This is a genomic window from Moryella indoligenes (assembly GCF_030812885.1).
In the GTDB taxonomy this organism is placed as follows: Bacteria; Bacillota; Clostridia; order Lachnospirales; family Lachnospiraceae; genus Moryella; species Moryella indoligenes.
This window is the reverse complement of sequence record NZ_JAUSTO010000010.1, coordinates 1-57,671: the sequence shown is the minus strand read 5'-3', so window position 1 is coordinate 57,671 and position 57,671 is coordinate 1. Positions and strand designations below refer to the sequence as shown.

Here is a 57,671-nt window from a genome sequence, read left to right as displayed (position 1 = left end):
AACGACTGCTGCAATCTTAGTCTGCTTTCTCATAATAAATGCACTCTCCTTTTCGTTTTTTGGAAACCTTTGAAATCCCTAATTGCGTTCCCTGAGATTGTACCGCTGTTTATTAGGAATTGCAACTTACAAATCCCTTACAGTGGTGCCTTTCTCTGATTACAGATCCTAGTATAGACGATTCCCGGAGTGAATTCTATAGCTTTTCTCCGGCTATTTTCTTACGTAAATATTACAGCTATGTATTTTTTTGCCCTTTATGTATTTATATAAATACAATCCTGCGTCTGCCGCATACGCGCCCCGCCCACACCCAGAGTAAACGTAAGATCAGTACAGATACACCCTTTTCTTATATGAGCTCTGTGTGCTATAATGTTCATATTCTATTGCCTTTCTTTTTATTTGAACATGCGAGGTAGCTTATGGACTACACAGCTTTTCTTCTGCGGGAGCTCACAGAGCAGCCGCAGCTCACACAGCGCGCACTCGCAGAGCGGATGCACATCTCTCTGGGGCGCGTCAACACTCTGATTGCCGACGCCACGGAGCGCGGACTCCTCTCCCCCGGAAACCGTGAAATCACAGAGAGCGGCGTTCATTTTCTGGAGCCCTTCCGGGTGGACGGCGCAGTGATACTCGCTGCGGGCTTCGGCTCCCGCTTTGTTCCGCTGAGCTATGAGCTCCCAAAGGGACTGCTCCGGGTACACGGAGAGCGCATGCTGGAGCGGCAGATCCGCCAGCTGCACGAGGCGGGTATTTCCGACATCACCCTCGTCGTAGGATATCTCAAGGAGAAATTTGACTATCTCATTGATCAATTCGGCGTGAAGCTCCTCTATAACCCGGACTTTGCGGAGAAGAACAACATCTCCTCCGTATACCACGCGCGGGAGCTGTTCCGCGGGCGGAACATGTATCTGCTCTCCTCCGACAACTGGATGCGCGAGAATATGTATCATCGCTATGAGCCGGGCGCCTGGTACTCCGCAGTCTATGCCGACGGTGAGACCTCCGAGTGGACACTCACAGCCAACAAGCGCGGGGTCATCACCGATGTGCAGATCGGCGGTCAGGACAGCTATGTAATGTATGGGCCTGTGTATCTCTCCCGCACATTCTCGGAGGCGCTGCTTCCCGCGCTCACGGAGGCCTATGCCACACCGGGCAAGGAGCAGTACTACTGGGAAAATGTCTACATCGACCTGCTGCACGGACAGCACGGCCGCACAGTCTCCCCTGAGATGAGCATCAACCGCCAGCCCGACGACCAGGTCTACGAATTTGAAAATCTGGAGGAGCTGCGGCGCTTCGACCCCTACTATCAGGATCACTCGGACAATGCCGCCATGGAGCTGATCTCCCGCGTCTTCCGGGTTCCGGAATCTGAGATCCGCGGCATAAAGCGCCTGAAGGCCGGCATGACCAACCAGTCCTTCCTCTTCTCCGTAAAGGGACAGCAGTACATCTGCCGTATCCCCGGCATCGGAACGGAGCTCCTGATCGACAGGCGCCAGGAGCATGAAAACTACCGCGCGGTGGAGGGTCTCGGCATCTCTGAAAAGATCATATGGTTTGACCCGGAAAATGGCTACAAGATCTCTGTGTTCTATGACGGCTCCAGAAACGCAGATCCGGAGAGCGCCGAGGATATGCAGCGCTGCATGCAGCTTCTTAAGCAGCTGCACCACTCGGGCACAAAGGTTTCGCACCGCTTCGATCTGCGCGAGCGGATCGCATTTTACGAGCGGCTGTGCCGGGAGAGCGGCGGCATCCCCTTTGAGGATTACCCGGAGGTGAAAGGGCGCATGGAAGAGCTGCTCCGGTACCTTGGCTCACTCCATCGACCCGAGGCGCTCTCGCACATAGACAGCGTCGCCGCAAATTTCATCTTCACAGGGGAAGGGCTGCGGCTCATCGACTGGGAATATGCCGGAATGGCCGATCCGCTGATCGATGTCGCCATGTGCGCGATCTATTCCTATTATAATAATGAACAGACAGAACAGCTGATGCGCTTCTACTTTGAGCGTGAGCCAGATGACACAGAACGCTCCATCATCTGGAGCTATATGGCGCTCGGCGGTTTTCTCTGGACACTATGGGCCATATACAAGGAAAATCTCGGCAAGACCTTTGGCGACTACACGCTCATCATGTACCGCTATGCAAAGGACTACCACAGACGGGTGCAGGAGCACAGGACACGGGTAATGTCGGCAAGGGGCAGCATCCGCTCATAAAAAATAAACACCACAGAACATCCGCAAGAACCACAGCTACAATCTCTACCAACACAAAATGTAACAAATAATTAGGAAAGCAGACACTGTTTCCTTTCCTGCGGCAGTGCTATACTAATACTATATTTTGAAGATCATATTCATTAAGGAGGGTTGTTTCATGAGAAGAAAAGGGCTTGTCACCACTGCGCTGGTCCTGGCACTCGCAGCTGCCCCCGCAGTCACTGCATATGCAGCTACCGGATGGGTCTCTGAAAACGGAGGCTGGGTGTACTACGATACGGACGGAAGCCGTCACAAGGGATGGATTCAAACGAAGGACGGCTACTACTATATGGATCTCTCCGACGGCTCCATGACCAAGGGGTTCAAAAAGATCGATTCCAAGTGGTATTATTTCAGCGCGGACGGTGTGATGCAGACCGGCTGGATCAAGGACGAGGGGAAGTGGTACTACTGCCTCGAGGATGGCACGCTGGTGCAGGAGAACTGGCTGAAGGTCGGAAACAATTACTTTTTCATGCGCGGTACCGGTGAGCTCGCAGTCGGCTGGCGCAACATGAACGACAGCTGGTACTACTTCAAGGCAGACGGGCGCTGCGCCTTCAAGTGGATGAAAATCGGCGACGACTGGTACTGGCTCGGTACGGATGGAAAGATGAAGACCGGGTGGCAGAAGATTGACAACACCTACTTCTACTTTGGCTCCGACGGAAAGATGAAGACCGGATGGCTCTCCGACGGCACAAGCCGCTACTATATGAATCCCGCTGACGGCCGGATGACATACGGCTGGGCCAAAATCAACGATGTCTGGATGTGCTTCGATGAAAACGGACATATGCTCACAGGATGGGTACACTCAAACGGCGGCTACTACTATCTGGGCAGCGACGGCAAAATGGTCTCCGGAACCACTCTGACCATAGACGGCAACAATTACAGCTTTGACGCAAACGGCGCCTATACCGGTGGCGGCAGTATCGCCGCAAAGGAGGTGAATATTGCCTCCTCAGGCAGCAAATCCGGCAGCAGCTCCTCCGGATCCACCTCCACCGCCGCTCCGGGCTCCAATCAGAGCCGCGGGCGGGGACAGGCCAGCGATCAGACCAGCGGCCCCGGCGCAGGCTCCGGCAATTCCGGAGGCAGCTCCTCCGGCACTGTCGCCCCGGCAGGGTGGCAGTAACACACGAAGGGCGCACTTCAGCCTTCGTTTCACTGTCTCACCGTCACGCCCCCGCATCGAGTCTGACAATATCAAACCGACACAAATGAAATGATATATGTGCCACAGATACCTTCACCCGCGCGCAGATAAGATCTGCGGGGGCGCAGTATTTCTGGCGCTGTAATTCTATTGAGGTCTTATATGAAAACCCAAACGCATTTACCCAAGCGCCTTCTATCCTCCGCGCTTGCCGCGGCGCTGCTGCTCTCCTTCCCCGGAAGCAGCTATGCCGCAGACAAGCTGACGCGCATCTCCGACGGCAGCTACCGCCTCTTTGAAGAGGGAAGCAGCATCAGCGGCGTCCTGCACCGGGGTGTCGATGTCTCTCACTGGCAGGGCGAGATCGACTGGCAGACCGCCGCGCAAAACGACGTCGATTTTGTCATGCTCGGCACCCGCTATCAGGGCAAGGAGGATCCGCTGTTTCAGCAGAACGCGCGGGACGCCGCAGCTGCCGGCGTCAGGATCGGCGCATATATCTACTCCTACGCGACCACCGTGGAGATGGCGGAGCAGGAAGCGGATTTCGTTCTGAACATCGTCCGGGACCATCCCATCTCCTATCCCATCGCCTTTGATGCGGAAAATGCAGACACCCTCGGATCTCTGCCAAAGGACGAGATATCCGCGATCGTCCACGCCTTCTGCAGAAAAATCAGCGATGCGGGATATTATCCCATTCTTTACGCCAACGACTACTGGATCACAAACAAGCTGGACATGGACGCCCTCTCTCAGTATCCTGTCTGGGTTGCCGCCTATGAGCGCCCTGCAAAATACAAGAATCCTGTCATGTGGCAGGGCACCGAGTCAGGAAACATAGAGGGAATCAGCGGAGGAGTCGATATAGACCTCCAGTTCAAGGATTTCTCCTCTGTAATCCCCGCAAACAGCTGGAAAAAATTCGACAACCGCTGGTACTACTACCAGGACTACCGCATGCAGAAGGACACGCTGATCTTCGACGGCAGCAATTCCTACTTTATGAACCCGGACGGGACGATCTACACCGGAGGGTGGAAGGAGCTTTCCGGGAAGAAATGCTACTTCGATCCCGGCACCGGCATCATGCGGCTCGGCTGGAAACAGATCAATGGAAAATGGTACTACTTTGCTACTGACGGCAACATGCAGACCGGCTGGGTGAGCGATGCCGGGCTCTGGTACTATATGGGCAGTGACGGCGTGATGCAGACCGGCGTGGTCAATGTCAACGAAACGCTCTACTACCTCGGCGCGGATGGAAGCATGTACCACGACACGAAGGTCGAATATAACGGAAAGACCTGGTGGATCGACGGAGGCGGCGCCATGAGCGAATATCATGAGGAGACCGCAGCGGAGGGTACGGATGCGGGTAATGCCGGCGCAGCGCCCGGATCAGCTCAAACCGGGGGAATTTCCGCCGATAGCGCCGCAACAGGTGCGGATAAAAGTTCTACCACAGGCACCGGCAGCAAAGCTTCCTCTGACAGCTCTGAGGAAATCACCCATGTAGAAGCAAAGCCCACACTGGAAGGTGACACTTCCGGAGCAGGCAGTCAGGGCCGAGTGACTCCGGCGGGAGTATGAGGAAAATATCGATGTTTTGATCAGGGACGGGGCTGTCGCACTAAGGATTAGTGCGGCAGCCCCTATTCAATTACTCAATTGCTACCAAGCAATCAATTATGAAGAGAAATTGTCCCACAACCACCAGTAATATAAAAAGTATCCCCCACGACCATATTGCAGGTATCACTTACCATAATGGTAGCCAAATAAGCAACTTCATCAACAGTAGTATACCTTGAAGAAGGAGAAGTGGAATGATAAATTGAATCGCCATACTGTTTTCCTGTCATATTAGTTGCTGTTGGACCAGGAGCAATTGCATTCACCACGATACCATATTTAATAAGTGTATCTGCCAATCCCATTGTGAATCCTCTAATTGACCACTTAGACATCTCATAGGGCGTCCACGCTGGACGTAATGCTGAGGAGGAAGATACATTTAATATATGACCGTGAATATTATTTTCAATCATACGTTTGGCAATGCTTTGGGACGTAAAAAACACTCCTTTAGCATTTGCATCCATGACTTGATCATAAGATGAAATTGTAGTCTTAAAAAAATTGTTGTATCCAGAAACGCAAGCGTTTCCCGCAGAGTTAATAAGAATATCAATTTTCTTCTCGGAATAAATGTTCCAAGCTTGTTCTATTTTACCCTCTATAGAAGCTGCATCTGAAATATCTAAAATAATATACTTAGAGTTATTTCCAACAATATTAATAGCTTCAATTAGTCTCTTTTCATTTCTACCAGCAATGATTACTTTACAGCCACAAGAGGCCAACGACTTTGCGATGCCCAATCCGATGCCACTAGATCCTCCCGTGACAAGAGCAACTTTACCATCAAATAGTTGTTCTGGTAAAGCGGGAATGATAATCGATTTAACTTTTTGTTCTTTGAATAAAGATATAAATGATTGTAAGTATCGTTTTATTTTCATAGTCATTTTTTTATAGTCTGGCGCAAAGATTCATATCCATGTTGGCCAATCAATCCTTTAATAACTGTTTTAGCGTTAGACTTTATAGATCCTTTTAAAGAAGATGATAAATGAGTGACTTGATTTAAAGCATCATTTTCATCTGAGTCTTTCGTAAAAACTTCAAATACTATAGGTTTTTCTAATGATTCTGCCTGAGTAAAAATGGCAACTTTTTCATTAAACTCTTTCTTATTTGCAGCACTTATATAATCAAATCCTATACTTTCCACATATTTTTTAATCACACTATCGTCTGGACTTATAAAATGGCCTTTAGCTGCAATATACTGATCTGTACTATCACCTAATCCAGCTCTCATTGCAAGACTATTACCAATTTTGAATTCGGTCCCCAAGCCATTATTTACGACTAGTATTCTCATATTTTTACCAATATGCCGGTTTCCCATTGCATTCATATCATAAAAAAATGACAGATCTCCAAGAATGCAGAATGTAAGTTTAGATTGGTTAGATAGGGAGATCCCAACAGCAGTAGAAATCCCACCATCAATACCGAATCCTCCCACATTAGAAATGCACAAATCAATATCATTACCCGGGAAAATGTTCCATGATCTCAAAGTGTTTAAAATCCCAAGGTATAAATTACTATTAGATGGAATTTTAGATGCTAATTGATGTGATATCCAAATATTTGAGAAGGGAAGAATATCCATTATACTGGAAAGTTTTCCTTCAAGTTCATGATAAGTATTAAACCAATCGGAATAAAAAGTCACTCCGTCTTTTCTATCTTTTATATTATTGTATCTCGCAAAAAAGTTCTCATCACTCATCTCAAAAACATATTGTAATTTATGAAATGGGTCTTTTAGTTCCCCATCCAAATTAATCCTCCATACATTTTGCGGGTTAATTTTATAATATGCACCTGAAATATTCCCCAACTGTATCATTAAATCTATGTTATTGCACTGGAAGGAATTCTCTACCTGATTCGATACAACGAAAGGATACACCTTGTATTTGCCATTATAATTACTTGTGTGATCCACTAGTACTACAGCATTGTATTTTTCACAGAATTCTTCAATGGCTGCTGTTAAAGAGTCTTTAAATGGTTCGTGCTGCCCAATAAAAATAGCAATATTTTTACTTTTGATTTCAGGAAACTCTCCTGTGAAAGTGATTCGATCAACCACCCTTACAGTAGGCAAATCTTTTTCAGATAAATCAGCTACATACTCTGTAACTAGATTTATATGCACTGGTCCACTGCAATTATGTGTCAATTCCAGAATTGCCTTATTTGCATTCACCTGGCATGACCATTCATCAGTTTTAGAATGAATTGACGGTAAATAAACACTCATTTTAACGACATCCTTAGGCGGACATCTGCGATCAGTCACCTGTGGAATATCGTGGCCGATATCTTCATTTGCTCTAGAACTAGTGATTGCCAATATAGGAAGTTTTCTATAGTAAGCTTCAGTTAACCCCGGATAATAGTTTCTAGAAGAAGTAGCTCCTGTGCAAGACAAGGCAACCTTCTCTCCCGATTGTGAAGCAATCCCACACGCGATGTAAGCGGCGGATCGTTCATCAATACAGGAAAAGATTTCAAAATACGGATCATTTTGAATGCTTGCAACAAAACTGATATTTGTCCCCCCAGGGCTTGCAACAACCTTTCTAATTCCATGCGCCTTAAGCAATGCAATCAATATCTGATGATTTTTTTCAATAGTATAATGGCTGTTCATTATCTGATTTTTCTCCTCCGGCATTATTTTTTATCCCGCAAAGATGTTTAGTCTGTTTTGCATCAATGTGCCCTCCATTGAATATGCTCAAGCCAGCGCACAAATAAAGTTCATTTTAAACCACAGCGAGCTTTTTTAATACCCTTTGTACCACAATTAAAAGTTCATTCCTATATAAAACAATTTCAAGCATTAGCATTGCAAAAATCATCCAACAAGGAACTTCACATATAAGCAGGGTTGATTGTAATATAAGTATTAACCATGACATAAATATAAAAATACTCCTATTGGATATTTGGAAATATTTATCTAGAAACTTTTTACGTACAACAAAAATGATAAAACTACTAATCATTGTTGCAATAGTAATGCCTTGAATTCCAAACAATTTACACAAAAATATATTTAAAACAATATTACTAACCGCTCCAACTATAGCAGAGACAAACATTGGCACCGTATCTTTTTTAGCATTCAATATTGGTCCGATAAACCCACTTGCAGAATTAAGCACATTACTTACAATCAGTAGTGGAACAAACTTCCAAGCCACAAAAAAATCCTTTGCATATAATAGTTCTGCAATGTTCTTGGCAAAGCAAATTAAAAAAGATCCGCCCACGCACATAAAAGCCATACAATAATTAAACATGTTCTGATAAAAAGGAATTGCATCAACTTTATCAGATTCTCTTATAGCTGATATTTGCCAAGCTTGAATGAAAACACTTTGTAATGTATTCATTATATTAGGAATTTTATATGCAATCGATAAAATACCATTTGCACTTACTCCAACTATATACGTGACAATGTATTTATCAGATGAGCTATTAACCCACCAGACAACCATAGTTGCGATCAAAGGTATACAATAAGTGAGCATTTCTCTATTCAACTGTCTGTTAAAATAAAACCTTATATATTTCCATGGCTTAATTTGAATTAAATAATATAACGAAGGAACAACAAATCCCGTTATATTTGCCATAAAGTAACCAGACAGTCCATAGTTAAAAACCAATAGAAAAAGCACATTACATATTATAACTGATAATGTCCCTACTATACTTGCAAGTGCAATAATCCTCACTTTTTCAAGGCCTTTAGCCAATTGTATGCAAAACTGATAAATCGTATACGATATATAGAATACAAGTATATAGGCGTCATAGCGTGATAAGGCAGAAGGTAAATTAAAATATTGAATCACCTCAAAAACTACTATTCCTATTAAGATACCCAATGTAAGATATAACGCACTCAGAGTAACCACTTCGGTTCGACTATTGTTTTTGTCTAAAAGAAACCTCATTAAGGCTTCCAGAATATTACATGACAGTACTGGAAATAATAATTGGACCGTAGTAGATACGAGGTCATATACGCCATACTCTTGTGTTGTTAATATACTGGTATACAAAGGAACAAGAAAAACGATTAGAATCTTTGAAGAAAAATTACTCAGCGCAAGTATCCCAGTATTTTTTAATAAATATTGATATTTTGAGTTCATTTTTTCTTGCTCTTATTAACCCTCTATAACACGATAATTATAACTTATTGTCACACTCTAGTTAGCCCACCAAAAAGCATTTATTTATGCTAACACTTTCTGGATTGGCAATCTGCCTATGTGACCATAAAAACTATGCTTCAATTTTATTCAATAACCAATTTGAAGATTCAAGCCTTATTTCTTCTACTTTTTTATTGACACATTCATAATCAATTCTAGAAAGTTTTTTTACAGGCATATCAATGCGTTGCTCCAGATCTAACATTTCCAACAAATTTTGTATTCGAGCTGGATTCTTTTTATTTTCAAGAACCACAAAATTTTTATTTAGATTTATAGATAATGCAACTCCATGAAACGAGTCAGTTATCATAATTTCTGCATCGTTTAAAAGCTCTATAAAATCCGCAATGGAGGCACCTAAAATTTTTCTATCACACGCTTTATTGTAATAGCTGCTAAATTGAATTGCCCAAACAGGTAACCCCATTTTTTTCGAATATGCTTTTACTAGATCAATATATCTGTCTGTATATTTATCTCCCGATACAAAATATGTCAAAATATATTTTTTATCTACCTTTTTTATCTTTGAATATTTTCCAGCAAATTCAAGCCAATCTCGTTTGCGTAAAAGAAATGTGGGATCACAGACTACCTTTATAGGGGTAGTTATCAAGGACTGCAGTTGTTCTGCAGCAAAATTTTCTCTCACACTAATTGCGCAAAATTTTTTTAATGTCTCAGTAAAAGTATATTTATCCTGATCCCTTATTAAACTGCTTCCGATACTTGATGCATAAGATATCCTTTTTTTAGTTTTCCCAAAATCCAACAAAAAAACTCTATCTAATCTCCCCCCTGTTGTCTCAGGATTCCATATTTGATCGCTTCCTGCAATCAAAACATCGTATTCTAATTTTTCCATCCCTCCCACCTGAGTAAACCGTTTTTTACTCAGTCGATAAAACACGTCCAAATTATTTTTAAATCCTCTATTATAATACCTTACCTTTCCAAAAATTAGGGACTTAAAAAATGAGCTGATGTATCCGCCTATCCGACCTCTCTCTTTATAAAAATATTTGAGTTTTTCTCTATCATATTTATTGGAATAATTTACAATTTCTACATCATATTGATGCTGCAAAAGAAAATATTCCGTGGCAAAAGCTTGGAACCAAACTCCATAATTATATGAGTTAAAAAAAGTTACCAACCCTATTTTTTTCATACTTCCTCATCTCTATTTAACTTAAACGGATTTAATTTACCTTTTGATTAGTCCCCTAAACATGACAACTATCTTCGGAGAAATGGCCGCCAAACCTGCATACAATTTTGAAGGAAAAGAGTTACTGCCCCCCATGTAAACAAAAAAATAACGGCGAATATTATCTCGTATAATCCTGTTATACTTTTCCCCACTATAGTATTCCATTTTTGCCAAAGCTGAGATACAGTCATACACCAAATAACGTTTGGCATAATTCTGTAATTCAGGATAATATACTTTGCAAAAATCAATTTTTATTTGTGATGCCTTAATTCTATCTAGTTCCCTGTCATTAAATGCTGAATGTGTAATGCTATCTACGTTATAGCGATAATGATAACACGTCTCGTTAATTACAGATATGAAATTAGCTCGATCGAATACTCTATAAGTAACAAATTCGTCTTCATATAGTTTACCTGCCGGAAAAAGAATATCATCAAACAGTTTTTTTTCAAATAATTTATTACATACAGAATTAGATATACGTTTTGAAATCAATAATTCTTTCATGGCATCAGGACGTGAAAAAACTGTGTTCTCCGATATCTGACGCAGTTTTAATTTTTTGTTTCCATCAAAATGCCAAATGGCTGAAACAGCAATTTCTGATTTACTGTTTTTAATAGAGTGATATAGCTTTTCATAAAAATTCAAATCAACACAATCATCAGAATCTATAAAACCTACATACTGCGCACTTGCAACTCTTAACCCACAATTACGAGCATCTGACAAACCGCCGTTCGTTTTATGAATCACTTTAATTCTATCATCTATCTCTGCATACTGATCACAAATCTGCCCACTGCTATCTTCACTCCCATCATCTACCAAAATAATTTCTATATCTTGAATACTCTGTTTAATGATGCTGTCCAAACAATCTTTTAAATACTTTTCCACATTAAAAACCGGAACAATTACTGAAATTTTAGGCATTTATATAACTCCTATGCTATAAGACATACAAACTTTTCTATCGGCACAACCATGTAAACGTCAAAACCCTTGTCATATAATTTCCAATCGGAATCATTGTATTAAGCATATAGCCATTCAAAAAATACCCCACAAAAACCACTCCACATAAACAATACACATAAATAAATTTTGTAAACATATTACCCTCTGAAGCTGTGGCCTTTAAACTCACAGATACGCAAAATGTCCATAACGGAACAGTAAATCTCTGATATATCGGTGTTGTCATAAAAAAACAAGTCACTGTAAAAGCGTAATAAATCAATAAAAAATTATCCATTGCTGTTGACCATATCACCCGATTGTGCTTTTTTAAAATATAAAATGCATATGCACTTAGAACCAATGCGCAAATCGAAAATATTTTATTCAGCTTATAAAAACCACTACTACTCACAATTGAAGCCCAACCACCTGTATCCCATTTTAGATACATCAAACATCTTAAAGTAAAATACTGTATTTTTTCAGAGAACGGAATACCACGTGATATATAATTAATTGCATAAACTAAGTACTCAATATAGAACGGAATACCAATAATCAATGCAACTAATATCTTAATGAACTTTTCTTTCAAACATAACAGCAGTCTCATTATAAGAATTAAAACTGCTGCAAAATGCATTCCCAACGGCACAACATATAAAAAATATGTTAATATGTTTTTCTTTTTTTGATACAGTTCCCTATATATTGCAAGCATAATAAGTGTAAATGCAAGCAGGCCTCTTACAGAATTTACTACTACTGAAAAATTGATAAGGCCAAACAATGCAATTGTAAACATTCCCTGACTTAAAGTTGATATATTATTTTGCTTGCAAAAATCCTGAAAAATATACAGCCAAATCAGATAATTTAAAAAGCAAGATATTGATGTAACCAACTGATAATCTCCAGTTTTTGCAACTAACCAGAACCATATATCTATTACATATAAATCTTTATACATCCCTGCATTAAATATCTGAAGAAACTTTAAATCAGCATATCCCCTTACCATTTCAAGGTATCTAACTAAGTCCGGATCTGTCTTTGGGTTTTGAAAACAATATCCAAATGAGGCCATTAAAAATGCCAACAAAAGACAACCAAAAATTCTTTGGACATTGTTCTTTGATAGATAAGCTAAATAATAAAAAGGAGCACCAGTTACTGGTGAAACTAGAGTCAAAATGATTAAAAATGTGATTACAACAGCCATCTAAATACCCCATTATCCCTTTATTTAGCTTTATCAAATGGTCTCCACTCGCTTGGTGTATTCAATCCTTTTTTTCACAAAATCTATAAATGTGCCAACTTTTCTTGCAGGAACACCTGCGTATACGCTATCCCCGTCTAGATCCTTTGTTACTACTGAACCAGCAGCAACAATAACATTATTTCCTATCTTTGTATTATAGAGGATAAGCGTATTCGCCCCTATAAAAACATTATCTCCTATCTCAATACGTCCCTTCATTTCCTTGAAGCATACTTTATCGCTTACAGAAGCATAAAAATCAGATTCTATATTATTAAGCATATTATGCGCAACATCATGTGTACAAAAAGTTACATTTGACGCAATCCTCACATTATTACCAATACTAATCAATTTTGGATAAAGTGGTACTTTCCACCCTTGAATCATGACATTATCACCAATATGATTAAAAACTCCCATGCGTCTAAAAAACTTTGCTCTTTTTTCTCCAGACCTCAAAATCAAAGAAATTACAGAGAAAAATATCCTACTAGGCATAATCATACATTCCTTTTAATTAAGATATCACTATATTTCATCATATATATTCCTGATTCATAGTCACCTATATTCTTCTTATTCGGGACGCCTTGTAAATTATTCAAAATTAATGTTATATGATCACAACCTGATTCATAAGCATGTGGATATCCGCCTCCAAACCGGGGATTCACTTCGCTGATGTAGTACCGGCCTTTAATCTCAAAGAGATCAATATCAACCTGTCCCCGATACCCAGCTTCTAATACAAACTTCTCAATCAGATTAAAAAGTTTTGGATCCTTGAAACTTACAGCCTTATCTGTCTCACCAGCACGCATTTTGATTTTCTTCTTTGTGAAGATAGAAACCACCTCGCCGCTGATCATATCGATATAAACATCCGCACCAAGCTCCTGCCCATCCAGAAACTCCTGAATCATCAGGCCTTCTTCATGAGTGAAAAGAAGATCCACCGTTTCTTTATCGAAGGCTTTTGAGATGCTGATGGAAGCAGATCCGCAATAAGGCTTTACGAACACAGGATAAGTAACCTCTCCAGCTTCAACAGCCTTATAGAACTCCTCTTTATCCATCCAGGAGCGAGCGCAGTTGTAACCATTTGCAACAAGCCAGTGGTACATTTGCATCTTGTCCAGAGCCATTTCACACAGATCATAAGTACTGCCAATCACTTTCGTTCCTACAGAGTTAAACTTCTCTTCATTCAGGGCTAACAAACTCAATTCCGGATCGATAAGACTGAGAACTCCACTAATCCTCTCATCCTTACAAATCTTCAGAATTTTATCTATATAGCCAGGCTCATTAATCGATGGCACGATATAATATTTATCCGCATCGTAAATAGCAGGACCAAGTTCACTTGCATCTGTCGCAACCACAGTCCCCACGCCATCAAAAGTTCTCTTAAAATACTGGACAATCTTGTTTCTCGTTCCAGCTGCTAAAATCAGAAAGTTCATACTCACCCCTTAATATCGTCAAAGAATAGTGGTGTCCCACCTGTGTGAATAAATAGAATCTTCTTGCCTACTATATTTTCCTTTTCTATATACTTCTTCATTCCCCAAAAAGCCTTGCCAGTATATGTAGAATCCAACGGGATACCGTATTTGAGCAGTACTTCATTGATAATTTGTTCTATCTCGTCATTCCCCTTGCCGTACCCATCGCCGATATAATCATCGATAAATACAGTTGCTTCTTCAATTCGCTCATCGTCCCCCATGTACTCTTGGATGCTTTCCAAAACCACATTTCGACCTCTGGGATTTCTTCTGGCTATGCTGATTCCAACAATGATTTCTTTCCCATCATGTTTCACTTTTCCGCACACCAGCCCAGCATGTGTTGTTCCCGTACCTGAAGCAAAGAAGATATAATCAAAAGCTCCCTGTTTCCTTATTTCCTCATAGCACTGAACATAAGCTTCTGTACCGATATTCCCATGCCCACCGCCTGAAATGAAATATGGGTTCATCCCCTCAGTTCTAAGTTCCTGCAACTTGTTTTCAATTGTCTCATGTACTCTTTTGACTGGCACCGTAATTATCTCAGCTCCAAAAAACTTCATCATGCGGCTATTAAAGGTTTCGCCAGACACCTCATCTGGTCCGATGATTACGCACTTCATTCCACGTTGTGCTGCCATATTGGCAATTACTCTACAATGGTTAGAGTGCGAAGAACCGTAAGTGACCACAGTGTCAAAATTCCCTTTATCAATTTCCTTAAAAAACAGGAACCCTTTTCTTGCCTTATTTCCGCCAAAGGAGTATGGGATCAGATCCTCCCGCTTTAAATATAATGTATTGTGATTCCACAAACCCAAATTCTGTACAGGCGTATACTCCATGCTATTATCCCCTGTATAATGGGAAAAAGTGCTCATTCTTGATTTCATTCTTTTTCATGACTAATGTATCATAGACTGATTTGTTTCGAATTTTTTTGATTGCATAATATTTAATTACACCTGCTTCACCCGTAAAATTCATCTTAAACAGTTCAATGTTTCCTCCAGGCTTCCCCCCCCCCATGTCAAACACCTTCTTGCCAAGTTTTTGCCCATATAATGCAGCATGGTATGTCAGTAAGCTGTTACACTGAAGTTTGAAATACTCTGGATTGTTTCCGAGTAGGTAATAATGAACTATATCCACACCACATACAACAAGAACTGCAGTTATTACTTCACCATTTAACACTGCGTTGATTAGAAAAGCGTCTTTTCCAAAAACATCAAAGTACTCTTTTATATCCTCATATTCAAAGTTATAATAATCCCCGGTGTGATACTTATTCTCAGTATTCCTATATAGTCTTACAAAATCATTAATGGTTTCCCCTGTCATATCTATTTGGACTTTCACACCACCATTTTCTGCTTTGCGAATGGCTCGTGTGGCATTACGGTTATACCTCTTCTCGTAGAAATCTTCATCCAAGAAATTGCAATAAAAGTTTCCGTAGTATTCTGCCCCACAACCTTTTTCAATAAATCTATGATACTCATTCCATGGATCAATTTTCGCAAATTCAGCTATTATTTTTTTATCAGCACAATACTCATCGAATTTCTTGTTGAATGCCCTTACAAATCCTTCCTCTTTTCCAGGTGAAACCTGTTCTATCAGAGGACCTGCTACTCCACGATACGAAGCGATATCATAATACTGAACACCATTAACGATACCAGCTTTCTTCTTTACATACCTATATATAAGCCTACCGTATTCGTTTTCAAATAAAAAAGAGTCTAATACACCACCCTCTCTTGGTTCTTGTATTTTTGCCCACCTAATGTCACTGAATAAACTTTTCATTTAGTATCCCTCATTTTATTTTATATTTTCTGTATATTCTTCTTTATAAAAAAGAGCTGAGAATGTGCGGATGATAATCTTCATGTCAAGAATCAGATTAAAATTCTCGATATATCTAACATCTATTACTATTCGTTCATCCCATGCTGCCGAATTTCTTTTTAAAACCTGCGCCAATCCTGTAATGCCTGGACGCATATCAAATCTCTTTTTTGCAAACTCACTATATGAATCATATCCTTTGTAAGGGTGATAGGTTACTGGTGGCCTCGGACCCACAATGCTCATATCTCCTGCTAACACATTAATTAGTTGGGGCAGTTCATCCAGACTCGTCTTTCTCAACAATCGTCCAACCTTTGTTATTCTTGGATCATCTTCATCCCGACAAATTAACCCTTCACCTATTGACTCAGCATTTATTACCATCGTTCTAAATTTAAGTATTTTAAATACCTTACCTCTCAAGCCTATCCTTTCTTGATGGAAAAAGACCGGACCTTTGCTATCAGCTTTGATTGCTATACATATAACAAGAATAAACGGTGATAAAAAAATCAAACCAATCAAGCAGGCGCAAAAATCAAACAGCCTTTTTACCAGCAAATCTACATATCGCATAGCGTTTCTCCTCTAATTCAAAACACATTTATATAACCAATGGCTGAGTCTCCAGATAATGCTCCCAGAATAGTATGAGAATTACATTCTTACCTAACACTACAAGGGTCGTGATTATTACGACCCTTGTAGCGTGCAACTCGAGGCTGCTTTGTTTATTTTTTAGACGGATTTTCTGTGAGCATCAGTAACCTCCCACTGAAGCTTATAGAAAGCTCAAGGCATCATTCATATGTAACCTACATACCCTTAACCAATCCATGATATCATGCATATTCAACTTACTTCTCACTCAAAACATTGATGGACGATCTCAATGATCCTATCCTGCTGCTCTGGAGTCATCTTATTATCGCTCGGAAGGCACAGCCCGCGGTCAAAAATGTCCGCTCCGATGTCAAAAGGCTTGCCATCGGGCGTTTCGTGGTCATTTATATACGCATTTGACCGCGCACGATCATTCCCGAATCTCGTGATAAATGGGTTCATTCGATAGATTGGCTGCATATGCATGGGCTTCCAAATCGGTCTTCCTTCTGCGTTAATCCCTGCAATTGCCTCCAGAATTTCTGTCGGGCAAGACTTTCCTTTTTCTGAAATATATGCTACTTCGCAATCTCCTCGCACTTGTTTACACATTGCATTTTTATTAATAAGTATGCAACTCAACCAAAAATTGGGCTCTGATTCCTCTGATATATAGGGATTCATTTTCACAGGCAACCCCTCAAAGCCCTTCTGATATCTTTTATAAATTTCTTTCTTCTGTGAAATATGCTCCTCCAGATATGGCAGCTGACCTCTGATTACTCCTGCAACAACATTACTCATTCGATAATTATAGCCTATTTCCTCATGCTGATACCACGCCGCATTTTCTCGACTTTGGGTAGACCATTTGCGTACCTTCTCTGCATGCATGGCATTATCTGTAAGAAAGGCTCCTCCCGCAGACCCTGTCAAGATCTTATTGCCATTAAACGAAATGCATCCCGCAAAGCCAAAACCACCAGTCTGAATGCCTTTATAATAAGCTCCAAAACTTTCTGCCGCATCCTCTACCATAATTGCTCCATACTTTTCACATACAGCTTTCAGATCATCAATCTTCCCAGGTGTTCCATAAAGATGAGCAATTACCACAAGTCTTACATCCGGATAAAGCTGAAAAGCTTTATCTAATGCAACAGGATCCATATTCCACGTATCAGCTTCTGTATCAATAAAAATTGCCTCTCCACCTTCATACGCTACAGGATTCACAGTTGCATCAAAGGTCAGATCAGAACAAAACACCTTATGACCTGTTAATACTCCTTTTTTAATGTCCGTCTGTCCATATAGGCATTCTCCCGCTAACCTCACAGCAAGATGAAGAGATGCCGTTCCCGAACTTAATGCTACCGCATAACCGCATCCTATCTTTTCACAAGTCCCCTTTTCAACCTCATTAATATTTTCTCCAACTGTAGACATCCAGTTGGTTTCATACGCTTTTCGTATATATTCCAATTCGGGGCCATGCATCGTCGGACTACTGAGCCAAACTTTTTTCTCAAAAGGCTGTATCTTTTGAATCCATTTCTTGTCGAACATATTTATCCCCCTATAAAACTATAATCCTCCAGTACAACAACAATAGATTTCAAACCTTTCACACCGGATGATAAGTCCTTACGACTCGCTGTGTATACTCGCGTATCTTTTCATCCTTATTTGAGTAAGCTGTCAGCATCAGCTGATCCACTTCAGACAAAAATTCATTCGCATCAAATTGCAGAGGCTGCCCGATATGGATGAGATCGTTCTCTGTCTTCTGAAGTCCCTCTTCTGCCATCAGCTTTTCCTCATAGAGCTTTTCTCCCGGCCTCAGGCCGGTGTACTCAATCTTGATATCCACATCCGGCTTAAAACCGGACTGCTTGATCAGATTGCGTGCCAGTGTAGCGATCTTTACAGGGCTTCCCATATCCAGAACGAAGATCTCTCCGCCCCTTGCATAGGTTCCGGCAAGCAGCACCAGACTGACTGCCTCCGGTATCGTCATGAAATAGCGGATGATGTCCGGATGTGTAACAGTCACCGGTCCTCCCTTTGCAATCTGCTTTTTGAATATCGGAATAACTGAGCCATTTGAGCCCAAAACGTTGCCAAAGCGAACAGCTACAAACTCTGTTCGGATTTTTCTGAACACTTCACCGGTGCCATCTTTATCTGCATTCTCCGTTCCCGGATGCGTGAAGAGCTGCGGAATCTCATTTGCTTTTCCTGCTTTAATTTTTGCATCAAAGCTCTGAATGACCATTTCACAGAGACGCTTGGACGCCCCCATGATATTCGTGGGATTTACAGCTTTATCTGTACTGATCAAAACAAAGCGCTCACAGCCATGAATCATCGCCGCATAGGCTGTCTTATAAGTTCCAAGCGTATTGTTCTTGATCGCCTCACAGGGACTGTCCTCCATCAGAGGGACGTGCTTATGGGCCGCAGCATGATACACAACCTGTGGGCGATAGATTTCAAATATCTCAAACATTTTCCGACTGTCGCGCACAGACGCAATCAGCACCACAATATTCAAATACGGATATTTATCCTTCAGCTCAAGCTGAACATCATAGACATTGTTTTCATAGATATCCACCAGAACAAGCTGCTGCGGCCCGTGACTTGCGATCTGGCGGCTTAGCTCAGAGCCAATGGAACCGCCTGCTCCGGTAATAAGGACTTTCTTACCATGAATAAAGTCAAATACTTCTGCAAGATCCGCCTTGATCGGCTCACGCCCCAGAAGATCTTCAACCGCTACATTCTTCATCTGGCTTACCGACACCTGTCCGGAAACCAGCTGGTACATACCCGGAAGCTGCTTCAGCTCACAGTCGGTGGCACTGCATATATTAATAATATCCCTTTTTTCTGCCGCACTGGCACTGGGAATTGCAAGATAAATTCGGTTCACCTTATATTTATCGACATTTTTTAAGATATCATCCCGTCCACCAGCAACGGGGACGCCATCAATATAGCGTCCCCACTTATTGGGATTATCATCAATGAAGCACACCACCTGATCATCAATCTTGCTGCTGCGGTGCACATCTCTCAGAATAGACTGGCCGGCGTTTCCAGCGCCGATCAGCATAACCCGATTCACCGGATGGTTTTTGACCTTCCCCTTTCGCCCTTCGCGCAGCAGTAGTACAAAGCGGTAGGAAAAGCGTATTCCTACGGTCAGAATCAGCTGCATCACTGCGCCTATCATATAGTAAGAGATAGGCATGCGACGAACAAACAGCAGGGTCCCCAGGATCTGTACCAACGTTGTAATTGCAGATGCCAGAAGCGCAAAGAGCAATTCATGGTAGCTCGCAAATCTCCATAAACTCTGATAAAGCTTCAAAGCAAAAAATACACCAAGACAAACAAGTGTATAAAATGGCGCAAACTTCTTCCACGCTTCTATATATACTGTATCAATGTGAGAATAAATCAGGTCAAAGCGCAGCCACAGCGCAAAGAAATAAGAAAAGTTCACTGCTATGATATCATAAACAGCCAGCTCCAACGCAACCAGCTGCCAGTGCTGTAAGTGTGGTTTTGTAGAAGATTTTTTTATTTCTTCCTGATTCCTGTAATTCTCTCTCTGTTTCTCCATAGCTTAGAGTAAAATGATCCCCCATACTTTCTTATTCAATTGCTGTAATTTTTTGGATTCCTTTTGAAGTTTCCGTTTGGATATGCAGCCCTTCTTCTCCACCAGGATCAGCTCTTCCGCTGCTGCGAGCTCTTGAATGGCCGCAGCGCTTTGCAGGATATCCCCCCCGCTTTCTACCCTTGTCTCTCCCAACGAGCGCAACTGATCGGCAATCACAGCATTCATCTCCTGACTGCTGCCGACAAGGAGAATAGAATGCTCAGAATTCCAACCACTTCGAACACTTAAATTTGCAAGAGTCAGCTGACAAAGCTCCTGAATATCTGCACATCTCTCACGGTCTCCCGCAAGAACACCCTTGACCTTTCCCATCATACCAGACTCCGGAAAACGCTTCATGCTTCCAAGGATTGTCAGAGCAGATGCCTGATAGGCTTCACTCTCATCCATAACAGAATTGCGTCCCACAAAGCCAAAGCTAATCCAAGCCCCGGCACAAAATAGCCCCAATACAAGTCCTAATACCGCAAATTTGATAGATGCCTTCAGAACAGTCTTCACATTTCTCTGGGGCGCCCCCGGTTCCTTGATCTCTTTCTGCTTCGCCTGTAAATCTGACAATTGCTTCTGCATATCCTGCTGGCGCTTAATCACCTGGTTCTGACGATCTGCGATGGTGTTTCTCATACTCTCAGAGCTGTAGCCCTCTGTCTCCCCAGCGGCTGTCTCAGTAGATCCGTCTCCACCATTGAAACTGGAGATTTCCACCAGGCTGACAGCGTGTTCTCCGACGCTGGCGGAGACTGTGCTTCTCTGCTCCTCGAAGTAAGTCTGTAACAGCGCGAGCGCCTGACGAACGGTCTTCTCATCACGCCCAATCACCTTAAGTCGCAGTATCCCGGCTGAAGTATCCGTTTCTACTGTAATCAATTCCTGCAGGTAACGAAGCGGGATATAAGCTTCCAGATTTTTCTGAATGTAGGTATACAGATTTCCGCTGCTGAGCAGTGACTCATAGGTCTTTAGCACACTGGCAGTCTTATCCGGAGTCTGGTAAGCAAGGCTCGGATTGATCTGATAGCCTGTATCAATATAGTAGACAGATTCCGCCTCATAGAAGTGGTTGACATCCAGATTCATGAGGATTGATTCCTGCATGTAGTCATCGTTCTTCTCGATTGACTTCACCACGGCATTGATCTGAGAATCGTAGAGCTGCATCTGTGACTCGTAGGACTTCAGTTCCTCCTCGTACTTCTCCTCTGCCTCTGCGATCAGCTCAGGGCTGCGCAGCTTATACATGCCTTTTGCAAAACGAAAGCCTCCTAATAACAGCATAAATACCAGCGCTGTCACTGCAATCCGCTTTATTTTATCAATCAGCTCGATCAAAAGCTGAAGCAAATCGATCTCTATGAGCTCATTGCCATCTACTCTATTCACAATACTCCTCCCATAAGCATAATGATGCTACCATCATACTATTTTAAGCGATGAATTGCTACCGACTCTGGGCGATTGAAAAGCCAAAACTCTTAAGCTTTCTTTAACATCTTCAGCAGTCTCGTAATTTCCCGATGTTGTGTCAGCCCCAAAGTGATTGCACAGGCCAGCTGTATACCCACCCAGAGTGATCCCCCCTGGGGCAGAAGAGCCTGAAATATCAAAATACCCATTCCTATTCCTTCTTTTATGAAATGGAAGCGTATCATAGTCAGTTTTCGCAGCTTACAATAGCGTAGCAGCCATACGACCAGAAAACCCAGAGCCGTAGCTACGGCCGCCCCAAATGCTCCATAATATGGAATCAGAAGAAAATTAAGACAAATATTCGTAAACGCTCCCAATACAGCTGTAGCTGATATGGCTTTTGTATTTCCCATAGCCAGATACAGATTTTCACAGGTCCATGCCATTTGATTGATATAGGCGGCCAGTATCAAAGGTGGAACAAAATGTACCGCATCATAGAACTCTCCTGAAAAAAGCATCGCTGACAGCATAGGTGTGAATAGAATCAAGACAGACGCTGACATAAGCATCCCACAGCGAATCTGCTCGTAGCTGTTCCCCAGAAAACCATCTCTGTCCTCTGGATCGTACTCCTTAATAGCGGATATGGAAAAAGCCTTTGCTATTACCTCTCCCCCAAGTGAGAGAACGGTCGGAAGTTTCCCTGCCACAGCATACAGACCAACAGCTGCTGCACCGGCATAAAATTTCAAAATGAATTTATCCGAGGCGCTGTTAATCCACCATGATAATGCACCGGCAATCATCGGGATGCTGATGCGCAGCATGCCTGCAAATACTTCTCTTTTAGGCAGCCTGAAAGAGGCATAATGCCCAAGTCCCGCCGCCGCAAAGATATAGATATTACTCACCAGCCCACCGATCACCATCGCTGACAGATATCCCCAAAGCCCCCAGTGGAACACCAGAAGAAAAAGTAAATTACAGACAATATTCAGCACAGAATGTACGATGCTCGCTACCGTAATCTGCCGGATCGCATCAATACCTCTGCAAAAATAAGATAAGACTGCGCTAAACGCCTCGATGAAATAATTCAATAAAATAAAGACAAAAAAAACCTCCTTACCTCTCAGGTACCCCAAAAGCCACAGCACCGTGTAAACAGACAGCAGAACCGCTCCGCCCACTGTGATTACAGCGGTTCCAGCCATCAGTACATCTCCTCTTGCATACTCCTCGCGAACACTGAATCTCAGTACAGCATCCTGAATCTGAAGAGTGAGTACTGGCAGAAGCAAAATAACGATCAGATGCAGTATATCCGCAGTTCCATATTCCGCTGGACTCAGCTGACTGGTATATAGCGGCACCATAAAAAAGCTGAGACTACGAGGCAACAGAAGCGCGAGGGAAAAGAGACGTATGTTTTTTATAAGATAGCGCTGCTTATCCATACGCAATGTCCTCTCTCAGCGTCGTAAAATGCACAGAAGCCTCTGCATGATCTTCTGAAATCTGATTCCAACAGACAGCAGTACTCTAAGGTTCATCCAGGCAAGCGCTGCAAAAAGCTTTGCCGGAATGCGGCTGCTCCCCATCAAAAAAATTCGTATATTTTTTCTGTATACGCTCTGCAGATAGCAAATGCTCTCCTCATCCCTGCACTCTGCAGCTAGCATCCGCATAAAACAGCGGTTGCTGGCCCACAATATCTCTGCGTCTGCATATGGACGCAGGGATGGATAATGCTCCCTGACAAACGCTGCGCGTTCTATGTTTCCACGGATCTCATCAAAGTGCTTTCTTGAGAAGCGTTGGTGAGTAATACTCTCCCCTCGCTGACGATAAAAATACTGCGCCTGATTCCCTGCTGCAATTCTGCCACTGCGTACAATTGGCTTATATATCGTAAAAATATCCTCATGATATCTTCCGGAAGGGAAACGAACTTCCCGAAACAGCTCTGTGCGGTACAGCTTCCCCCACGCCGCGGTTGTAATGCTTTTTTCTTTCAGCAGGGCTCTTAACCCGCTTTCAGCTCCCTGATAGAGCCTTGCGCTCGGTTTTAAAGTCTCACTGCTCTTCACTCGATTGCCGGCTGCATCTACCTCTGCAAATCCGCAGACTGAGATATCTGCCTGCGCTTCGGTGATAAGCCCATACAAATAAGACAGATACTGATCACCGATAAAATCATCGCTGTCCAGAAAGCTGATATACTCCCCGGCAGCCTGCTCAATGCCGGAATTTCGCGCATCCGAAAGACCTTTATTTTCCTGATGGATCGCCCGAAAACGGCTGTCTCTCTTCGCATATTGATCACAGACAGCGCCCGAACCGTCTGTAGATCCATCATCGATCAGAATGGCTTCAAAATCCTGAAAGCGCTGTTTTCTGACACTTTCCAGACAGTCGAGAAGATAAGCCTCAACATTATAAACCGGGATCACAAGTGTTATCACTGCCTGGATACCCCCTCTGTGCTCTCCTTCATGAACAGAATTTTGATAGTCAGAAGGATCAGCTTCAGATCTAAAAGCACCGAGTACTCGCGGATATAGCTCAGATCCAGCTTCAGCTTGTCATAGGCGTCTGTATTGTATTTACCATAGATCTGCGCATATCCGGTCAGACCAGCCTTCACCTTGAGGCGATACGCAAATTCCGGCATTTCCTCCTGTATCCTATGGGCGAGCTCAGGCCGCTCCGGCCTCGGGCCGACGACGGACATCTCTCCATGCAAAATATTGAACAGCTGTGGCAGCTCATCCATACGGCAGGCGCGAAGCACTCTGCCTACTCTCGTGATGCGTATATCCTGCTCACTGGCCAGTACCGGGCCGCTCTCTGCCTCGGCATTCATCCTCATCGTGCGAAACTTATAGATTTGGAACTCTCGGCCATCCTTTGTCAGTCTGTTTTGCTTATACAAAATGCTTCCGCCATCCTCCAGCTTTACCAGCAGCGCGAGAATGAGATACAGTGGCGAAAAAAGCAGAATACCCGTTCCTGCAATCAAAATATCCTCTATCCTCTTTCCAAGCTCCTGCTCCGGGTTCAGGCCTTCATTTCTGCTGAGATAGAGCGGAGAATCAAAAATATGCAATTCCTCGGAGGTTCGCATCAGAATATCCGAGATCTTGGGCACGGTATAGCAGCGGATATCGTTTTGAAAGCAGGCCTTCAGAAAGCGGTTTCGCTCTCCTGAGGGAATGTCCCCCAAAACAATTGCGTCATAATTCCGAGCCGATTCTATAATGACATCCAATCCCTGTGAGGCGGGAATTGCTGCCGCAAGAATATATTTATCGTCTCGCGTATTGATCTTGTCCATCAGCTGAAAGGCCGGACGGCTCCCATGCACCAGCAGCAGGCGCCGCGGAGGAAAAAGCGCCGCATATACCTTTTGAAAGATCAGGGTCCAGAGCAGCACAAAGCCGCACTGCAGCAGCTCAATCAGCGCAAAGCCGGATACCGGAAGAACCTTCGCCTCCATGAGACAGTTCTGAAGATAGCTGATACCATTTGTAAGGGTGATGGCCAGCAGCTGAGAATATACTATATTGCCTCCGCGAAGATAACCGATTTTCAATCCACCGTACATCTGCTGAAAAAAGAACAACAGAAGAGCATACACACAGACAACGAGCAAAACACCCTTCCACCACAGGAATCGGGACATCAGCGGATTATAGATATTTGCCCAAAGAATCCAGTAAATACCTATTTCTCCCAGCAATCCGAGTGTCGCGGCACAGAATTTTATATATTTATTTGATACCTTTGATCGCCTGTTCAATTTATCTCCCATCACAAGTAGGGTTTCAGTGCTGCTTCAAAGCTGATTCTTGCCGCAGCTGCGGAATAGAAGCTTTCATAACATTTTCTGGAAGCCTCACAGTAATATCCTGTTCTGTTGCCATAAAAATCCCGGATGGCCTTTACATATTCCGCTGCACTGTTGCAGCGTCTCCCGGCCTCTTCGCTGAGCTGGGTATATCCCATAAACGCCTCTTCACTACCAAAAATGTACTTGCCATACATCAGTGCCTCCGCAGTTTTGACCTTCATTCCTGCTCCGTCAAAGATAGGCAGCACCACACATCCGGCTTTCATATAGTAGGGCTTTATATCATCCACGGTTCCGATTACTGTCACCCGCTCAGAAAGTTTCTCAAGATCTTTTTTTCGTCTCTCGAAATTTTTCCCGACGATCAGCAGCCTCTGCTTCAGCTCCGGCATAACCTGTTGTATGAACCAGCGAATGCCTTCGTAATTTGGAGGAAAATCCGCTCCCACAAACAGCATCGGAGCTTCTGCACTCCGGTCATCGGATCTATATACTTCAGATTTCAGTTCGTCCTCGCTCATTCTATCGTAGACAGTGACCGGAATATTTCCATCACTCCTGCGCCCATACAGAGAGGCAATTCTCCTCTGATCCCTGCTGTTCAGGCTATATATTGCCGTGGACCAGCGACAGCAACAGGCCTCTGCGAAGCCTGCATATAAATATTGAGGAAGCTTTGCCCGGCTGCGCCTCGCAAGCATGGCGTAATAATCTCTCTCACAATTATGAAAAAAACTGATCACCGGAAGCGCCGTTTCCTTCCGAAAGTAAGCCGCCAGCTTTCCGAGCAGCGAGCTGTCCAGAAAGATCAGCGTACAGCGCTCCCTGTCTATCTCTGCCTTCATTTCCCGCATCTCTCTGCTGACAATTCCCGGAAAATAAAACCCCATCTGCCGCAGCATATTTTTTCTGTTGATCCGAACATCAACCCGGTGCAGTACTGTTTCTGCAATCGCAGACAGGATCTCATAGTTGCGTCTGCTTCCCTGCACTCCGCCGATCTGCACATCTGAAAAATCATGAGTTGTAATAAAATATATCTTCATAGCTGCCCGCATCAGCCTACCTCCACGCCGTCAAGCGCCTATCATTTTACCATAGCCGCCCTCAAAAGTCTCTGCCAAAACTCCCTGTAGCTATGATAGAATAGGTACGCACCTATCTTTTGTTCAGGAGGCAGCAAGGCGTGAAGATTTTAATGCTCTCTTCAAGAATACCATATCCTTTGACTGCCGGTTTTCGTATCCGGATCTACAATGAGGCAAAGCAGCTGAAGCAGGCCGGTCATCAGGTGGATCTTCTCTTTTTGTCGCGCAGGGGGGATATGGAGAAGTATGGTTCTGCGCTTTATGGTGTCTTCACGACTGTCCGGGCGGTCCCCTTCTCCCCTGTCAAGGCCGGTGGACAGCTCTTTTCCGCGCTTTTTCACCCGGGATACCCTTTTCAGGTTGCACTGTATCAAAATGGCGGCTTCGCCTCTGCTCTGTATTCCGCATATGCACAGTATGACATGATTATAGCAAATCATATCCGAACTGCAGAATACCTGAAACAGCTGCCTGAGGACAAGATCATACTGGATCTTCATGATGCCATTTCCTACAATTATTACAATGCGATCCAGCTGTCGCGAGGCCTGAAAAAACTCCTGTATCTCACAGAATACCGGCGCGTACTGCACTATGAATGCTGCTGCTCAAGGCAATACAAGAAGACCGTTCTGATTTCTGAAAAGGACAGACAGTGGCTTATAAGTCATGGAGCAAGTGCAAAAAATCTCCACGTCATACCGCTTGCTGTGCGGGACGATATCTCCGTACCGCCAAAGGACTATCACAATGACAGACACGCCATTGCCTTTCTCGGGAAAATGTCCTATCAGCCAAACGCCGATGCCGTTCGCTGGTTTGTCAGAAAGGTGTTTCCTCTGTTACGGAAGCAAGAACCGGAGTTGCAATTCTATATCATGGGAATTGAGCCGCCAAAAGATATACAGGATTTGGGAGGTCACTCCGGCATAAGCGTGACCGGCTTTCTGGAGAACCCCTTTCTCCTGCTCTCAAAGATGAAAGTCAGCGTAGTGCCAATACAGAATGGAGCCGGGACGCAGAATAAATTGCTGGAGAGTATGATGCTCGGCGTTCCGGTCGTAGCCTCACGAATCGCCGCAGAGGGAATAGCCGGAAGCGATGGCAGAGAGCTCCTGATTGCAGATTCACCACAGCAATACGCAGAACATATCCTCTCTCTGCTTCATTCCGAGTCGCTGAGAGAGCGCATCGGAAGAGACGGACAGCGCCTGATTGAAAACAAATACACCTGGAACAGTCTGACCACTCAGTGGCTCTCGCTGCTTAGCAGCTCCGACAGAAAGGATTAATATGTCTGACTTCATGCTTGAAAAAGAAAATAATCTTGATCTCAAAAATCTTTTCTTCTTTCTCCTGAGAAAGTGGCGTTTTCTTGCTCTCTGGACCATTGTCTTCTCAGGTCTTATCAGCTGTATCACCCTGTTAAACGGCATACGCAAGCTCTCAAGCTCCAGCTTTATGGAACAAAACCGCTCCGAAGCAAGTGCACAGTGGGACAACTATACCCTCTCTCTCAGTAATCTTTCCACAGAGAGTGAACGTCTGCGCAACAGAATCGAGACCGACAACAGCTATAAATCTGCTTCTTATGTCATGAGTATTGACCCCAACGCCGTATATAAGGCCAATGCAATCTATTATCTGAACAATATTTATACGGATTCCTCCGGTGCCTCTGTTGAAAACAAAAATACAGTGAGCCTGCTGAACAGCTATAACGCAATTGCCATGAGTTCCAATATTCAGAGCAATATGCTGCCCAGTCAGGCCGGAAAAGAATCCGCCATTCCGGAATCTCTGAACTCTCTCATCGCTATCGCACAGGACAATGGCGGCAAGACCCTGAATATCACGGTGAGCGCTGCAAATGAGGAGGATGCAGTCGCCTTTCTGGAATATGTAGACCAGGCTCTGAACGTCAAAACCGAGGAATTGGTTCAAAAGCTCGGAAAGCATCAGCTCAGCAGAACAGTAAACACTCCCTATATCATCAAGGATGATGCACTGCAGAAAAAAAACACAGATTTTATCAATACTGCCAATTCACTGCAGCAGAGTCTCAATTCTGTGCAAAAGCAGCTGAGTGATCTGAAGGCACCGGAGATCAAACGCTACTCTGTATCCTTCCTGATGACCCAGCTGATCAAAAATCTGATTCTGGGTGTGCTGGGGGGTATCATCTGCTCTGTATTCTTCCTGAGTGCGGGCTTCCTCTGCAGCGATTCTGTCCATGCCGCAGATGAATTTTCCAGAAAAACCGGGCTCACCCTCCTCTCATCCTTCCCCCGCCGACTGTCTGAGTCTCGTTTCAGGAAGCTTGACGCAAGGATACGGGATTACGAGGACGGCTTCTACGGTCGTGTCCCGTTGGAACAGGGTCGGCTGAGTTTAAAAAACAAACTGTCTGTTCTGAAAGGAGCGGAGCGTCCACTCGTCTTTCTTTCCGCATCTGAGGATATGGAGATATTCTCCGAACTGCGGGAGACGCTTCCAGACACAAACCATACTCACTTTCTGACGCCTGCTTCTCTGGAGCGGGAGACACTGAACAAAGCAAAGGAATCTAACGCTGTCTTCATCATCGCCGCAAGAAAAGATCTGTCGAAATATGACGATATTCAGCAGCTCTTTTCATTGCTCCAGCTGCTCCAGATCAAACCGGATGCTGCTGTTTTACTTTAATAGAAGGAGCCTGAACTGTGATCTACCTGAGTGTCGTACCTGCACTGCTGATTTCAGCGCTCTGCTATGAAAAAAGCAGAGCGCGCTATCACAATACAACGCTTCTTTTATATCTTCTCTCCGCCTTTGTGTTCCTCCCCCTGCTGCTCATCAGCGGTCTTCGCGGAGCTGAGGTCGGACTTGACACTCAGAGCTATCTCGAGCTGTTCCAGCATATTCGGGAGCAGTCCTTCTCTGAACTGCTCGTTCTGAACAGCCACGGCACAGCCCGCAAAGAAATCGGCTATGAGTTCTTCTGTAAATTTCTGTCTTTATTGAACAAAAGTGGACAGATCAGCCTCTTTGCTATGGCTCTGTTATTTCTGCTCTGCTTTTGGCATATGATAAACTCCCTGTCTGAATCTCCTTTTCTGTCCATCGCCGTGTTTTATGGCTCGGGGCTCTATATATCCTCGCTCAATATTGCGAGGCAGATGGTCGCTGTAGCCTTCATTGCCTACATGTATTTTATGCTGCTGAAAAAAAAGCACTTGGCAGCGATACTCTGCTGTCTCAGTGCTTTCCTGTTTCATCGCTCATCCATGATCGCAGCTGCGATCATCCTTCTCTTCTTTTTCTTGCCTGTGCGGCGCTGGATCTTCGGTCTTGTAAGCGCCATGGCCCTGAGCTTTCCTTTCGCTTTTCTGATACTTCAAAAATTTTACTCCATCATCCCGAAACGATATGCCCGATATTTGCTTTACACGGAGGGACTGCATTTCGGTCTCGTCACGGTACTATGGGGATTGGAGTTTCTGCTGGTGCTCTATCTGCTCAGCTTTATTCCTGATAAACAGGACAGTCTGACACGTTACGACCGGCACATCTTCTGCTGTGCTGTCTTTACTGTACTCTACATCTCAGCTACCTTTTCGGGAGGAATTGTGCGCTATGCCGACCGTATGGGCTTCTACTTTCAATTCGGCACTATGTTTATCTTCAGCGCTGCGGCAGAGCGTCTCAGAAGAACGCAGCCCCGATTTATCTACTTCCTATATGCCTGTATCGTCTATGCTCTGTTTATCTTCTGGATCTACCGGCACGTAAGTCAGGATATCTCTTATCACTATCAGTTCTTCTTCTGAGCGACCTTTTATGGATTGCGCCCGGCAGCCAACATGATCATCGTCCACAGCAATGGCGCCGCAATCGGAATATTGATATTCACCGCTGCCTGCAACGCATAGCAGAACACAGCAAGACCCAGTGCATAATAATACGCCGACTTCTGAAGCTGAATTCTCTCTGTGTCCAGCAGTGACCTTCCCTTTCGAAAGGCCTCCCGCACCGCGAATACAAGTATGCCGACATGTGACAGCAGGCCCAGCGGACCAACCGTAAAGAGATACTGAATATATTCATTGTGTGCAGCGTCAAAGAACTGTCCTGTCGCCTCCGTCATCTCTTTCCAGCGGTGAATCATCATGTAAATACCAAACGTATCCGGCCCCGTTCCTGTGAGCTTATGGAGCGGAGAGAGGCTTCTGTACTCATCGATACCTGCGCGCCATACATAACCTCGCTGCGTTCCCCATGCATCCCGGAACTTGAGATAATCCGCCAGAGAACCAAATTTCTGCCATGCGGCATCGTAGCTCATGCTGTTTGCATACAGCAGAAGACCGAGCAGTGAGAAGACACATAGCCCGAAGAAGAGATACCAGAGTCTCTGTATGAGAACCGGCGGCGCACTTTCCTCCACCTTCTGCCTTAATTTCCTCCAGTACATCCCCATCGCCAGCAGCCACAGCCCCACCGCTAGGAGCGGAAGCCAACGGAAGCCGATAATCACCTGAAACAGTCCGTGGATTTCCTGTACCGCGTCCCCCTTCACCCTCAGCACATGTCCGATGTAGAGCAGATCTGTAAAGAAGGCAGCGAGCGCCAGCATATAGCGCCGGATTCCCCGGCGTGTCCGGAAGGCGATAAAGGGCAGCCCTCCGAAGAAGCCCGCGAGTGTTAAGTAACCGTTGTCGGATTCCCCCATCGCCATGGCCATAAAGGAAATAATCATCGTCGCAAAGTAAAAGAGTACTCTGCCCGCCCCCTCATCGGACAGCACAAACAGCGTGCCGGACAGGGCGACCACGATGCCGACATAAGCCGTGTAGGTATTAATATTTCCCAGAGTAGAGCTGAACATTGCATACTGTGTCTCCTGCATCTGATCCCGGAAATGCAGCAGATTCATATTGTAGAAATCTGTGATCCCCAGCAGGCAGACAATCCACGAGGTGCAGAGAAAGAGCAGGATATAATTCCTATGAAAATGCAGAAAACGGCTCACGCAGAGATAGGCTCCTGTCATCAGGAAAATATAAAACATTCCGACGTAGCGCCCCTCCTCTCCGGTGATGGCCTGCTGCACATAGGGGTATGCATTTGCAGTGGAAATCAGCGCAAAAAGGAAAAAGGCCAGCACGCAGAGATCTGTCGGGCTGAGCAGCTGCTTAAACCAGCAGCGAAAGCCCATCCTCTTTCTGTCACTGTGCATGCGGACTGCCGCCCGGAATACTCCCCCGGAAAAGATTCCGTAGAGCAGCAGCAGTGCAAACATTCCGAGCGTCAGCACTGAGAGAGTTGCAAACTTTGTCTCGAGTATATTAAAGTAATAATCATCATAGATCAGAGGAAAAACTGTAAACATGAGCGTGAGCCAGAGCCCGGTAATGAAAGCAGGAATATCCCATTTTCTGATCCCGCTCTGTGCCTCCGCAGTCTTCTTCTGATTTTTTTTCATCTCGTTCTTCAAAGCTGATCTTCCTTTCACCCCATTGGTATAAAGCATCTTCCGTCTCCGCGCTGTTTCTCCGCTTCCTCTGCGGCATGGGCTTCCTGTCTCGCCTCTCTCACAAACCGCTCCTGTGAATTCACCTTCTTCCGCCCGCGGGGCTGCTCCTTCACATAGCTGCCGTCGGGAAGGTAGCGGCTCGCCTTGACATTATCCGCGAGCTCTGTGTCGAGATAGTGAAGCACTTTCTGCTGTATTGCCACATCCATAATGGGGAAGACAATCTCAACGCGGTTGTCCAAATTGCGTGGCATCCAGTCCGCACTGCCAAGAAATACGCGGTCCTCTCCCTCCGCATGAAAATGAAAGATGCGGGCGTGCTCCAGAAAATTCCCGACAATGGAGCGCACATGGATATGTTCTGAGACGCCGGGAATCCCGACGCGCAGACAGCAGATTCCGCGGACGATCAATTCGATCTGCACGCCGTCCGCGCTGGCTCTGTAGAGCTCCTCTATCATGCCCGGATCCGAGAGGGAGTTCATCTTAACCCGGATATGGGCTGACTTTCCTGCCTGCGCTGCACGCCGCACCCATAACAGCTCCTCCATGAAGCGATCCCGCATCCAGAGCGGCGCCACAACAAGGCGATTCCAGAAGAGCGGCTCCGAGTAGCCGGAGAGCATATTAAAGAGCGCTGTTGCATCTTCGCCGAACTCTCTGCGACAGGTGAAAAGTCCCAGATCCGTGTAGAGCTTCGCCGTGGAGTCGTTATAATTGCCCGTGCCAAGATGCACGTAGCGCCGTATCCCATCCTCCTCCGCACGCACCACCAGCGTGATCTTGGAGTGGGTCTTCAGGCCAAGCAGACCATAAATAACATGGCAGCCGGCCTTCTCCAGCATCTTTGCCCAGGCGATATTATTTTCCTCATCAAAGCGGGCCTTCAGCTCTACGAGCACTGTGACCTGCTTTCCATTATCCGCCGCCTCCGCGAGAGCCCGGATAATGGGAGAATTTCCGCTGACGCGGTACAGGGTCTGCTTGATCGCCAGCACCTCGGGATCCTTTGCCGCGCTCTGAATAAAGCCTACCACCGGATCAAAGGACTGATAGGGATGGCTTAAGAGGATATCGCCCTTCCGTATATTTGTAAAAATATCCTCTTCATTCATCAGGGCCGGAACCGGCTGCGGCATATGCTTCGGATTCTTCAGCCTGTCAAAGCCCTCCAATTCATAGAGCTTCAGCAGCACGGTGAGATCCAGCGGCCCGCTGATCTGAAAGAGGTCTTCCCGCCCGATCGAGAGCTCATCGCAGAGTATCTTCAGCAGCTCCTGGTTGATGCCCGTCTCCACCTCAAGGCGTATCGCCTCGCCCCACTGGCGGCGCTTCAGTTTTTTCTGTATCTCCAGAAGAAGATCTGCGGCATCCTCCTCATCCAGCTCAAACTCCGCGTTCCTCATGATGCGGAAGGGATGCGCTGCCAGTATATCATAATTCAGAAAGAGCGAGCTGATATTCCGCTCAATGATCTCCTCCATGAGGATGGCTGTAGTCTGGATGCCTTCCCGTTTCCTTGCGAGCTCCGGCGGTATCACCACCACGCGCGGCAGTCCGGAGGGAACCTGCACGATCGCAAAGTCGGGCCTTCCTGCGGCCCTCTTCTGCCTCTTTTTTTCCTCCGGCTGGATGAGAGGCTTCACACCCTTTTTCTTCTGTATCAGCGCTGCGAGGTTCAGGCTCTTATTCCGTATCAGAGGGAAGGGTCTCGATGGATCCACTGCCATCGGAGTGAGAACGGGATAGATAATATCCTGAAAATAGCGGTCCACATAGCCTGCCTCACTCTCGGAGAGCTCCTCATGCCGCCATATGACATACAGCCCCTCCCGCTCCAGCGCAGGCCGCACGGAGCGCTTCAGTGTCGCATACTGAAGCGCCACCATATCATGCGTCTTCTCCGAAATCGCGGAGAGCTGTTCCTCCGCAGTGAGACCAGCGAGATCGCGCTTTGTATAATCTGCCAGTACCTGCTCCTTCAGGGAGGCGACGCGCACCATAAAAAACTCATCCAGATTGGAACTCACGATACTTAAGAATTTGAGTCGCTCAAAGAGCGGAAGCGACTTATCCCGTGCCTCCGCAAGCACACGAAGATTGAACTGAAGCCAGGACAGCTCTCTGCAGACATAGTAATCAGGATTACTGAAATCCACTGTCGCCACCTCCTCTCCATCTGAACCTTTCTCTGTCTGAACCTTTCTCTCTCTGTATCTGCTTACACGCTCCGCTGCTGGCGAAACTCCGGCTCTATTCCGAAGATTTCTCCGAAAAACGCCTTATTTCTCTCGAAGCTAAGCTTCTCCAGCGTCATGTCTCCTTTGTACTGCGTACTGACAACGAGATGGCGCGCATCGTCCACACGCACTTTGTAGTCCGCAGTCTTCTGCTTGGCTGAGCGATCCAGCGCATCTGCAAGCCGTATGATCGCGGTAAATTTTGCCACCTGCATGGGAAGCTCTGACCAGCGAAGGCTGTCCTCCTCATTTTTCAGGACCTGTGCGACCAGCATGTGCTCCTCCCGTGACAGCCCGACAATCTCCGTCGCATGGATGATCTCATAGCTGGACAGACTTGCCCTGCCCATATTGATAAAACGTCCGCAGTGATGCAGCAGCGCCGCAATGTGCAGCAGCAGACGGTCTCTGTCACGGAAGCGCTGAGACTTTTTAAGCGCGTCAAAGATTTTCAGCGCATTCTGTACGACATAGGCGCGATGTGTAGTTCCCTCACCATAGCGCAGTGCAATCTCCTGTACCGCAGAAATAATATCTCCTTCAAAATCATGTGTCGGCTGAATGACTCTGTGATTGAAGGCGTACTCAGCGGCAAGACCATCGATCAGTCTGGTTCCCGCAAACCACACCTCCTCCGCAGCTATGGTATCCAGAACCCTCTGATAAACGATGGATGCCGGAACCAGAACGCCTGCGGACTGCGCGCTGAGCGCAAGACTTCTCTCCAGCTGTGCATTTGTGCGCTTTACTACGTACTCATAAAAGCGCTGCACCGTCGCTCTGTCCGCGCTGTCCTCTCGGATGGGATCCCTCCCCTCCTTTCGCATCAGGCGGTCATAGAGGATGCGCACCGGGTCTCCAATCGCAATCATATGCTTCAGGCGCCGCCCCGCGAGATGGAGGCGACTGTAGATCTCCAGCTCGTGATCTACCATCTCCTCGAGTATCAGCCGCTGCGCGTCTCTTGCCGAGTTCAGCTGCTCCAGCGTATCGCGGATCCGCAGAGCGCCAAGCCGCAGATTCTGCGTACTGACCATGCGTCCCTCGTCATACAGCGTGATCTGCATACTGCCAAAACCCAGCTCCACAATTGCCGCCCCCTCCGCAATCCGGCTGTCGAAGCGCTGCCCGCGCACGGAGAGCGCTTTCAGTCCCAGCATGCGCTGCTCTGAATTTGATATGATCTCTACCTCAATGCCGGTTCTTGTGTGGATCTGGTCCAGCACGATAGCACTGTTCTCTGCCTCGCGCATGGCTGAGGTGGCGATGGCCCGATATGCAGCGCAGCGGTAAGTCTTCATGATCTCTGTGAAGTCCTTCAGCACCGCAATCAGTTCCTGAGCGAGCCCAAAGCTGATCACTCCGCTCGTATAGGTGTCGCTCCCGAGTGCGATTACATGGCGCATGCTGTCCAGCAGGCGTATGCCGCGCACCGCGTCGATCTCATATATCCCCATCTCAATCTCAAAGGAACCGACATCAATGGAGGCAAAGCGCTTTCCCATCATCTGTGCCCCTCTCTAGCAGCAGCCCAGCACCCGGAATCCCCGCGCCTTGGCTGCAACCGCCTGCAGCGCCTCAAGCACCGCGGGCTGTCCGAGGTTTCCCTCAATATCCATAAAAAAGCGATACTCCCAGCTCACTTCAGGAACAGGCCGCGATTCCAGCCGCAACAGATTCACACGATTTCTGTAGAAATATCCAAGAATGTGATAGAGCGCACCGGCCTCGTGCGCAGTCTCCAGAACAAGGCTGAGCTTCCTCGCATCCCGGCGGTACAGCCTCTCTCTCCCCAATATCACAAAACGTGTGGTGTTCTCCGAAAAGCGGTTGACGCGCTCGATCAGCGGGGTCAGTCCATAAAGCGCTCCTGCGTAAGCTGAGGCGATCGCAGCCTGCGTCCGGTCCGCATCATCGCGCACCTTCTGTGCCGCAACTGCAGTATTGGAACAGCTGATCCCCTCCAGTTCCGGATGCATCCTAAAAAAATCTGCACACTGCATGAGCCCCTGCGGATGGGAATAGACGCGCCGCAGCTCCTCCTCTCTCACTCCCGGAAGCGTGAGCAGGCTGTGCGTAACCGGAAGAAAGCATTCCCCCACAATTGAGAGCGAATGATGCATCAGCAGATCATAGGTATCCGTGACGGAGCCCGCAGTGGAATTCTCAATCGGAAGCACCGCGTAATCCGCATGCCCCGCCTCCACTGCATTTACGGTCTCCTCAAAGCACGGCAGATGCAAAAAGCGGATGCCTCTGTTCTCTCCAAAATAATGAAGCGCGGCCAGATTGCCGTAAGCGCCCTCCACGCCCTGATACGCGACGCGATGTGCTGCCGGAAGCTCTGTGACCGCGCGAAAGCCCCTGTACATGATTATGTGCCTCCATGAAGCCTTCTCGCCTCCTCCTGCACGAGCATCTCTCTGATACGCGCCGCAGTGTAGGCACCTGTCTTTTTCTTCCACTCCGGCCCGAGCTCCTTCACAGTGAAGGCCTCACCAAATTCAATTGTGACCGGATATGGACGTACCTTCGGAAACTGAGCCTCCCAGAGACGATCCGTCCCATAGAAGGCCACCGGAACGATGGGACAGCCGCTGCGCTCCGCAATCTTGAAGCTCGCCTCGTGAAAGTCCAGCAGAGTCGTGTTGTCCGGATTTGGATTTCTGGTTCCCTCCGGACAGATCCAGACAGAGGTTCCCTTCTCTGTGAGTTCCGCGGCCCGCTTGATAACCTCCACTCCCTGACGGATATCTCTGCGATTCAGAAACTGGCAGTTCAGAAGCTGCATCCAGCGCCGCAGCGAGGGAACCTTCCATAGACCGTCCTTGGCGATAAAGCCTGTCTGCTTCGGCAGCACCGGATAGGAAGTGATGATATCGAAAAAGCTGCGGTGATTGCTCACAAAGAGCACACCGCCCTCCTCCGGAATATGCTCCAGCCCGCGCACTGTAAGCTTTTCTCTGCCCAGAGCAGTCCTTGTGATGAGCCGGAGGGCTCCCGCGCCGCAGCGTTGGCCAAGTTCTGAAGCCCGCTTCGAGTCAAACTGCTTCCATATCCAGAGCACGCCGAGAAGCGGCAGCCCCAGAACGAGAAACAGAACAATTTCAGAAATACAGAAAAATGCGCGGATCATGCCTCCCCCTCCTCTGCCTTCATCCAATCAGTACACTGCCTCACTGCACACGCTTTCCCGCTGCCATTGCCAGAAGTCCTGCCGCAAATCCCGCGACTGCCGGAAGCGCCCAGCCCATGCCGACGGAGGCCAGCGGAAGCGCCTCATACAGCTGCTTCAGCGTACCAAAGAAAAGTCCCGGAGCCTGCAACACTGTGGGAAGAGAAGCGGTAAATGCTGCCGCTCTGCCGAGAAGGCTCTCCGGAAGGGCGCGAACAAACTCAAACACTGCCGCCACCGTAGTAAAGCCGATGGTCCAGCAAAATACAGTTCTGCTGTAGTGAAAGCTCCCGCCGATGATGCAGAGGAAGATGAGCATAATGGTCAGCGGGTAGAGAAAGACCAGCACCGGAATGGAGAGACTGATGATGCGGCTCAGCCCGACATTTGCCAATCCAAAAGAGAAGAGCGCAAAGCCGATCGCATAGCTCCGATAGGAAGCCAGTTTCGGGAACATCTCTTCAAAGGTCGTCGCGCAGGAAGTCACCAGCCCGACCGCTGTCTTTAAGCAGGCAAAGGTGATCGTAACGCCAAGCAGCACCGAACCAAAGCTGCCAAAATAGTAATTCGCGATTTCATGGAAGGCAATGCCCCCGTCCTCTGCGGCAGCCATCACATTGCCGGACTGGGCGCCCGCATAGGTCAGAGAGCCGTAGATCAGGGCCATCAGCGCAACGGCCAGTGTGCCGGACTTCAGCGTGCTGAGTGAGATTCCCGCGGGCTCTGTGACGCCGAGCTTCCGGATCTCTGTGATCAGGATAATGCCAAAAGCCAGGGAGGCCAGTGCATCCATTGTGTTGTAGCCCTCCAGCAAGCCTGTCGTAAAGCCGTGCTGCAGATAGGCCTCCGACGGCTCAACCGCAGAGACCGGCCCCATAGGCCGGACAAATACAGCAATGATGAGTATACCAAGAAGGAACAGAAAGATCGGATTCAGGATCTTGCCGATCCAGGTCATGATGCCGGATGGTCTCAGAGAAAAGAAAAGTACCACAACGAAGAAAAGCAGTGAGAACACAAAGAGCCCCAGTGTCCGCTGTGCTTCCGGAACATAGGGTAATATACCCACCTGAAAAGAGACCGTCGCAGTTCTGGGGATCGCAAACAGCGGCCCTATCGTCAGATAGAGCGCACAGGTGAAGAAATAGCTGAAGCCCTTTCCGACCTTCATGCCCAGATCAAACAGCCCCTCGCTGCGGGAGACCCCCATCGCGACAATGCCAAGCAGCGGGAGCCCTACGCCCGTGATACAAAAGCCTACAGTGGCAGCGCCAAAGCTTCTTCCTGCCAGCTGTCCCATATGGATCGGGAAGATCAGATTCCCGGCACCAAAAAACATTCCAAAGAGCATGGAACTCAAAAAGATGTAGCTTCGCATGGACAATTTCTGTTTCATAGTCTTCACACTTCCGTTTTCTTCGTTTACTTGCTGCAATTTTGGATATTTCGTTTAAGTATAGCAGAAAACCTCGCGCACGGGAATATATTCCGCACGCGAGGCTATGTGATTTTATATTTTACTTTTAGAAGAAATCTGCTCCCACATCGATGCTCAGCCCCTGCATGGCACAGATCGTGCTGACCACTGCGAAGACCAGAACCGCGCCGAGACTGGCAGTCGTATCGTCCTTGTCGAAGCGCGGCGCGATCTCACATATATCGAAACCGCGCACCTTGCGTGTGCGGAGTATGTGTTTGATGATCGGAATCACGATCTCCGGATCCAGACCCAGAGCCTGCGTTGCACTGACGCCGGGCGCGAAGGCTGCAGAGAAAACATCAGTGCATATGGTGATATAGACATTCTCATGCCTGTACATGAAGTCATCGACATGCCCATACACCTCTGCACTGGATCCGTACTGAAGCATACGCGCCAGCACATAATTGACTCCCCGCTCCTCCGCTGTTTTAAAGAGATTCACTGTATTACTGTGACGCTGAATACCAAGCGGCATATAGCCGAAGGGCAGCCCTCTCTCCTCGCAGAGATCAGCGATCTGACGAAACATGGATCCCGAGGAGCAGCCTTGATCATAGGGGCGCATATCAAAATGCGCATCAAAATTCACAATTCCCATATCCGGCTTGTGCTTTGAGCCTCCCGCCTCCAGCTCTTTTTCAAGATGTGATAGCTGACCCTGATAATGCCCGAAGGTCGTCTCATGCCCGCCTCCCAAAACAATGGGAAAGAGGCCCAGTCCCAGAATCTGCTCCACCGCCTCGCCGAGCAGGGCTTGCGCTTCCTCCAGCTCGATGCCGTCCGTGATAATATTTCCCGCGTCATAGAGCTTCACCTCCTGCGCAAAGGTACAGGGCAGATTCGCCATGCGCCTCCGCACGAGATTCGGCGCCAGTGCCGCCCCGGCGCGTCCCTTATTCCTCCGCACGCCAAGATCACAGCAGAATCCGATAAAAGCAAAACCCTGCGCGCCCTCAAAGTGGGCCGGATTCGCGTTCAGATCCAGTGGCTGTACCCACTGATGCCAGCGAAATGCATCGTAGTCCTCATTGCTGTCAATTCTGCCCTGCCACTGCTCCATTGCACTGATATAGTTTTTCAGCATCTCTTTACCCTGCCTTTGAAAAAGATTTAATATTAGTCGATCAGCACAAGCTTTTCTGTCGCAAGTCCGGCGTCCGGATTCTCACTCACAGCCTCAAGTGCCGGCCAGATCAGGCAGCAAACGCCCTCCTTCAGCTCCTCGCCTTTCAGCTGCCCGCCGTCGCTCAGGCGTCTCAGCTCTGTATCCGCAGAGATCACCCATCTGAGCTGTGAGGAATCTGTCAGCACCAGCTTCTCTCCGTCCTTTTGCACAGACGTAAGCTCCGCATACTCCGGAATAAGCTCCTCACCCACATTCAGAAAAACAGCATAGGCAAAGGTCTGCGGCGGCAGGCTGCTTGCAAAGGCTGTCGATACCATGGACTGAATCTCATCCCCGACCTTCAGCGCAGAGAGCTCTGCCTTCTTACCCGCAGCAATATCATAGAACGCCGTCTTTGCATCCGTATTCAGAATCAGCTCCTGCTCTGTCCCGCTGCCCGCAAGCATTCCCCTGATGCTGATTGCCCCGCTCTTTGCGTCAATTGCGGTGATCACGCCGGGCTGCGCTACACAGAAAGCCAGAGCCTCATCATCGATGCAACCAGTCTCGCCCGGCAGCTCCGCTGTCTCTGCAGCCTCCGTAGCTTCCACAGTCTCCGCAACCTCGCTCGCTGTTGTCTCCGGTGCTGTCTGCTTCTGTGCGCAGCCTGACATCAGGGCAGTCGCCGTTGCAAGCAACAATACATAGTACATCTTTCTCATAAACGATTTCTCCTTCTACCTGTTTTAATATCTTTTATTTCATAGCACACAGCCGCTGATGGATCTCAGAGCTGAAGTGTTTGAGTGATACCGGTCGATGATCTGCTGCTCTGAGGAAGCAGTGACTGCTCTCCCCGACGCAGCGCAGCTCGCCGCTCTGCCTCTCCCGTACCTCATAGTGTATGCAGAGCCGTATGCCATTGTAGGAGCGCACGCGCGTCTCCACCAGCAGGGTCTCCGGGAAGCGGGACATCTGAACATACTCCGCGCTGACCGTCAGCACGGGGGAGATGATTCCCGCGGCCTCCATCTCCGCGTAGCCAAAGCCTGCCTCTTCCAGTGCACTGGTTCTCGCCTCCTCAAACCAGCGAATATAGTTCGAATGATGCGCAATCTGCATCTGATCTGTCTCATAATACTGAATCTTATGCTCCCAGCAATATACCCGCTCCCCGGGCTGCTCTCTCTCAGCTGCCGCTCTGCGCTTCAGGCCATGTTGCTCCATCCTGCGATCTCCTTTCAACCTATTCTTTCTTCACACACCGGTCATCCGCATTCCATCTGCCCACCTGCATGCCATCAGTCCCCGTCTATCAGTGCTCGCCACGGCACAGCCTCTCTTCTCGTTCCCACAAGCTCTTGCCGCTGAAGGCTGCGCGGCCTATACTGTAGAAAACACAGATTAAAGCTTCACTACAGCTGCAGAGAGGAGGAAACTATGGATCGCTGTATCTTTCATGTCGATGTAAATTCTGCCTTTCTCTCCTGGAGTGCCGTAAAACGCCTGAAAGAGGAGCCGACGGCTGTCGATCTGAGAACCATTCCGTCTGCGGTCGGCGGAGATATCAAAACCCGCCACGGTGTGATCACCGCAAAATCCCTCCCCGCAAAAAAGCTTGGTATCCACACCGGGGAGCCCGTGGTCTCCGCGCTCGGAAAATGTCCCTCTCTCGTGCTGGTAAAGAGCGACTTTCAGACCTACCGCCAGTATTCGCAGGCGTTTATCCGCATCCTTCATCGCTACTCCGATGCCGTGGAACAGGTCTCCATAGACGAAGCCTTCCTGGATATGAGCGCCGACTTTCCGGACAGTGAGAGCTCTCCTGCTCAGCTTCAGGAAATACAAGAGCGCGCAGACGCAATCCGAAATGAGATCCGCACCCAGCTCGGCTTCACGGTCAATATCGGCATCTCCACCAACAAGCTGCTCGCAAAAATGGCGAGCGATTTTGAGAAGCCGGATAAGCTCCACACACTCTGGCCCTGGGAGATCCCGGAAAAGCTGTGGCCGCTTCCCATCGGCAGTCTGCACGGCTGCGGCCGCTCCAGCGCCGATGCGCTGAGCTCCTTCGGCATCCGGACGATAGGCGACGCCGCTCACAGCTCTTCCCGCGTCCTCCGCTCCATACTCGGTGAAAAGGCAGGAGCGCATCTGCTAAGAAGCGCAAACGGCATCAGCAATTCTCCGGTGCGCACTGCGCAGGAGGCCGCAAAAAGCTACTCCAACGAACGGACCACAGCGGAGGATATCGGTCCCGACAACTATGAAAAGCTCCTGCCTCCACTGCTGCAAAAGCTCTCAGACAGCGTCGCTAAGCGGATGCAGAGAGATGAAGTCCGCGCCTTCACCGTCGGTGTGATGGTGAAGACCAGCCGCTTTCACCGCCACTCCCGCCAGACCACACTCGAGCGTTCCTGCAATGAGGCTCCTCTCATACGCTCCACCGCAGAGCTCCTGATGAAGGAGCTTCTGCTCTCGGAAAACGGCCTGTTCCGGCAGGGAGACCGCATACGCCTTGTCGGAGTGAGCGCGCAGAATCTGGATCACAGCGCGTATGAGCAGCTCTCTCTCTTCGACTGGGTAGAAAAACACGCACAGCAACAGGCCAGAAGTCGCCGTGATGCCCGTCTCTCCGAGATGATGCAGAAGCTGAATTCCCGCTACGGCGCAGGCACTGTGACCCGGGGCACAGAGACAGAGAAGGAGACACAGGAGAACACCTAGCAGCTCCCTCCCGCCGCGCTTTGCCAACATTCCCCGCCACAATCACTGCTTCAGAACAGGAACAGGAGAAGCCATGAATACACCAATCTACGATTTTGTCTCCGAGTATATCTCCCGCAGGAGCTCGCGTCTGCACATGCCCGGGCACAAGGGGCACGGCCCCCTGCTGATTGAGCAGCGGGATATCACCGAGATCCCCGGTGCGGACGTACTTTCGGAGGCGCAGGGCATCATCGGAGAGAGCCAGCGGAATGCTGCGCGTCTCTTTGACAGCGGCCTGACGCTCTACTCCACAGAGGGCTCCAGTCTCTCAATCCGTGCCATGCTCTTTCTGGCGCTCCAGCGGCAGGCACTGCGAGGCGCAAGCTGTGTCTCCCGCTCTGCAGAGCGACCGCTGATCCTCGCAGCGAGAAATGTCCACAAGAGCTTTCTCTACGCCTGCGCCATGCTGGACTGCGAGGTCGCATGGATCTATCCCGAGTCCCTAAAAGACAACGATACAGCCGGTCCTGCCTCCATCTGCAGCTGTCACCCCGCCCCGGCACAGATCGCCGATGCTCTCCGAAAGCTCCCGCGCCAGCCCGCCGCAGTCTATCTGACCAGCCCGGATTATCTCGGCGCAGTCGCGGACATACGTGGAATCACAGACGCAGTCAATGCAATTTGTGGCGAAGATTCCATTCCTGTGCTCGTGGATAATGCGCACGGCGCGTATCTGCATTTTCTTGACACACCGCAGCATCCGCTGGATCTCGGGGCCTATATGTGCTGCGACTCTGCGCACAAGACACTGCCCGTGCTGACCGGAGGCGCGTATCTGCACCTCAGCCGATGCGCCGCAGAGGAGCTCGGAGCAGGCGCGCGCCAGGCGATGGCGCTCTTTGGCTCCACCAGCCCCTCCTACCTGATTCTTCAGTCTCTGGATCTCTGCAACGCCTGCCTCGCCGACCACTTTAAGAAGCGGCTGGCGGAATGTGTGCGCCGTGTCGATGGCCTAAAGAGCTATCTCACGATGCTCGGCATCCCCGTCCTGCCCTCAGAGCCTCTGAAGCTTGTGATCGCTACCCGCCCAGGAAACGGCCCGGCGCTCGCAGAGCTTTTTCGCCAGCACCGGATCGAACCTGAATTCGCCGATATAAGCTGCCTCGTCTGTATGTTCACACCGGAAAATCCCACGCTCGACTATCAGCGCATCGCAGAGCTCTTTCGAAGCAGCACAGCACTTTGGAACGCTGAGCACGAAGCAAAAGAGGGGAATGCTGTGCGGGAAGCTGATTCTGTCTTGCTGCCGCAGCTTCTTCCACTGCAGCAGGCGCTCTCTATTCGGGAGGCAGTGCTGGCGCCGCAGGAGCTCATCGATGTGCGGCACAGCAGCGGAAGGATATGCGCCCAGCCCACTGTATCCTGCCCGCCTGCCATTCCGATTGCTGTGAGCGGAGAGGTGATTACTGATGCGCAGATCCCCGTATTCCTTTCCTATGGAATAGAGGAAATCGCTGTGGTGCGAGGCGCGCCCAGGCAGTAAATCACCCCACAGAAGGACTTTTTAATACTAGCACGGTTTGTTTTATAAAACTATAAAGTTTTTTGGAAATTTTCATGAGCATTTAAGCAAACATATTTTACAACTATTATTCTTACAACTGATCAATTTCCGGAATCAAGCTATAATAAATCTATTTTCACAAAATTAATCGACTTATCTCCTTTTATATTCCGTTAATCAATCGTTTTCTCTTATCTTTTCTTGTTTCCTTGCAGCCGAGAAAGGGGGGAGTTGCCCATCCATGATACGTCTAGGAATTGGTTTCGCAACAGGAAGAAGAAATTTTCGCAAGGCACTGCGCTCTTATCTCATGATCTGGAATTCCGTAAAGCACACCATGCCGGATTGCGAGGTACATCTGAGTCTCTTTGTCGCGTATGATAGCAACTATCGAAACACCCAATCCACTGATTTTACAAATCTGAGCCAGGATATTGTGGACAGCTTTGATCATATCGTATTTCTGGGTTCTAAAAATATACCTCTGAGTATGCAGATGCTGATTCAGAAAAGTAAGCTTGACAAAAGTGAGGTGGAACTGCTGTTCAACTCCGGATATTCCGGCAAAAGAATTTCTGTACTGTGTGCAGCTCTGCTGAACCACATGGACTACCTGCTTTTCCTGGATGACGATGAATATCCTCTGGCAGTCACCAATAACCATGATCTTGCGCTGTGGAGTGGCCAGAGGGTCTTCTGCTCACATTTACAGGAAATTGAAAAGGCTGACTACACGAACGGCTATCACTGCGGCTACTTCTCTCCCATTCCTCAGCTCCGCTTCACTGAGAGCCTTCCCGAGAAATCTTTCCGTCTCTTTATTGAGGCGATCAGCAATGATATCATCAACTGGAAGCACATCCGCAATTTAATGAAAACCCACGGTGTAACCTATGCCTCAACAGAGATACTCAGCCGGGGCGTTCCAGAAGAGGTTCCTTATGCCCAGGCTGGATCCGGTACAAGCCGCTGTATGTTTTTCTTACCGATCCGGAACACTTCGAGAGTCGTATGGAACAAATCGAAGCGATTCTCCTTCCGGTTCTTCCACAGCTGGCAGATTATTTTAAGAAAAAGCGCTTCTTATCCATACAGAGTGAGTTCCGCAAATACCGCAAAAATGTAAAGAAACACGAGAAGCTGCTGCTGGCAACCCTGCATAGCTGGAATCAGTTAATAGAAGCGATGGAACGCGTCCGCTGATGTAATTTTTCTTAAAAATACACCTCACGGTGCCGTACTGTGCCCGGGCCTGAACAGACCGCCCATATCCACGCCCTCATGCTGAAGAAGCCATATCTTTTTATCTATGCCTCCGGCATACCCGGTCAGGCTTCCATTTCCGCCAACAACTCTGTGACAGGGTATAATAAGTGATATGGCGTTATGCCCGACCGCTCCACCGACTGCCTGCGCAGACATATGCTCCAGCCCCTGTTCGGAGGCGATCCTTCCAGCAATCTCTCCATAGCTCATGATATGCCCATATGGAATTGTCAGCAAGACCTGCCAGACCGCTCTTCGGAATTCAGAGCACATCAGCTCCAGTTCCGGTGTGAAGTCCGGCGCCTTGCCGCTGAAATAAATATCCAGCCATCTCTTTGTCTCTCTGAAAACAGAGAGTTCTCTTTCCTCATGCTCTCTCTCAAGCGTATCTGCGAAGTATTTCTGACCATCAAACCAGAGTCCCGTCAGGGCCTGTCCGTCACTGCCGAGTGTGATCCCACCGAGTGGGGACGCGTAATGCGCTGTATACTGCATTTTCCCCTCCTGTCTTTTTACTTCTCTGTTTATCATCCCGGGATATTTTCTTTCATACTTCCATAATATATGATGGATCAGAAAAAGTGATATTTATTTTGATTCAAAACTATTTTATGTTATACTTTGCTAATGTACAGTTCGCCATCCGGACAGACCGGAGAGTCGATACACACTGCTTCCATGAACATTTGACGGAGGTTACCATGAAAAAATTTAAACAGCTTTTTTCCCTGCTTCTCTGCTGCCTTCTGGCTCTCTCCATGGGCATGACCGCGCTGGCAAAGCAAAAGGACGAGGATGAGGAGGATTACTCCGTCTCTGACGTGGCCTTTGATGTGTCCGATGACCGCATACTCGTGATCTGGTCCGTCGGTGACAGCAAGTGCAGCTACAGCGTCCAGCTGTACAGCTCCAAAGACTTCAAGGCAAAGAACAAGGTCGGAAATACAGAGACGGTAGGCTATAATGCGGAACAGGCAGATGTCACGGAAAAGATTCTCAAAAAGGGCTCCGGCACCTACTACGTGGTTGTCACTTGCAAGAAGCGGGCCCGGGGGCAGGATTATGCCAGCATGTGGGCGAAGGAAACCATCTACTCCGAGGATCTCTCCCTGATCCGTGAAAAGCGAAAGAGCGAGGATTTCAAAAACAGCCGGGAGAGCGAGAAGAGCTCCGCAAGTCAGCAGACAGGCAGCAGCTCTGCAGGCAACAACAGCCCAAAGGGCCCCGGAATTCCTGCAGGCGGCTGGCAGCAGCTGTCCGACGGACACTGGATCTATCTGAACGCGGACGGTACACGCCGCACCGGCTGGTATGAGGTCTCCGGAAAGTGGTACTGCTCCGATCAAGAAGGAATCATGCTATCTTCCGCATGGATGAAGAGCGAAAGCGAATCTGGCGTCTGGTACTACCTCGGCGCGGACGGTGCGATGCTGGTCGATGCGACCACGCCTGACGGCTACAGCGTAGATGTTACGGGAAAATACAAAGAATGACAGAAATTCTTCAAGCCTTGTAGATTTTGTAAGGTAAATGTAAGTGCAAATCGCTATATTTTTTCTGCTTTTTCGTATAAGATCAAAGCATCAGATAAATATTATGAACGAACATCTTAGGAGGATAACCAAATGACAAAAAAGAGATTCTACTCCAGCGCGGTTCCGGTACTCCTGACTGCTGCCATGATGCTTTTTGGAATGGGAACGACTGCCCTTGCTGCAACCAAGGATCCGATCAAGGATGTCAGCATTGAGGTAAAATACGATCTCTCCCACGGTATGTCGAAATCCGATGTCGATGTGGAATGCAACAGCGACGGCGTGTCCGATATCAACGTAAGCGGCATCTCCAACACGGAGTACGGCAAGAGGCCGAAGGTCACCCTCAAGCTGAAGGCGGAGAGGGAGTACAGCTTCAAGGGCATCTCAAAGAGCAATGTCACCCTGAGCGGAGACGAAGCTTACGTAACCAAGACGAACGCGAACAACTCCACCATGACTGTAACTCTGACACTTCCGAAGATCGGCAGCACCAATGAGTCCGCGCTCGAGGTCGGCGATGTCAGCTGGAGCGATGATGATGACGGCTCTGTCGAGTGGGAGCAGGCGAGTGACGCCGATAAGTATGAAGTGAAGCTGCTCCGCGGCTCTTCCACAAAGAACACCATTACCACCAGCAACACAGAGTATGACTTCCGCAGCGACATCCGTGCAAACGGCAAGGGCAACTACACCGTCAAGGTTCGTGCCATCGCCGGCAGCTACAAGGGACAGTGGACTGAGTCCGATGATTTCGATGTCGACGAGGATGTACTGAAGGATCTCGGCGGAAAGATCTCAAGAAATTCCGGTAACAGCTCCAATAACGGCAATGGCGGTCCGGGCAACAAGGGATCTCAGAAGGGCGCATGGCTGAAGGACAATAACGGCTGGTGGTACTGCAACGCTGACCGCTCCTACACCACCAACAACTGGCAGGAGATCGACGGCTACTGGTACTACTTCAACCAGCACGGCTACATGAAGTCCGGATGGCTCGAGAGTCCCTTCTCTCACAAGTGGTACTGGCTCAGCACTGCAAATGACAGCAGCTACGGACGCATGCTCACCAGTCAGTGGGTAGATAACGGCAAGTATTATGTAGACGCAAACGGTGTCTGGGACGGTCAGACAAGAAACTAATCAAACTGCATAGCATAGCACAGGAGGCGCGTCCCGGTGGACACGCCTCCTGATACTTTACAGGGATCGCGGCTTTTCACCGAGATCCCTGTTCTGTCTGCTTTCTTATTTTGAATACTTTGCTTACCGAAGTCTCTCCACAAAGCGCCCGATGCGCTCCATCGCCTCCTTCAGCTGCTTTAGGGAATAAGCGTAGGAAATACGCACAAAGCCCTCTCCGCTGTCTCCGAAGGCATTTCCCGGAACCACAGCGACCTTCTCCTCCTGAAGCAGGCGCGTACAGAACTCCTCACTGCTCAGCCCAAATTTTGTGATGTTCGGGAAGATATAAAATGCGCCCTCCGGCTCAAAACAGGGGATTTCCATTTCTTCCAGACGCTTTAAGAGATAGCGCCTCCGCTGATTATAGGCCTCGCGCATCCGCGCAACCTCTTCGTCACAGTCACGGAGAGCCGTCACAGCTGCGTACTGACTTGTCGTCGGCGCACACATGATCGCATACTGATGAACCTTGATCATCTGCTCCAGTATCGGAGCGGGACCACAGGCATAGCCCAGTCTCCAGCCGGTCATCGCATAGGCCTTCGAGAAGCCGTTGATTAACACAGTTCTCTCCTGCATCCCCGGTATCTGGACAATAGAGGCAGGTGCCTCTCCGGTGTAGGTGAGCTCCGTATAGATCTCGTCTGAGATGACATAGAGATCGTGTTCCTGCACCACCCGTGCAATCTCCTCCAGCTCACTGCGCCGCATAATGGAACCAGTCGGATTGTTCGGGAAGGGAAGCACCAGCAGCTTCGTTCTGGGCGTGATCTTTGCCTCCAGCTCCTCAGCCGTGAGCTTGAAGCAATTCTCCTCCTTCAGCTCCACAATCACAGGAACTCCATCCGCCAGTATCACGCAGGGCTCATACGAGACATAGCTCGGCTGCGGAATGATCACCTCATCCCCCGGGTTCAAAAGCGCGCGACAGGCAAGATCTATTCCCTCCGAGCCGCCGACTGTCACGGTGATCTCTCTCTCCGGATCATAGGACACGGCAAAGCGCCTCTGTAAATAGCGGCTGATCTCTGACTTCAGCTCCATCAGCCCGGAATTGCTCGTATAAAAGGTCCTGCCCCGTTCCAGAGAATAGATGCCCTCCTCGCGGATATTCCAGGGCGTATCAAAATCCGGCTCACCGACTCCGAGGGAAATGGCTCCCTCCATGGTGCGCACAATATCAAAAAATTTCCGGATGCCGGAGGGCTTCATGCCGACTGTCTTCTTCGCAAGCACATCTCTGATGTCTCTCATGCTATAATCAGCTGCCTTTCGTCTTCTTTGACCACATCCATCACAGTTCCGTGATCCTTATACTTCTTCAGTACAAAATGTGTGGCAGTGCCGGTGACAGATTCAATCGGCGCAAGCTTGTCCGCGACAAAGAGCGCCACCTCGCGCATGGTCTTTCCCTCCAGCAGCACTGTAAAATCAAAGGCTCCGCTCATCAGGTAGACCGCGTCCACCTCGTTGTACTGGTAGATGCGCTCCGCTATGCGGTCATAGCCCATGCCTCTCTGTGGGGTCACCTTCACCTCAATCAGGGCCTGCACCTTCTCATTTCCGGTGTTCTCCCAGTTGATCAGGGTGTGATAACCGCAGATGATATTCTCCTTCTCCATATCAGCGATCTCATTTGCCACAGCGATCTCTGACTCGCCGAGCAGCGCCGCAAGCTCATGAATATCAATCCTTGCATTCTTCTCCAGAATCGCCAGTATCTTGTCACGCATAGCCTGTCTCCTCTCAGAAAATCGCGTCCGGAACCAGCTTGAAGAGCTCATCCACCTCCGGGCGATTCAGATATTCCGTCTCTTCTTTATCTACAATCAGCTTGTCGAGCCCGTCCGTGAGATAGCCCACGCAGGCAGCAGGAATGCCCATTTTTGCAACTATCTCTGCAAGACGCATGCCGCTCTCCGTGACCAGAATCACACAGTCCGAGTACAGCCGATACGGATTCAGTCCGTAGAGCTCACACAGCTCTGTTGTGTCCTGTCGGAGCGGAATACGCTTCAGCCAGAGCCGCAGTCCGGCGCGCCGCTCACGCGTCATGCGATACAGCTCCGCGAGCACGCCACCCTCTCCCGCCACGCGATACTCCTCTGCGGCTATGCCGGCTGCTCTCAGTCTCTCAAGTATTTCTTTGCTCTTCGGAGCTGCTCCCTGCAGAAGCTGCGCTGCGTAGTCTGCACGAAAGCGTCTGCGCAGCTCCTCTTGCCACACTGCGGCAGCACACAGCGCACCGCGCTCCCCCGCGTAACCTGCAATTACAATATCCCGCTCCATCAGGTACTCAAAGTATTGCGCTGAGTCCCGCAGCTGCCAGTCCGAGCACCATGGAGAGGCAGAGTATCACCACTATTACGATTGAAATCATCTTTCTCTTTCTGTCATTCATTCTGATCACACCGCATCCGTCTGTCGGCTCCGCCGCGGCCGGACGCTTCCTTTCTCCCGGAGCTCATCACCGGGCAGCTTTGATTTTCGTATTATTCTATGTCAGTTCAGAAAATTTCGCAAGAATTATCTTTGAGCTGCCGCTCTGCAGCCACACATTCACACCAGAATCTTGATCTCCCGTCCGCTCTTCTCGTAGCGGTAATAGCGCACACCCGCTGCATTCAGCATGCGCTTGCTAGCGCGCACCGCAGCTGTGTTCTCATACTTGTCCTCGCCATAGATCAATGTCCGTATTCCGCTCTGAATAATCGCCTTTGCACACTCATTGCAGGGAAAGAGCGTCACGTAGAGCTTACTTCCCTCCAGGCTGCCGCCGCGATAGTTCAGAATCGCGTTCAGCTCCCCGTGTGTCGAGTAAAGGTATTTCGCATTGTAGGGATCGTCCTCCTCGTGCTCCTTCCCCCATGGGAATTCATCATCCGAGCAGCCCCGCGGAAATCCGTTGTAGCCCATGGAGAGAATCTTATTGTCCTCGCTCACAATGCAGGCGCCCACCTGTGTATTCGGATCCTTGCTCCGTCGCGCGGCAAGGATCGCAACCCCCATAAAATATTCGTCCCAGCTGATGTAGTCCTCACGCTTTTCGCTCATCCTCTGCCTCCTGTCTCAAGCTCCGTACCATCCGCCCGCAGCTTGATATGATGATGCCCGGCCGCCTTGTTCATGCGGTTCATCACCGCAAGTCCCAGGTCGCTCTCCGGGAAAGCTTCCGAATATATGATATCTACCCCGTCGCCGTCAAATGCGCGCAGCACTGCAAAGAGATTGTGGGCAATGCTCCCGACGTCGCTGCGTCTTCCGATACACTTCACATCCCCTGCGTCATAGCGCTCCCTTGTCTCCTCCGTCGCGATGATGCCGACGCGTTTTCCGGAAGCTTCCGCCTCTGCCGCAAGCCGGCGTATTTCTGCGATCACCCGCTCTGTCTCTCCATCCACCAGTATCATCTCTGCCCGCGGCGCGTAGTGGCGATACTTCATGCCCGGCGCCTTCGGATGCATCTCCGGACTCAGGGGACGCGTGAGTACAGGATCCACTACGACCTCTCCCAGCAGAGCGCGCAGCATGGGGAGCGTCACCGCCCCCGGACGCAGGAGCACAGGCACCGCCTCCGTCAGATCTATGATCGTGGATTCCACCCCCACCTGCACAGCCCCGCCGTCAATGATCATCTCAATCTTGCCGTCGAGATCCTCCACAACATGCTGCGCCGTGGTGGGACTGGGGCGTCCCGAGGTGTTGGCTGAGGGGGCTGCCACCGGCACCCCTGCCTCCCGGATCAGCGCATTTGCAATCGGATCGCTCGGCATGCGTATGGCCACTGTATCAAGCCCGCCACTCGTAGAAAGCGGAATTCTGTCGCTCTTCTTCAGTATCATGGTGAGCGGTCCCGGCCAGAAGCGCTCCGCGAGACGATAAGCCGCCTCCGGAATCTCCTCGACCAGCGGCGGCAGCTCCTCCATGCAGGAGATATGAACGATCAGCGGATTGTCGCTGGGTCTTCCCTTTGCCGCATAGATCTTCTTAGAGGCCTCCGCATCCAGCGCATTACCGCCGAGACCGTAGACCGTCTCTGTAGGAAAACCCACCAGTCCGCCGCGCCTCAGAATCTCGCCTGCCTCCTTAAGGAGTGTCGTGTCTACCGGCGCCCTGTCCAAAATTTCAATTATGCTGGTTCGCATCTTAACGCCTTCCCGAGCGGTCCTTCAGAATCACGCTGAGCCGCTTATACAGAAGTCTTGTCAGCAGCATGTCAATGCCGCCCTTCAAAAGATTCAGCGGCGCCACGGCAAAAATCGCCATCGTCTGCACATTGACAATTCTTGGATTGATCGCCGTGCCCATCCCGACAATCGCATCGAGCGGCATCCCATAGAGCTCAGAAAACTTCGGCAGCAGATAGACTGCATTAAATGCAGAGCCGAAGACTGTCATGCAGAGCACACCCACGAAGCAGGCGAGCATTGCCATGTGCTTCGTTTTCTTCTCAAGATAAATAATCCCTGCCGGCAGAACCATCGCGCAGCCCACAGAAAAATTGGCCAGCTCTCCGACAAAGGCGGTTGAGGTGGACTTGATCACCAGCTTCAGAAGTATCTTGATAAACTCAGTCATCACTCCCGCCACCGGACCGTAGGCAAAGCAGATGATCAGGATGGGAAGCTCCGAGAGGTCTATTTTATAGAAGGGCGGCGCAAAGGGCACAGGCAGCTCTATCGTCATGAGAACCGCACTGATGGCAGAGAAGATGCCTATCATCGCCAGCTTCCGCGTGGAGAGTATGCGCTCTCTGTCGCCATTTTTCAGATGAATTCTCTTCTCCACCACATACGCAATGAGAAAGATCACAAATACCAATGCCGCAAATTCCGCGACAAACAACATATTTTCCGCCACTTTGTTCTGAAGATTGCTCATTGTTTTCCTACTATCCCCCACATGTCGTCAGTTTCAAGCCCCAGCCGCCAGCACGCCACACCGGCGATATTTTGACTGCGCACAGCATCCAGCTTCAGCTGCATGGAGCGGGCCTCCTCCATCCAGATATAAGCTGTGCTTCCATCTTCCGCCCGGCTGTTCCCTGTATACTGCCCAAGCGTCTCGTCCCATTTTAGCTGCACCGCATTTTTCTGCACCCAGTCCTGCGCCCCCTTCATACTGAGAGCCTCACTGCTCAGGGTTCCGTCTCCCGCCTTCTTCCAGAGCCGCGTGTAGAAGGGCACTGCCGCTACAAATCTGTCCCCCGGTATCTCCCGGAGGCTGTCCTCGATTCCGCCCGTAAAGAAGGGAAGGGAGGAGCTGCTCCCCATATCATCTCCCGCGGTGTGTTCATCATACCCCATGTTGATCACATAATCGCAGAACACCGAGAGCTCCGCGCGGTCATAATGCCAGTTATAGGACGCCGGATTCGGCACGTCAACACTTAAATACAGCCCCCGCGCCCTGCATGCCACAGAGAGCTCCCGGACAAACTCCAGATATTGCTTCACTGCGTCTCTTCTCAGGAGCTCAAAATCGAGGTTAATGCCGTCAAAGCCGTAGCGCTCTGCATCCGCCATGAGAGAGGAGATCAGCTTCTCTCGCACAGAGCTCCGCTTCAGCAGGGTCCCAAGCGTCACACTGCTGTCAAAATTGTCGAGCAACGCCCAGACCTGAAGTCCCTTTGCGTGCGCTGCGTCCACATAGGAGCGGCTCGCAAGACTCTGATACTCTCCCTCATTGCCGCGAAGTGAAAACCAGGTCGGAGAAATCACTCTGAGTCCGTCCGCCCTGTCCGTCACAGCGCTCAGATAGCGATTCGCATCCACATTGCTCACCTGATGCCAGCCAAGAACCAGCTTTCCGTCGAGGCTGTGCGCACTGTACTCCGGCGCAACGAAATCATGCGGCACGGCAAGCTGTTCCGCGGCATAAAGTTTCCGAACTCGGATATATCCGGTGATTCCATCCTCCGACATCACGCGCTGCCAGCGCTCCGTATCGGTCGTCGCATTCGGATGATCCGGAATGATACGCACACTGTCACCCTTCTGCAGCTCCCGGACGATGGCTCCCTTCCCGGAGGGGCGTGAGCGCATCACAGTGTGCCCGCGCAGCCCTGCCACCGCATCGCTCTCCTTCACCTGCCCGACAAAGATGCGCTTCACCTCTCCATCGGTGAAGGGCTCCATGCGGATATCCGTATATCTCCGGATCAGGGTCTCTGAGAGCCAAAGCTTCTCCTGCTCATAAATAAACAGCGGCTTTTCGGACTGCTGCTCCTCCGACAGACTAAGCTTTACCACTTGCTCCGGAAGGACATATACAAGCAGCTCCTCTGCCTCATCCCAGTAAAAACGCTTATTCAGTATCGTCTGCACCCACTCCACGGGGAGATAGCACTCATCTCCCCGGTACAGCGCGCCGGCACTCTGCAGCTCATAGTTGTACATGATTGCCGCGCGGTCTCCACTCACCCCAAAGAGCTCCTCCTCGGACATGTGCTCCCGGCTCGACCCATAGATTCCATACAGCTGCCAGGCCCCAAAGCACGCCAGCAGGAACACCGGCAGCATAAAAAGCCGCATCAGTCTGTTCTTTTTCCTTTTTCTGCTCTTCATCTGTTTATTCCGATCTGTTTATATCACTCTGCGCCCGCCATCATATTTTTCTCATCTAACAAAAGAGGACTCCCAAAAGAGTCCTCTAAAGTATAGCATACAAATCGATTTTATTGCATTTCCCTTTTGCATCCGCACCACAGTTTTCGTCGAGTTTGCAGGCCCGGCGGCGTCTGGGATTCGAACAATAGCTTCTTAAAATGAAAGGAGGCGATCCTGCCGTGACACATGAACCGCACTGTCCGTTCCACTGTATCTTCCTGCGATTCCGGACGCAGATGATATCTTCCACAGACTTTCTCCTGCGGTCTGAACCCAGTCGCTCCGATCTGTGCACTCTGCCTTCTCTCTGTGTTTTTGTTCCGGGTACCGCTCTGCTCTGCAGAGTGTCCTCTGACAACCATTTCCGGCAATACCTAGACCTTCACGCTGCCCGCCGAGGGAGGACTCACATTCCGGAGCGCCCGGTCAGAGATGGATTATTCCCTGCCCTCCGGAAGCTGTACCTCCATCAATATAAAAGATATCTGGGATAATGCTGTTTTCTCTGCTGTAAATCTGATTCCTGTGAGCACCTGATTCCTGTGAGCACCTTCATGATCCCGGCTTTCAAAATTCCTCATCCGCGACCATGAACTGCCGCTCTGTCTTCGCCCTTCAGTCTTAATTCCTGCTACAATTTCAGTTCTGCTGTTTATACTTCCGAATGGAAATGAATTGATTCAGATTCCGGAAATTCCGGAAATTGGAAATGTCCTTGACGCTGCCTGTTTCTGGGGGACAAGATCAGTCGTCTTTCGTCTCTGTTGCAGGCCACCTCTCTTTCTCCATCTCATCCATAGCATAACGCCTTTTCTGCACCCTTTGCAAAGCAAAATGTACGTTCGGAACGGTATATCGTCCCATTCGCTTTTGATTGCCAAATCATATATTCCGTTGTATCATGTGTGAAAGGAAAGGAGTGATGTCCATGAAAATAGAGCGCATCAGTGACACACAGATCCGCTGCACACTCTCCAACTTTGATCTCAGTGAACGAAATATGAATATCGCCGAGCTTGCGTACGGCAATGAAAAGGCACGCCGTCTGTTTCGGGAAATGGTTCAGAAGGCTTCCGCAGAGTTCGGCTTCGAGGTAGAGGATATTCCGCTGATGGTAGAGGCCATTCCACTCTCCAACGAAAGTGTCATGCTGGTCATTACAAAGGTGGACGACCCGGAAGAGATGGATACGCGTTTTTCGCGCTTCTCTCCTGCGCCGGAAAACGATCTCTCGGAGCCTGACCCCAGCGTCTCTGAGCCCGGATTGGAAAGCGCCGAGGCCTTCACCGCAGTCCGTGATCAGAATAAGGAAACAAAGCCCATCGAGCGCATACGCATATTCAGCTTTCCGACTCTTGACAAAGTGATCGAGGCAGCAAGAGCAGTCTCCGGCATCTCAGGTGAAGGAGAGATACTCTACCGCAGCCCTGCAAACGGAAGCTACTATCTCCTGCTGCGTGAGGATCCCTCAGAGCCCGCGCGTTTCGCCTCTCTCTGCAATAAGCTTGCGGAGTACGGTACTCGCGTCCGTCAGAACTACTCCAGTGATTCCTATTTCCGGGAGCACTATGAACTGATCCTTCGGACACATGCTCTGACCTCGCTTGCAAAAATCTGAAATCCGCCGCAAATTTGCATGAAATAATTTATATTAGCACAAACTAATATTTAATTCAAGATTGTTCCTCATAAAAAGCATGAATTCAGGGATGTTTGCTTGAAATTTATCAATCTCTCATATACAATATGACTGGTACATCATAAAAACATTCTAAATTTCTTAATCATAAGGAGGAACTGTTATGGCTCGCAAAATTAGTGATGCCTGCGTAAGCTGCGGCAGCTGTGTTGGTGAGTGTCCTGTTGGTGCAATCTCTCAGGGTGAGACCCAGTACGAGATTGATGAAGCTTCCTGCATCGACTGCGGTGCATGCGAGGGTGTCTGCCCGACCGGCGCTATCTCCGAGGCTTAATCCCTCAACGTAATATGTAATACAAGAAGCTTCTTTCACACGGTGTTTTAAACAATATATCCCTTTCTTGCTGGACAGCCAGTAGGAAAGGGATTTTTTATTGCTCACCTATATCTTTCGTCTATTCTTCGATGTAAAGGAAATATAATATTAAAAAACCGAGGATAAAATCAGTGTATCAAGCATTATCAATTCATTTATCGGATAATTCGATAAGGTAAAATAAGTTTCGCAAATTCAATTGAATAACAAAATAGACACAGTCTATTGCCATCGGTAAAATTAAGCTACCACACAAAATAATCCGAAGGAGGCAATAAACTATGTCTGGTAACATTATACAGTTAAACGAAGATCTCATAAAGAACAATCTTAAGGATCTGGTCAGAAACAGTGTTGAGGAGACACTCAACGCTCTGCTGGATCATGAGGCTGATGAACTGGTCAGGGCTGATAAGTACCAGCGCTCTGCTGAGCGCCAGGGATACCGTTCCGGCCATTATGATC

The 57,671-nt window shown here is 48.4% G+C and carries 50 protein-coding genes (1 of these 50 running past the window's edge); 14 read left to right on the top strand and 36 right to left on the bottom strand.

Features of this window, described 5'->3' with window-relative positions:
- Positions 1 to 33, bottom strand: the 5' portion of a protein-coding gene (locus J2S20_RS08500; RefSeq protein ID WP_106611351.1) for a PspC-like choline-binding domain-containing protein. It extends 1,578 nt beyond the left edge of the window; 33 of the gene's 1,611 nt are visible here — the first part of the coding sequence; it begins with the start codon at positions 31 to 33; the stop codon falls past the left edge of the window.
- A 392-nt stretch (positions 34 to 425) separates the two neighbouring features.
- On the opposite strand from J2S20_RS08500, the gene J2S20_RS08495 reads away from it, so the two are divergent.
- The 3 genes from J2S20_RS08495 (at position 426) to J2S20_RS08485 (ending at position 5,043) form a co-directional block, all read left to right on the top strand.
- A complete protein-coding gene (locus tag J2S20_RS08495) occupies positions 426 to 2,243 on the top strand; it encodes a phosphotransferase (protein WP_106611350.1) in 1,818 nt (605 codons plus the stop codon).
- Between the two features lie 160 nt (positions 2,244 to 2,403).
- Entirely contained in the window at positions 2,404 to 3,429 is a 1,026-nt protein-coding gene (locus J2S20_RS08490) for a PspC-like choline-binding domain-containing protein (RefSeq protein WP_106611349.1), read from the top strand.
- Between the two features lie 183 nt (positions 3,430 to 3,612).
- Positions 3,613 to 5,043: a GH25 family lysozyme gene (locus tag J2S20_RS08485; RefSeq protein WP_307254993.1), complete on the top strand. Its 1,431-nt coding sequence runs from the start codon at positions 3,613 to 3,615 to the stop codon at positions 5,041 to 5,043.
- Positions 5,044 to 5,135: 92 nt separating this feature from the next.
- Here J2S20_RS08485 and J2S20_RS08480 read toward each other — a convergent pair whose 3' ends face one another.
- The 18 genes from J2S20_RS08480 to J2S20_RS08395 all read right to left on the bottom strand — a co-directional run bounded on the left by J2S20_RS08480 (position 5,136) and on the right by J2S20_RS08395 (position 26,776).
- Positions 5,136 to 5,975 carry an SDR family NAD(P)-dependent oxidoreductase gene (locus J2S20_RS08480; protein ID WP_307254991.1) on the bottom strand — a complete coding sequence of 280 codons (840 nt, stop codon included), beginning with the start codon at positions 5,973 to 5,975 and terminating at the stop codon, positions 5,136 to 5,138.
- 2 nt (positions 5,976 to 5,977) lie between these two features.
- Entirely contained in the window at positions 5,978 to 7,771 is a 1,794-nt protein-coding gene (locus J2S20_RS08475) for a thiamine pyrophosphate-binding protein (protein WP_211292126.1), read from the bottom strand.
- Positions 7,772 to 7,862: 91 nt separating this feature from the next.
- Positions 7,863 to 9,266, bottom strand: coding sequence for a lipopolysaccharide biosynthesis protein (locus J2S20_RS08470; RefSeq protein WP_106611345.1), 1,404 nt, complete (start codon positions 9,264 to 9,266; stop codon positions 7,863 to 7,865).
- 133 nt (positions 9,267 to 9,399) lie between these two features.
- Positions 9,400 to 10,503, bottom strand: coding sequence for a polysaccharide pyruvyl transferase family protein (locus J2S20_RS08465; RefSeq protein ID WP_307254989.1), 1,104 nt, complete (start codon positions 10,501 to 10,503; stop codon positions 9,400 to 9,402).
- A gap of 36 nt (positions 10,504 to 10,539) precedes the next feature.
- A complete protein-coding gene (locus J2S20_RS08460; RefSeq protein ID WP_307254986.1) occupies positions 10,540 to 11,487 on the bottom strand; it encodes a glycosyltransferase family 2 protein in 948 nt (315 codons plus the stop codon).
- Positions 11,488 to 11,524: 37 nt separating this feature from the next.
- Positions 11,525 to 12,736, bottom strand: a complete 1,212-nt coding sequence (locus J2S20_RS08455) for an EpsG family protein (RefSeq protein ID WP_106611342.1) — start codon at positions 12,734 to 12,736, stop codon at positions 11,525 to 11,527.
- A 33-nt stretch (positions 12,737 to 12,769) separates the two neighbouring features.
- Positions 12,770 to 13,201 (bottom strand): acyltransferase, encoded by a 432-nt coding sequence (locus tag J2S20_RS08450; protein ID WP_242934028.1) that lies wholly within the window; start codon positions 13,199 to 13,201, stop codon positions 12,770 to 12,772.
- A gap of 80 nt (positions 13,202 to 13,281) precedes the next feature.
- Complete coding sequence (locus tag J2S20_RS08445; protein WP_106611340.1) at positions 13,282 to 14,247, bottom strand: ATP-grasp domain-containing protein; 966 nt, start codon at positions 14,245 to 14,247, stop codon at positions 13,282 to 13,284.
- Positions 14,248 to 14,249: 2 nt separating this feature from the next.
- A complete protein-coding gene (locus J2S20_RS08440; RefSeq protein WP_307254981.1) occupies positions 14,250 to 15,140 on the bottom strand; it encodes a 1-aminocyclopropane-1-carboxylate deaminase/D-cysteine desulfhydrase in 891 nt (296 codons plus the stop codon).
- Between the two features lie 4 nt (positions 15,141 to 15,144).
- Complete coding sequence (locus tag J2S20_RS08435; protein WP_307254979.1) at positions 15,145 to 16,110, bottom strand: GNAT family N-acetyltransferase; 966 nt, start codon at positions 16,108 to 16,110, stop codon at positions 15,145 to 15,147.
- Between the two features lie 15 nt (positions 16,111 to 16,125).
- The gene (locus tag J2S20_RS08430; protein ID WP_307254977.1) at positions 16,126 to 16,731 is read right to left on the bottom strand and encodes a sugar transferase; all 606 of its coding nucleotides are present in this window, start codon (positions 16,729 to 16,731) and stop codon (positions 16,126 to 16,128) included.
- A gap of 288 nt (positions 16,732 to 17,019) precedes the next feature.
- A complete protein-coding gene (locus J2S20_RS08425; protein WP_307254975.1) occupies positions 17,020 to 18,327 on the bottom strand; it encodes a DegT/DnrJ/EryC1/StrS family aminotransferase in 1,308 nt (435 codons plus the stop codon).
- A 58-nt stretch (positions 18,328 to 18,385) separates the two neighbouring features.
- Positions 18,386 to 20,392, bottom strand: a complete 2,007-nt coding sequence (locus tag J2S20_RS08420; protein WP_307254973.1) for a polysaccharide biosynthesis protein — start codon at positions 20,390 to 20,392, stop codon at positions 18,386 to 18,388.
- 3 nt (positions 20,393 to 20,395) lie between these two features.
- A complete protein-coding gene (locus tag J2S20_RS08415) occupies positions 20,396 to 21,835 on the bottom strand; it encodes a hypothetical protein (protein ID WP_106611335.1) in 1,440 nt (479 codons plus the stop codon).
- A 92-nt stretch (positions 21,836 to 21,927) separates the two neighbouring features.
- On the bottom strand, positions 21,928 to 23,322 hold the full coding sequence (locus tag J2S20_RS08410) for an oligosaccharide flippase family protein (protein ID WP_307254971.1): 1,395 nt from the start codon (positions 23,320 to 23,322) through the stop codon (positions 21,928 to 21,930).
- Between the two features lie 15 nt (positions 23,323 to 23,337).
- On the bottom strand, positions 23,338 to 24,330 hold the full coding sequence (locus J2S20_RS08405) for a glycosyltransferase family 2 protein (RefSeq protein ID WP_307254969.1): 993 nt from the start codon (positions 24,328 to 24,330) through the stop codon (positions 23,338 to 23,340).
- Positions 24,327 to 25,679, bottom strand: coding sequence for an exopolysaccharide biosynthesis polyprenyl glycosylphosphotransferase (locus tag J2S20_RS08400; protein ID WP_307254968.1), 1,353 nt, complete (start codon positions 25,677 to 25,679; stop codon positions 24,327 to 24,329). The genes J2S20_RS08405 and J2S20_RS08400 overlap by 4 nt, the downstream gene beginning before the upstream one ends.
- Positions 25,679 to 26,776 carry a glycosyltransferase gene (locus J2S20_RS08395; RefSeq protein ID WP_307254966.1) on the bottom strand — a complete coding sequence of 366 codons (1,098 nt, stop codon included), beginning with the start codon at positions 26,774 to 26,776 and terminating at the stop codon, positions 25,679 to 25,681. The genes J2S20_RS08400 and J2S20_RS08395 overlap by 1 nt, the downstream gene beginning before the upstream one ends.
- Before the next feature lie 128 nt (positions 26,777 to 26,904).
- On the opposite strand from J2S20_RS08395, the gene J2S20_RS08390 reads away from it, so the two are divergent.
- Genes J2S20_RS08390 through J2S20_RS08380 form a run of 3 tightly spaced genes read left to right on the top strand, consistent with a single transcriptional unit; the run spans position 26,905 to position 30,615 of the window.
- Positions 26,905 to 28,098 (top strand): glycosyltransferase family 4 protein, encoded by a 1,194-nt coding sequence (locus tag J2S20_RS08390; RefSeq protein WP_146137114.1) that lies wholly within the window; start codon positions 26,905 to 26,907, stop codon positions 28,096 to 28,098.
- Between the two features lie 13 nt (positions 28,099 to 28,111).
- Entirely contained in the window at positions 28,112 to 29,491 is a 1,380-nt protein-coding gene (locus J2S20_RS08385) for a hypothetical protein (protein WP_242934027.1), read from the top strand.
- A 17-nt stretch (positions 29,492 to 29,508) separates the two neighbouring features.
- Complete coding sequence (locus J2S20_RS08380) at positions 29,509 to 30,615, top strand: EpsG family protein (protein WP_307254962.1); 1,107 nt, start codon at positions 29,509 to 29,511, stop codon at positions 30,613 to 30,615.
- 8 nt (positions 30,616 to 30,623) lie between these two features.
- On the opposite strand, the gene J2S20_RS08375 is transcribed toward J2S20_RS08380, so the two are convergent.
- The 9 genes from J2S20_RS08375 to J2S20_RS08335 form a co-directional block, all read right to left on the bottom strand.
- Positions 30,624 to 32,270, bottom strand: coding sequence for an O-antigen ligase family protein (locus J2S20_RS08375; RefSeq protein ID WP_307254960.1), 1,647 nt, complete (start codon positions 32,268 to 32,270; stop codon positions 30,624 to 30,626).
- A 26-nt stretch (positions 32,271 to 32,296) separates the two neighbouring features.
- Positions 32,297 to 34,489, bottom strand: a complete 2,193-nt coding sequence (locus J2S20_RS08370; RefSeq protein ID WP_307254958.1) for an RNA degradosome polyphosphate kinase — start codon at positions 34,487 to 34,489, stop codon at positions 32,297 to 32,299.
- Between the two features lie 53 nt (positions 34,490 to 34,542).
- The gene (locus tag J2S20_RS08365) at positions 34,543 to 36,069 is read right to left on the bottom strand and encodes a Ppx/GppA phosphatase family protein (RefSeq protein WP_106611325.1); all 1,527 of its coding nucleotides are present in this window, start codon (positions 36,067 to 36,069) and stop codon (positions 34,543 to 34,545) included.
- A 12-nt stretch (positions 36,070 to 36,081) separates the two neighbouring features.
- Positions 36,082 to 36,933: a prephenate dehydratase gene (locus tag J2S20_RS08360; protein ID WP_106611324.1), complete on the bottom strand. Its 852-nt coding sequence runs from the start codon at positions 36,931 to 36,933 to the stop codon at positions 36,082 to 36,084.
- Between the two features lie 2 nt (positions 36,934 to 36,935).
- The gene (locus tag J2S20_RS08355) at positions 36,936 to 37,697 is read right to left on the bottom strand and encodes a lysophospholipid acyltransferase family protein (RefSeq protein WP_106611323.1); all 762 of its coding nucleotides are present in this window, start codon (positions 37,695 to 37,697) and stop codon (positions 36,936 to 36,938) included.
- A gap of 40 nt (positions 37,698 to 37,737) precedes the next feature.
- On the bottom strand, positions 37,738 to 39,132 hold the full coding sequence (brnQ, locus tag J2S20_RS08350; protein ID WP_307254952.1) for a branched-chain amino acid transport system II carrier protein: 1,395 nt from the start codon (positions 39,130 to 39,132) through the stop codon (positions 37,738 to 37,740).
- 127 nt (positions 39,133 to 39,259) lie between these two features.
- Complete coding sequence (gene hutG, locus J2S20_RS08345; RefSeq protein ID WP_307254950.1) at positions 39,260 to 40,303, bottom strand: formimidoylglutamase; 1,044 nt, start codon at positions 40,301 to 40,303, stop codon at positions 39,260 to 39,262.
- 32 nt (positions 40,304 to 40,335) lie between these two features.
- The gene (locus tag J2S20_RS08340) at positions 40,336 to 41,046 is read right to left on the bottom strand and encodes a hypothetical protein (RefSeq protein WP_307254948.1); all 711 of its coding nucleotides are present in this window, start codon (positions 41,044 to 41,046) and stop codon (positions 40,336 to 40,338) included.
- Between the two features lie 34 nt (positions 41,047 to 41,080).
- Positions 41,081 to 41,551 carry an acyl-CoA thioesterase gene (locus tag J2S20_RS08335; protein ID WP_106611319.1) on the bottom strand — a complete coding sequence of 157 codons (471 nt, stop codon included), beginning with the start codon at positions 41,549 to 41,551 and terminating at the stop codon, positions 41,081 to 41,083.
- Positions 41,552 to 41,764: 213 nt separating this feature from the next.
- Here J2S20_RS08335 and J2S20_RS08330 point away from each other — a divergent pair, with 213 nt between their 5' ends.
- The 3 genes from J2S20_RS08330 to J2S20_RS08320 all read left to right on the top strand — a co-directional run bounded on the left by J2S20_RS08330 (position 41,765) and on the right by J2S20_RS08320 (position 45,723).
- Positions 41,765 to 43,051, top strand: coding sequence for a DNA polymerase Y family protein (locus J2S20_RS08330; protein WP_307254946.1), 1,287 nt, complete (start codon positions 41,765 to 41,767; stop codon positions 43,049 to 43,051).
- A gap of 73 nt (positions 43,052 to 43,124) precedes the next feature.
- A complete protein-coding gene (locus J2S20_RS08325) occupies positions 43,125 to 44,576 on the top strand; it encodes an aminotransferase class I/II-fold pyridoxal phosphate-dependent enzyme (protein ID WP_307254944.1) in 1,452 nt (483 codons plus the stop codon).
- A 262-nt stretch (positions 44,577 to 44,838) separates the two neighbouring features.
- On the top strand, positions 44,839 to 45,723 hold the full coding sequence (locus J2S20_RS08320) for a hypothetical protein (protein ID WP_307254942.1): 885 nt from the start codon (positions 44,839 to 44,841) through the stop codon (positions 45,721 to 45,723).
- A gap of 101 nt (positions 45,724 to 45,824) precedes the next feature.
- Here J2S20_RS08320 and J2S20_RS08315 read toward each other — a convergent pair whose 3' ends face one another.
- Positions 45,825 to 46,358, bottom strand: coding sequence for a methylated-DNA--[protein]-cysteine S-methyltransferase (locus tag J2S20_RS08315; protein ID WP_106611315.1), 534 nt, complete (start codon positions 46,356 to 46,358; stop codon positions 45,825 to 45,827).
- A gap of 206 nt (positions 46,359 to 46,564) precedes the next feature.
- On the opposite strand from J2S20_RS08315, the gene J2S20_RS08310 reads away from it, so the two are divergent.
- Together J2S20_RS08310 and J2S20_RS08305 are read left to right on the top strand one after the other, a co-directional pair.
- On the top strand, positions 46,565 to 47,356 hold the full coding sequence (locus J2S20_RS08310) for a hypothetical protein (protein WP_307254939.1): 792 nt from the start codon (positions 46,565 to 46,567) through the stop codon (positions 47,354 to 47,356).
- Between the two features lie 132 nt (positions 47,357 to 47,488).
- The gene (locus J2S20_RS08305; protein WP_106611313.1) at positions 47,489 to 48,541 is read left to right on the top strand and encodes an MBG domain-containing protein; all 1,053 of its coding nucleotides are present in this window, start codon (positions 47,489 to 47,491) and stop codon (positions 48,539 to 48,541) included.
- Positions 48,542 to 48,664: 123 nt separating this feature from the next.
- On the opposite strand, the gene J2S20_RS08300 is transcribed toward J2S20_RS08305, so the two are convergent.
- The 7 genes from J2S20_RS08300 to J2S20_RS08270 all read right to left on the bottom strand — a co-directional run bounded on the left by J2S20_RS08300 (position 48,665) and on the right by J2S20_RS08270 (position 55,149).
- Positions 48,665 to 49,828: an aminotransferase class I/II-fold pyridoxal phosphate-dependent enzyme gene (locus J2S20_RS08300; protein ID WP_307255020.1), complete on the bottom strand. Its 1,164-nt coding sequence runs from the start codon at positions 49,826 to 49,828 to the stop codon at positions 48,665 to 48,667.
- A gap of 5 nt (positions 49,829 to 49,833) precedes the next feature.
- Positions 49,834 to 50,316 (bottom strand): Lrp/AsnC family transcriptional regulator, encoded by a 483-nt coding sequence (locus J2S20_RS08295; RefSeq protein ID WP_106611312.1) that lies wholly within the window; start codon positions 50,314 to 50,316, stop codon positions 49,834 to 49,836.
- A gap of 13 nt (positions 50,317 to 50,329) precedes the next feature.
- Entirely contained in the window at positions 50,330 to 50,872 is a 543-nt protein-coding gene (locus tag J2S20_RS08290) for an AIR synthase family protein (protein ID WP_307254935.1), read from the bottom strand.
- 270 nt (positions 50,873 to 51,142) lie between these two features.
- Positions 51,143 to 51,637 (bottom strand): deoxycytidylate deaminase, encoded by a 495-nt coding sequence (locus tag J2S20_RS08285; protein ID WP_307254933.1) that lies wholly within the window; start codon positions 51,635 to 51,637, stop codon positions 51,143 to 51,145.
- The gene (locus J2S20_RS08280; RefSeq protein WP_307254931.1) at positions 51,634 to 52,728 is read right to left on the bottom strand and encodes an L-threonylcarbamoyladenylate synthase; all 1,095 of its coding nucleotides are present in this window, start codon (positions 52,726 to 52,728) and stop codon (positions 51,634 to 51,636) included. The genes J2S20_RS08285 and J2S20_RS08280 overlap by 4 nt, the downstream gene beginning before the upstream one ends.
- Position 52,729: 1 nt before the next feature.
- The gene (locus J2S20_RS08275; protein WP_307254928.1) at positions 52,730 to 53,464 is read right to left on the bottom strand and encodes an ECF transporter S component; all 735 of its coding nucleotides are present in this window, start codon (positions 53,462 to 53,464) and stop codon (positions 52,730 to 52,732) included.
- A complete protein-coding gene (locus tag J2S20_RS08270) occupies positions 53,461 to 55,149 on the bottom strand; it encodes a glycosyl hydrolase family 18 protein (RefSeq protein ID WP_307254925.1) in 1,689 nt (562 codons plus the stop codon). Before J2S20_RS08270 ends, J2S20_RS08275 begins: the two co-directional genes overlap by 4 nt.
- 970 nt (positions 55,150 to 56,119) lie before the next feature.
- Here J2S20_RS08270 and J2S20_RS08265 point away from each other — a divergent pair.
- The 3 genes from J2S20_RS08265 to J2S20_RS08255 form a co-directional block, all read left to right on the top strand.
- Positions 56,120 to 56,809: an adaptor protein MecA gene (locus J2S20_RS08265; RefSeq protein WP_307255018.1), complete on the top strand. Its 690-nt coding sequence runs from the start codon at positions 56,120 to 56,122 to the stop codon at positions 56,807 to 56,809.
- Between the two features lie 184 nt (positions 56,810 to 56,993).
- Positions 56,994 to 57,164, top strand: coding sequence for a DUF362 domain-containing protein (locus tag J2S20_RS08260; RefSeq protein WP_106611306.1), 171 nt, complete (start codon positions 56,994 to 56,996; stop codon positions 57,162 to 57,164).
- A 323-nt stretch (positions 57,165 to 57,487) separates the two neighbouring features.
- Positions 57,488 to 57,671, top strand: a 184-nt coding sequence (locus J2S20_RS08255) for a transposase (RefSeq protein WP_307254922.1), incomplete at its 3' end; no start/stop codon positions are given.

Bases quoted from the DNA above. Each gene is read 5' to 3' on its own strand.
- J2S20_RS08495 (WP_106611350.1), top strand. From the start codon at position 426: ATGGACTACACAGCTTTTCTTCTGCGGGAGCTCACAGAGCAGCCGCAG.
- J2S20_RS08490 (WP_106611349.1), top strand. From the start codon at position 2,404: ATGAGAAGAAAAGGGCTTGTCACCACTGCGCTGGTCCTGGCACTCGCA.
- J2S20_RS08485 (WP_307254993.1), top strand. From the start codon at position 3,613: ATGAAAACCCAAACGCATTTACCCAAGCGCCTTCTATCCTCCGCGCTT.
- J2S20_RS08480 (WP_307254991.1), bottom strand. From the start codon at position 5,975: ATGAAAATAAAACGATACTTACAATCATTTATATCTTTATTCAAAGAA.
- J2S20_RS08475 (WP_211292126.1), bottom strand. From the start codon at position 7,771: ATGCCGGAGGAGAAAAATCAGATAATGAACAGCCATTATACTATTGAA.
- J2S20_RS08470 (WP_106611345.1), bottom strand. From the start codon at position 9,266: ATGAACTCAAAATATCAATATTTATTAAAAAATACTGGGATACTTGCG.
- J2S20_RS08465 (WP_307254989.1), bottom strand. From the start codon at position 10,503: ATGAAAAAAATAGGGTTGGTAACTTTTTTTAACTCATATAATTATGGA.
- J2S20_RS08460 (WP_307254986.1), bottom strand. From the start codon at position 11,487: ATGCCTAAAATTTCAGTAATTGTTCCGGTTTTTAATGTGGAAAAGTAT.
- J2S20_RS08455 (WP_106611342.1), bottom strand. From the start codon at position 12,736: ATGGCTGTTGTAATCACATTTTTAATCATTTTGACTCTAGTTTCACCA.
- J2S20_RS08450 (WP_242934028.1), bottom strand. From the start codon at position 13,201: ATGGGAGTTTTTAATCATATTGGTGATAATGTCATGATTCAAGGGTGG.
- J2S20_RS08445 (WP_106611340.1), bottom strand. From the start codon at position 14,247: ATGAACTTTCTGATTTTAGCAGCTGGAACGAGAAACAAGATTGTCCAG.
- J2S20_RS08440 (WP_307254981.1), bottom strand. From the start codon at position 15,140: ATGGAGTATACGCCTGTACAGAATTTGGGTTTGTGGAATCACAATACA.
- J2S20_RS08435 (WP_307254979.1), bottom strand. From the start codon at position 16,110: ATGAAAAGTTTATTCAGTGACATTAGGTGGGCAAAAATACAAGAACCA.
- J2S20_RS08430 (WP_307254977.1), bottom strand. From the start codon at position 16,731: ATGCGATATGTAGATTTGCTGGTAAAAAGGCTGTTTGATTTTTGCGCC.
- J2S20_RS08425 (WP_307254975.1), bottom strand. From the start codon at position 18,327: ATGTTCGACAAGAAATGGATTCAAAAGATACAGCCTTTTGAGAAAAAA.
- J2S20_RS08420 (WP_307254973.1), bottom strand. From the start codon at position 20,392: ATGGAGAAACAGAGAGAGAATTACAGGAATCAGGAAGAAATAAAAAAA.
- J2S20_RS08410 (WP_307254971.1), bottom strand. From the start codon at position 23,322: ATGGATAAGCAGCGCTATCTTATAAAAAACATACGTCTCTTTTCCCTC.
- J2S20_RS08400 (WP_307254968.1), bottom strand. From the start codon at position 25,679: ATGGGAGATAAATTGAACAGGCGATCAAAGGTATCAAATAAATATATA.
- J2S20_RS08395 (WP_307254966.1), bottom strand. From the start codon at position 26,776: ATGCGGGCAGCTATGAAGATATATTTTATTACAACTCATGATTTTTCA.
- J2S20_RS08385 (WP_242934027.1), top strand. From the start codon at position 28,112: ATGCTTGAAAAAGAAAATAATCTTGATCTCAAAAATCTTTTCTTCTTT.
- J2S20_RS08375 (WP_307254960.1), bottom strand. From the start codon at position 32,270: ATGAAAAAAAATCAGAAGAAGACTGCGGAGGCACAGAGCGGGATCAGA.
- J2S20_RS08365 (WP_106611325.1), bottom strand. From the start codon at position 36,069: ATGATGGGAAAGCGCTTTGCCTCCATTGATGTCGGTTCCTTTGAGATT.
- J2S20_RS08360 (WP_106611324.1), bottom strand. From the start codon at position 36,933: ATGTACAGGGGCTTTCGCGCGGTCACAGAGCTTCCGGCAGCACATCGC.
- J2S20_RS08355 (WP_106611323.1), bottom strand. From the start codon at position 37,697: ATGATCCGCGCATTTTTCTGTATTTCTGAAATTGTTCTGTTTCTCGTT.
- brnQ (WP_307254952.1), bottom strand. From the start codon at position 39,132: ATGAAACAGAAATTGTCCATGCGAAGCTACATCTTTTTGAGTTCCATG.
- hutG (WP_307254950.1), bottom strand. From the start codon at position 40,303: ATGCTGAAAAACTATATCAGTGCAATGGAGCAGTGGCAGGGCAGAATT.
- J2S20_RS08340 (WP_307254948.1), bottom strand. From the start codon at position 41,046: ATGAGAAAGATGTACTATGTATTGTTGCTTGCAACGGCGACTGCCCTG.
- J2S20_RS08335 (WP_106611319.1), bottom strand. From the start codon at position 41,551: ATGGAGCAACATGGCCTGAAGCGCAGAGCGGCAGCTGAGAGAGAGCAG.
- J2S20_RS08330 (WP_307254946.1), top strand. From the start codon at position 41,765: ATGGATCGCTGTATCTTTCATGTCGATGTAAATTCTGCCTTTCTCTCC.
- J2S20_RS08325 (WP_307254944.1), top strand. From the start codon at position 43,125: ATGAATACACCAATCTACGATTTTGTCTCCGAGTATATCTCCCGCAGG.
- J2S20_RS08320 (WP_307254942.1), top strand. From the start codon at position 44,839: ATGATACGTCTAGGAATTGGTTTCGCAACAGGAAGAAGAAATTTTCGC.
- J2S20_RS08315 (WP_106611315.1), bottom strand. From the start codon at position 46,358: ATGCAGTATACAGCGCATTACGCGTCCCCACTCGGTGGGATCACACTC.
- J2S20_RS08310 (WP_307254939.1), top strand. From the start codon at position 46,565: ATGAAAAAATTTAAACAGCTTTTTTCCCTGCTTCTCTGCTGCCTTCTG.
- J2S20_RS08305 (WP_106611313.1), top strand. From the start codon at position 47,489: ATGACAAAAAAGAGATTCTACTCCAGCGCGGTTCCGGTACTCCTGACT.
- J2S20_RS08295 (WP_106611312.1), bottom strand. From the start codon at position 50,316: ATGCGTGACAAGATACTGGCGATTCTGGAGAAGAATGCAAGGATTGAT.
- J2S20_RS08290 (WP_307254935.1), bottom strand. From the start codon at position 50,872: ATGGAGCGGGATATTGTAATTGCAGGTTACGCGGGGGAGCGCGGTGCG.
- J2S20_RS08285 (WP_307254933.1), bottom strand. From the start codon at position 51,637: ATGAGCGAAAAGCGTGAGGACTACATCAGCTGGGACGAATATTTTATG.
- J2S20_RS08280 (WP_307254931.1), bottom strand. From the start codon at position 52,728: ATGCGAACCAGCATAATTGAAATTTTGGACAGGGCGCCGGTAGACACG.
- J2S20_RS08275 (WP_307254928.1), bottom strand. From the start codon at position 53,464: ATGAGCAATCTTCAGAACAAAGTGGCGGAAAATATGTTGTTTGTCGCG.
- J2S20_RS08270 (WP_307254925.1), bottom strand. From the start codon at position 55,149: ATGAAGAGCAGAAAAAGGAAAAAGAACAGACTGATGCGGCTTTTTATG.
- J2S20_RS08265 (WP_307255018.1), top strand. From the start codon at position 56,120: ATGAAAATAGAGCGCATCAGTGACACACAGATCCGCTGCACACTCTCC.
- J2S20_RS08260 (WP_106611306.1), top strand. From the start codon at position 56,994: ATGGCTCGCAAAATTAGTGATGCCTGCGTAAGCTGCGGCAGCTGTGTT.